Source organism: Rhizobium leucaenae USDA 9039 (assembly GCF_000426285.1).
In the GTDB taxonomy this organism is placed as follows: Bacteria; Pseudomonadota; Alphaproteobacteria; order Rhizobiales; family Rhizobiaceae; genus Rhizobium; species Rhizobium leucaenae.
Window position 1 is genome coordinate 57,672 of record NZ_AUFB01000019.1, and the last position, 56,324, is coordinate 113,995.

Annotated in this window: 54 protein-coding genes and 3 pseudogenes (2 of these 57 cut by a window edge); 31 read left to right on the top strand and 26 right to left on the bottom strand. The window is 58.3% G+C overall.

Annotated features, from left to right (window positions below):
• The 5 genes from K290_RS0124070 to K290_RS0124090 form a co-directional block, all read left to right on the top strand.
• Window positions 1-9 carry the final stretch of an SDR family NAD(P)-dependent oxidoreductase gene (locus tag K290_RS0124070; RefSeq protein WP_028754223.1) on the top strand. Its footprint begins 756 nt before the window's first position, so the window shows 9 of its 765 coding nt (coding positions 757-765); its start codon lies off the left edge, out of view; the stop codon is at window positions 7-9.
• A 15-nt stretch (window positions 10-24) separates the two neighbouring features.
• On the top strand, window positions 25-780 hold the full coding sequence (locus K290_RS0124075) for an SDR family NAD(P)-dependent oxidoreductase (RefSeq protein WP_028754224.1): 756 nt from the start codon (window positions 25-27) through the stop codon (window positions 778-780).
• 184 nt (window positions 781-964) lie between these two features.
• Entirely contained in the window at window positions 965-1,960 is a 996-nt protein-coding gene (locus K290_RS0124080; RefSeq protein ID WP_028754225.1) for an aldo/keto reductase, read from the top strand.
• 98 nt (window positions 1,961-2,058) lie between these two features.
• On the top strand, window positions 2,059-2,892 hold the full coding sequence (locus K290_RS0124085; RefSeq protein WP_028754226.1) for an endonuclease/exonuclease/phosphatase family protein: 834 nt from the start codon (window positions 2,059-2,061) through the stop codon (window positions 2,890-2,892).
• A gap of 169 nt (window positions 2,893-3,061) precedes the next feature.
• A complete protein-coding gene (locus K290_RS0124090; RefSeq protein WP_028754227.1) occupies window positions 3,062-3,778 on the top strand; it encodes a hypothetical protein in 717 nt (238 codons plus the stop codon).
• Here the strand turns inward: K290_RS0124090 and K290_RS0124095 are convergent.
• On the bottom strand, window positions 3,716-4,576 hold the full coding sequence (locus K290_RS0124095) for a tetratricopeptide repeat protein (protein ID WP_037136133.1): 861 nt from the start codon (window positions 4,574-4,576) through the stop codon (window positions 3,716-3,718). The two genes, K290_RS0124090 and K290_RS0124095, sit on opposite strands and share 63 nt — an antisense overlap.
• Before the next feature lie 264 nt (window positions 4,577-4,840).
• Here K290_RS0124095 and K290_RS34865 point away from each other — a divergent pair, with 264 nt between their 5' ends.
• The 3 genes from K290_RS34865 to K290_RS34870 are packed head-to-tail and all read left to right on the top strand — an operon-like array spanning window position 4,841 to window position 6,775.
• Window positions 4,841-5,404 (top strand): nutrient deprivation-induced protein, encoded by a 564-nt coding sequence (locus tag K290_RS34865; protein ID WP_245276648.1) that lies wholly within the window; start codon window positions 4,841-4,843, stop codon window positions 5,402-5,404.
• Between the two features lie 19 nt (window positions 5,405-5,423).
• Window positions 5,424-5,843: a phage holin family protein gene (locus K290_RS0124105; RefSeq protein WP_028754229.1), complete on the top strand. Its 420-nt coding sequence runs from the start codon at window positions 5,424-5,426 to the stop codon at window positions 5,841-5,843.
• Entirely contained in the window at window positions 5,840-6,775 is a 936-nt protein-coding gene (locus tag K290_RS34870; protein ID WP_051264195.1) for a DUF3618 domain-containing protein, read from the top strand. Before K290_RS0124105 ends, K290_RS34870 begins: the two co-directional genes overlap by 4 nt.
• 113 nt (window positions 6,776-6,888) lie before the next feature.
• On the opposite strand, the gene K290_RS34875 is transcribed toward K290_RS34870, so the two are convergent.
• Window positions 6,889-7,479, bottom strand: coding sequence for a BA14K family protein (locus K290_RS34875; protein ID WP_051264196.1), 591 nt, complete (start codon window positions 7,477-7,479; stop codon window positions 6,889-6,891).
• A 325-nt stretch (window positions 7,480-7,804) separates the two neighbouring features.
• On the opposite strand from K290_RS34875, the gene ftsZ reads away from it, so the two are divergent.
• Window positions 7,805-8,827 carry a cell division protein FtsZ gene (gene ftsZ / locus K290_RS0124120; protein WP_028754230.1) on the top strand — a complete coding sequence of 341 codons (1,023 nt, stop codon included), beginning with the start codon at window positions 7,805-7,807 and terminating at the stop codon, window positions 8,825-8,827.
• A 15-nt stretch (window positions 8,828-8,842) separates the two neighbouring features.
• Here ftsZ and K290_RS36475 read toward each other — a convergent pair.
• From K290_RS36475 to K290_RS0124140, 5 genes and pseudogenes are all read right to left on the bottom strand, one after another.
• Window positions 8,843-9,031, bottom strand: a pseudogene (locus K290_RS36475) (shikimate dehydrogenase); the annotation flags it as partial.
• Window positions 8,973-9,188, bottom strand: a complete 216-nt coding sequence (locus tag K290_RS0124125; RefSeq protein WP_028754231.1) for a hypothetical protein — start codon at window positions 9,186-9,188, stop codon at window positions 8,973-8,975. The gene K290_RS0124125 and the pseudogene K290_RS36475, both read right to left, overlap by 59 nt.
• 113 nt (window positions 9,189-9,301) lie before the next feature.
• Window positions 9,302-9,538: a tautomerase family protein gene (locus K290_RS0124130; protein ID WP_028754232.1), complete on the bottom strand. Its 237-nt coding sequence runs from the start codon at window positions 9,536-9,538 to the stop codon at window positions 9,302-9,304.
• Window positions 9,539-9,550: 12 nt separating this feature from the next.
• Window positions 9,551-10,294 (bottom strand): SDR family oxidoreductase, encoded by a 744-nt coding sequence (locus tag K290_RS0124135; protein WP_028754233.1) that lies wholly within the window; start codon window positions 10,292-10,294, stop codon window positions 9,551-9,553.
• Window positions 10,295-10,328: 34 nt separating this feature from the next.
• Entirely contained in the window at window positions 10,329-10,724 is a 396-nt protein-coding gene (locus K290_RS0124140) for a (R)-mandelonitrile lyase (protein ID WP_028754234.1), read from the bottom strand.
• Window positions 10,725-10,846: 122 nt separating this feature from the next.
• On the opposite strand from K290_RS0124140, the gene K290_RS0124145 reads away from it, so the two are divergent.
• On the top strand, window positions 10,847-11,761 hold the full coding sequence (locus K290_RS0124145; protein WP_028754235.1) for a LysR family transcriptional regulator: 915 nt from the start codon (window positions 10,847-10,849) through the stop codon (window positions 11,759-11,761).
• Between the two features lie 85 nt (window positions 11,762-11,846).
• Here K290_RS0124145 and K290_RS0124150 read toward each other — a convergent pair.
• Window positions 11,847-12,148, bottom strand: a pseudogene (locus K290_RS0124150) (GMC oxidoreductase); the annotation flags it as partial.
• 1,086 nt (window positions 12,149-13,234) lie between these two features.
• On the opposite strand from K290_RS0124150, the gene K290_RS0124160 reads away from it, so the two are divergent.
• Entirely contained in the window at window positions 13,235-14,572 is a 1,338-nt protein-coding gene (locus K290_RS0124160; protein ID WP_028754238.1) for an acetyl-CoA hydrolase/transferase family protein, read from the top strand.
• Between the two features lie 74 nt (window positions 14,573-14,646).
• On the opposite strand, the pseudogene K290_RS0124165 reads toward K290_RS0124160, so the two are convergent.
• Together K290_RS0124165 and K290_RS0124170 are read right to left on the bottom strand one after the other, a co-directional pair.
• Window positions 14,647-14,882, bottom strand: a pseudogene (locus K290_RS0124165) (molybdopterin cofactor-binding domain-containing protein); the annotation flags it as partial.
• A 116-nt stretch (window positions 14,883-14,998) separates the two neighbouring features.
• A complete protein-coding gene (locus K290_RS0124170; protein WP_028754240.1) occupies window positions 14,999-15,304 on the bottom strand; it encodes a hypothetical protein in 306 nt (101 codons plus the stop codon).
• A gap of 272 nt (window positions 15,305-15,576) precedes the next feature.
• On the opposite strand from K290_RS0124170, the gene K290_RS0124180 reads away from it, so the two are divergent.
• The 5 genes from K290_RS0124180 (at window position 15,577) to K290_RS0124205 (ending at window position 21,576) form a co-directional block, all read left to right on the top strand.
• Complete coding sequence (locus K290_RS0124180; protein WP_028754241.1) at window positions 15,577-15,792, top strand: hypothetical protein; 216 nt, start codon at window positions 15,577-15,579, stop codon at window positions 15,790-15,792.
• Between the two features lie 474 nt (window positions 15,793-16,266).
• Window positions 16,267-16,926 (top strand): Tll0287-like domain-containing protein, encoded by a 660-nt coding sequence (locus tag K290_RS0124190; protein ID WP_245276651.1) that lies wholly within the window; start codon window positions 16,267-16,269, stop codon window positions 16,924-16,926.
• Complete coding sequence (locus tag K290_RS0124195; protein WP_028754243.1) at window positions 16,923-19,637, top strand: ATP-binding response regulator; 2,715 nt, start codon at window positions 16,923-16,925, stop codon at window positions 19,635-19,637. The genes K290_RS0124190 and K290_RS0124195 overlap by 4 nt, the downstream gene beginning before the upstream one ends.
• Window positions 19,638-19,651: 14 nt before the next feature.
• Window positions 19,652-20,017: a response regulator gene (locus K290_RS0124200; RefSeq protein ID WP_028754244.1), complete on the top strand. Its 366-nt coding sequence runs from the start codon at window positions 19,652-19,654 to the stop codon at window positions 20,015-20,017.
• Window positions 20,014-21,576, top strand: coding sequence for an adenylate/guanylate cyclase domain-containing protein (locus K290_RS0124205; protein ID WP_051264198.1), 1,563 nt, complete (start codon window positions 20,014-20,016; stop codon window positions 21,574-21,576). The genes K290_RS0124200 and K290_RS0124205 overlap by 4 nt, the downstream gene beginning before the upstream one ends.
• A 122-nt stretch (window positions 21,577-21,698) precedes the next feature.
• Here K290_RS0124205 and K290_RS0124210 read toward each other — a convergent pair whose 3' ends face one another.
• The 5 genes from K290_RS0124210 to K290_RS0124235 all read right to left on the bottom strand — a co-directional run bounded on the left by K290_RS0124210 (window position 21,699) and on the right by K290_RS0124235 (window position 28,575).
• A complete protein-coding gene (locus K290_RS0124210; RefSeq protein WP_028754246.1) occupies window positions 21,699-23,183 on the bottom strand; it encodes an MDR family MFS transporter in 1,485 nt (494 codons plus the stop codon).
• 226 nt (window positions 23,184-23,409) lie between these two features.
• Window positions 23,410-24,942, bottom strand: coding sequence for an FAD-dependent oxidoreductase (locus K290_RS0124215; protein ID WP_028754247.1), 1,533 nt, complete (start codon window positions 24,940-24,942; stop codon window positions 23,410-23,412).
• Between the two features lie 807 nt (window positions 24,943-25,749).
• Window positions 25,750-25,923 (bottom strand): hypothetical protein, encoded by a 174-nt coding sequence (locus K290_RS37440; protein WP_154668657.1) that lies wholly within the window; start codon window positions 25,921-25,923, stop codon window positions 25,750-25,752.
• Between the two features lie 325 nt (window positions 25,924-26,248).
• Entirely contained in the window at window positions 26,249-26,998 is a 750-nt protein-coding gene (locus K290_RS35925; protein WP_081670425.1) for a CHAP domain-containing protein, read from the bottom strand.
• Between the two features lie 425 nt (window positions 26,999-27,423).
• Window positions 27,424-28,575 carry an ROK family transcriptional regulator gene (locus K290_RS0124235; RefSeq protein WP_028754250.1) on the bottom strand — a complete coding sequence of 384 codons (1,152 nt, stop codon included), beginning with the start codon at window positions 28,573-28,575 and terminating at the stop codon, window positions 27,424-27,426.
• A gap of 208 nt (window positions 28,576-28,783) precedes the next feature.
• On the opposite strand from K290_RS0124235, the gene K290_RS34885 reads away from it, so the two are divergent.
• Complete coding sequence (locus K290_RS34885) at window positions 28,784-29,845, top strand: AraC family transcriptional regulator (protein ID WP_037136136.1); 1,062 nt, start codon at window positions 28,784-28,786, stop codon at window positions 29,843-29,845.
• A gap of 409 nt (window positions 29,846-30,254) precedes the next feature.
• The gene (locus K290_RS34890) at window positions 30,255-32,426 is read left to right on the top strand and encodes a putative bifunctional diguanylate cyclase/phosphodiesterase (protein ID WP_051264200.1); all 2,172 of its coding nucleotides are present in this window, start codon (window positions 30,255-30,257) and stop codon (window positions 32,424-32,426) included.
• 267 nt (window positions 32,427-32,693) lie between these two features.
• Here K290_RS34890 and K290_RS34895 read toward each other — a convergent pair whose 3' ends face one another.
• Complete coding sequence (locus K290_RS34895; RefSeq protein ID WP_245276658.1) at window positions 32,694-34,112, bottom strand: efflux transporter outer membrane subunit; 1,419 nt, start codon at window positions 34,110-34,112, stop codon at window positions 32,694-32,696.
• Window positions 34,113-34,417: 305 nt separating this feature from the next.
• Entirely contained in the window at window positions 34,418-34,852 is a 435-nt protein-coding gene (locus K290_RS34900) for a hypothetical protein (protein WP_245276655.1), read from the bottom strand.
• A gap of 605 nt (window positions 34,853-35,457) precedes the next feature.
• Between K290_RS34900 and K290_RS0124260 the strand changes: the two genes are divergently transcribed.
• From K290_RS0124260 to K290_RS34905, 4 genes are all read left to right on the top strand, one after another.
• The gene (locus tag K290_RS0124260) at window positions 35,458-37,266 is read left to right on the top strand and encodes a diguanylate cyclase (RefSeq protein WP_210311567.1); all 1,809 of its coding nucleotides are present in this window, start codon (window positions 35,458-35,460) and stop codon (window positions 37,264-37,266) included.
• Between the two features lie 621 nt (window positions 37,267-37,887).
• Window positions 37,888-38,817 (top strand): substrate-binding domain-containing protein, encoded by a 930-nt coding sequence (locus K290_RS0124265; protein WP_028754252.1) that lies wholly within the window; start codon window positions 37,888-37,890, stop codon window positions 38,815-38,817.
• Window positions 38,818-38,833: 16 nt separating this feature from the next.
• Window positions 38,834-40,978 (top strand): methyl-accepting chemotaxis protein, encoded by a 2,145-nt coding sequence (locus K290_RS0124270; protein WP_028754253.1) that lies wholly within the window; start codon window positions 38,834-38,836, stop codon window positions 40,976-40,978.
• A 449-nt stretch (window positions 40,979-41,427) separates the two neighbouring features.
• Entirely contained in the window at window positions 41,428-41,853 is a 426-nt protein-coding gene (locus K290_RS34905; RefSeq protein ID WP_037136171.1) for a hypothetical protein, read from the top strand.
• A gap of 160 nt (window positions 41,854-42,013) precedes the next feature.
• Here K290_RS34905 and K290_RS0124280 read toward each other — a convergent pair whose 3' ends face one another.
• Complete coding sequence (locus K290_RS0124280; RefSeq protein ID WP_154668658.1) at window positions 42,014-42,433, bottom strand: hypothetical protein; 420 nt, start codon at window positions 42,431-42,433, stop codon at window positions 42,014-42,016.
• A 169-nt stretch (window positions 42,434-42,602) separates the two neighbouring features.
• The gene (locus tag K290_RS0124285; RefSeq protein WP_028754255.1) at window positions 42,603-42,884 is read right to left on the bottom strand and encodes a hypothetical protein; all 282 of its coding nucleotides are present in this window, start codon (window positions 42,882-42,884) and stop codon (window positions 42,603-42,605) included.
• A gap of 459 nt (window positions 42,885-43,343) precedes the next feature.
• On the opposite strand from K290_RS0124285, the gene K290_RS0124290 reads away from it, so the two are divergent.
• The 4 genes from K290_RS0124290 to K290_RS0124305 all read left to right on the top strand — a co-directional run bounded on the left by K290_RS0124290 (window position 43,344) and on the right by K290_RS0124305 (window position 45,105).
• Window positions 43,344-43,658 carry a hypothetical protein gene (locus K290_RS0124290; RefSeq protein ID WP_028754256.1) on the top strand — a complete coding sequence of 105 codons (315 nt, stop codon included), beginning with the start codon at window positions 43,344-43,346 and terminating at the stop codon, window positions 43,656-43,658.
• Window positions 43,659-43,698: 40 nt separating this feature from the next.
• On the top strand, window positions 43,699-44,304 hold the full coding sequence (locus K290_RS0124295; RefSeq protein ID WP_028754257.1) for a hypothetical protein: 606 nt from the start codon (window positions 43,699-43,701) through the stop codon (window positions 44,302-44,304).
• 283 nt (window positions 44,305-44,587) lie between these two features.
• Complete coding sequence (locus K290_RS34910; RefSeq protein ID WP_065091444.1) at window positions 44,588-44,803, top strand: hypothetical protein; 216 nt, start codon at window positions 44,588-44,590, stop codon at window positions 44,801-44,803.
• A 14-nt stretch (window positions 44,804-44,817) separates the two neighbouring features.
• The gene (locus K290_RS0124305; protein ID WP_051264201.1) at window positions 44,818-45,105 is read left to right on the top strand and encodes a hypothetical protein; all 288 of its coding nucleotides are present in this window, start codon (window positions 44,818-44,820) and stop codon (window positions 45,103-45,105) included.
• 32 nt (window positions 45,106-45,137) lie between these two features.
• On the opposite strand, the gene K290_RS37445 is transcribed toward K290_RS0124305, so the two are convergent.
• Together K290_RS37445 and K290_RS0124315 are read right to left on the bottom strand one after the other, a co-directional pair.
• A complete protein-coding gene (locus tag K290_RS37445) occupies window positions 45,138-45,278 on the bottom strand; it encodes a hypothetical protein (protein WP_245276656.1) in 141 nt (46 codons plus the stop codon).
• A gap of 35 nt (window positions 45,279-45,313) precedes the next feature.
• The gene (locus K290_RS0124315) at window positions 45,314-46,537 is read right to left on the bottom strand and encodes a GGDEF domain-containing protein (protein WP_425337605.1); all 1,224 of its coding nucleotides are present in this window, start codon (window positions 46,535-46,537) and stop codon (window positions 45,314-45,316) included.
• Window positions 46,538-46,749: 212 nt separating this feature from the next.
• On the opposite strand from K290_RS0124315, the gene K290_RS38045 reads away from it, so the two are divergent.
• Window positions 46,750-46,887 carry a hypothetical protein gene (locus tag K290_RS38045; protein ID WP_172831012.1) on the top strand — a complete coding sequence of 46 codons (138 nt, stop codon included), beginning with the start codon at window positions 46,750-46,752 and terminating at the stop codon, window positions 46,885-46,887.
• A 5-nt stretch (window positions 46,888-46,892) separates the two neighbouring features.
• Complete coding sequence (gene xth / locus K290_RS0124325) at window positions 46,893-47,666, top strand: exodeoxyribonuclease III (protein ID WP_028754260.1); 774 nt, start codon at window positions 46,893-46,895, stop codon at window positions 47,664-47,666.
• A 93-nt stretch (window positions 47,667-47,759) separates the two neighbouring features.
• Here xth and K290_RS38465 read toward each other — a convergent pair whose 3' ends face one another.
• Entirely contained in the window at window positions 47,760-47,948 is a 189-nt protein-coding gene (locus K290_RS38465) for a hypothetical protein (protein ID WP_081670427.1), read from the bottom strand.
• 207 nt (window positions 47,949-48,155) lie between these two features.
• On the opposite strand from K290_RS38465, the gene K290_RS0124330 reads away from it, so the two are divergent.
• Window positions 48,156-49,817 (top strand): alpha-amylase family protein, encoded by a 1,662-nt coding sequence (locus K290_RS0124330; RefSeq protein ID WP_028754261.1) that lies wholly within the window; start codon window positions 48,156-48,158, stop codon window positions 49,815-49,817.
• 88 nt (window positions 49,818-49,905) lie between these two features.
• Here K290_RS0124330 and K290_RS0124335 read toward each other — a convergent pair whose 3' ends face one another.
• From K290_RS0124335 to K290_RS0124350, 4 genes are all read right to left on the bottom strand, one after another.
• Complete coding sequence (locus K290_RS0124335) at window positions 49,906-50,682, bottom strand: VWA domain-containing protein (RefSeq protein ID WP_028754262.1); 777 nt, start codon at window positions 50,680-50,682, stop codon at window positions 49,906-49,908.
• Window positions 50,679-51,461, bottom strand: coding sequence for a hypothetical protein (locus tag K290_RS0124340; RefSeq protein WP_161631249.1), 783 nt, complete (start codon window positions 51,459-51,461; stop codon window positions 50,679-50,681). The genes K290_RS0124335 and K290_RS0124340 overlap by 4 nt, the downstream gene beginning before the upstream one ends.
• A gap of 266 nt (window positions 51,462-51,727) precedes the next feature.
• The gene (locus tag K290_RS0124345; protein ID WP_028754264.1) at window positions 51,728-52,417 is read right to left on the bottom strand and encodes a TerD family protein; all 690 of its coding nucleotides are present in this window, start codon (window positions 52,415-52,417) and stop codon (window positions 51,728-51,730) included.
• A 19-nt stretch (window positions 52,418-52,436) separates the two neighbouring features.
• On the bottom strand, window positions 52,437-53,744 hold the full coding sequence (locus tag K290_RS0124350; protein WP_245276657.1) for a toxic anion resistance protein: 1,308 nt from the start codon (window positions 53,742-53,744) through the stop codon (window positions 52,437-52,439).
• A gap of 194 nt (window positions 53,745-53,938) precedes the next feature.
• Here K290_RS0124350 and K290_RS0124355 point away from each other — a divergent pair, with 194 nt between their 5' ends.
• Window positions 53,939-54,640, top strand: coding sequence for an invasion associated locus B family protein (locus K290_RS0124355; protein WP_028754266.1), 702 nt, complete (start codon window positions 53,939-53,941; stop codon window positions 54,638-54,640).
• A gap of 21 nt (window positions 54,641-54,661) precedes the next feature.
• Window positions 54,662-56,324, top strand: the 5' portion of a protein-coding gene (locus K290_RS0124360) for a ShlB/FhaC/HecB family hemolysin secretion/activation protein (RefSeq protein WP_028754267.1). It continues 128 nt past the right edge of the window; only the first 1,663 of its 1,791 coding nucleotides appear in the window; the start codon lies at window positions 54,662-54,664; the stop codon falls past the right edge of the window.

The following is a 56,324-nucleotide window of genomic DNA, read 5'->3' on the forward strand; positions in this document are numbered from 1 at the left end:
ATTCGATAATTGGAGATGATTGTTATGAAACGTTTCGAGGGAAAAGTTGCGATCGTCACGGGAGCGGGCGGGGGTATCGGTTCGGCCATTGCGAAACGCCTGTCAAGCGAGGGAGCTCTTGTCGTCGTGACCGATGTGAACGCCGAGGCTGCGGCGCAGGTCGTCAGCGACATCGAGCGCGTAGGCGGCAATGCGATGGCGATTATGGCGGATATATCGAGGAAGGAGTCGTGCTTCGATCTGGTGGATCGGGCATTCGGCTTGCAAAACCGTATGGACATCCTCGTGAACAATGCTGGCATCAATCGTCGTGGCAATCTGCTTTCGTTGTCGGATGAGGATTGGGATATCAGCTTCACAGTCAATCTCGACTCGATGTTCCATCTGTGCCGGGCGGTTCTTCCGCACATGATCGCGGCCGGCGGTGGCGCGATCGTGAACACGGCCTCGCAATGGGGGCTCTATCCCGCGCCCAATCACATTGCCTACAACACCACCAAGGCGGCCGTTGCAGCATTCACCCAGAATCTGGCTCGCGACTATGCGCCCGACAAGATACGGGTCAACGCGGTATGCCCGGGCGAGATCCACACGCCAATGCTGGAAGCGGGGGTAAGGCGCTCCGGCCGCACGATCGCGGATCTGGACAGGCTGGTCCCCTTCGGGCGGATCGGCAAGCCGGAGGAGGTCGCCGCGCTTGTCGCATTTCTGGCATCCGACGAAGCTGCATTCATGTGCGGATCTCTTGTCGAGATCACCGGCGCTCAGGCTGTGGCTTAAGGCACTGAAACTCGGGTCCGCTGAGAACCGGCAGTGCGTTGGAGCGACAAATTAGGGCTTCTTGCCAGGCAGTCGCAAGCCGCTGCTTTTCATCCGTGAAAGATACCCTGCGGAATTGGTTGTTTGCCACCCGGGCCGCTCTCCCTATCTCTACCGCTAACAGCAGATGATCGCGGAGGATGACATGCTGACTAAACTCGATAATGCCATCACAATGACCCTCTGGAACGGGCGAGAGATCCCGCGCCTGGGCATGGGATGCTGGGCGATCGGCGGCCCGTTCTATGCCGGCGACGTGCCACTTGGCTGGGGCGAAGTCGATGACGATGAATCGATCCGCGCTATCGAGCGCGCCGTCGATCTCGGCATTCGCTTCTTCGACACCGCCTCGAATTATGGAGCCGGGCATTCCGAAGAGGTTCTCGGCAGGGCGATCGGCAACCGAGACGACATCGTCATCGCCACCAAATTCGGCTCCTCGACGGACGAGAAGACCAAACAAGCGACAGGTCCCCGCGCCGATCCCGTCTATATCCGTCAGTCCGCCGAGACATCTTTGCGGCGTCTTCGTCGCGACCGTTTGGACCTGCTGCAGTTCCATCTCAACGATTTTCCGATCGAAGCCTCGGATGAGGTTTTCGAAACGCTCGAAGCGCTCAAGGCCGAAGGCAAGATCGACGCTTTCGGCTGGAGTACGGACCATCCGGATCGCGCTGCACGCCATATTCATCGCGCGGGCTTCGTGTCGATCCAGCATACGATGAATGTTTTCGAGCCGGTTCCGGCGATGATCGATATTATCGAGCGCAATGATCTGATTTCCATCAATCGCGGTCCGCTGGCGATGGGGCTGCTCAGCGGCAAGTTCACTCCCGACAAAACAGTCGGTGAGAAGGATGTGCGTGGTGCAAGCCTCGGCTGGATGATCTATTTCAAGGACGGTAAGATCGCTCCTGAATTCGCTGCCCGCCTGGAAGCGGTCAGAGACCTGCTGGTTGAAGGTGGCCGCACGCTGACTCAGGGCGCTCTTGCCTGGTTGTGGGCGCGCTCGCCCCGTACGCTGCCAATTCCCGGCTTCCGCACGGTTGCCCAGGTCGAGGAAAATGCCGGCGCCCTCGCGAAGGGGCCGCTGCAAGCAGATGTAATGGCGAAAATCGATCAAGCGCTGGCCGGTCTTTAGCTTCCGCGGGCCCTTTACGGTCGTCACAAGTCCCGCATGGAGGAACTTATTCAATCGGCGGGAATTCGAGAAACAACCGGCCGTAGGTAGGTCTAGCCATGCGCGTTCGAGTCGTTACTCTCAATGTTTGGAATGTCGAGGGCGATAGCCGCCGACATAACATTATCAATCAGGAGCTTCGCCGCCTTAAGCCTGATCTTGTCGCGCTGCAGGAGGTCATTCAGTCGGCGGAGGCCAGAACCCTTGACACGATGATGGATGGCCTTGGTCTGCACGTCACTCATCAGCAAGATGTTCAGGTTGTAGCGCCGCCTTATGCTGATCGATATGGCGGCGCAGCGATTGCGACCCGGTGGCCGCATAAGGTGGTCGAAGTGCTCGATCCCAGAATGCCGCAGGCGCCGGACGTGCCGTGGGCCACGCTCGCGGCAACCGTGGACCTCGGTGACATCGGCAGCATTCTTTTCATCGGCACCACTGCGGCCTGGCGCCCAGCCGCCGAAGCCGCGCGCGAGCGTCATGCCGTGGCCATCACCGATCTCGACAGCAGGCACAGGCAGGATTTGCCGACGATCATTGCCGGTGACCTCAATGCCAATCCGGATGCGGCTTCGATACGTTACCTGACGGGCCGACAGTCGCTCGATGGCAGGAGCGTTTGCTATTATGATGCTTGGGAGATCGGCGGACATGGAAAGGGCGACACCTGGACGGTAGCGAACCCAAATGCTGCAGCCGGGGCGGAACGCATCATCGGCCAGGCGAACTATCATCGCCGGTTCGACTATGTGCTGGTCGGATCATGGGATGCCCATCCAAACGGTCGCGCAGAAATTCAGTCAGCCGAACGCGTATTCGATCAACCGGCCGGCGGAGTATGGCCGAGCGACCACTATGGCGTCATGGTCGACATAGAACTCCAAAGAACCTAATCGGCATTTCAATGCCGGCTGATGGCGCGCGACGATCCGGACCTCCGTAACCCGGAGAAATCACCGGTCCCCTTCTTTTTGATCGCAGTGCGTATCATTGCGCAAATTCCAATGATAGCGTCGCCCTACCGGCCGGTCTTGATCGGCAGAAGCACCGGAGGCGGGCACGATGCGTATCATTTTCCGATGTGACCCGGCTTTGGCCGAATATTTGCCGCGCCCCATCCCTGCTCGTGGCGCGCTGCCGGATTGGTTGCGCGCCATGCCCAATACCGCATATTCGGCAATTCACGGTCGCGAAGTGCGCACTTTGAAGCAGTGCCCTCCCGTGGTGGATGCGATGACCTATGGGTTCATGATACTTTTACCCTGCGATGTGGTCGTCGATAAAGGGGTCTTCTCCTGGAATTGGGACGTTCCGGCGCCCGCGACCGAGCGACATCCTCGATCGCCGCTGAGTTTTCATACGCCTGGGCAATTGACAGGCAGTCCGTTCGAAATCGCCGGGCAGGCGGCGATCAAATTCAACAGCTTCTGGACAATCGAGGTCGACGACGGCTGGTCGCTCTTTGCAACTCATCCTGTCAATCGCGCCGATCTCCCCTTCCGGCTGGTCACCGGCCTGGTGGATTCCGACCGATTTACGGATGGTGGAATCAATTTCCCGGCAATCTGGACGCAACCCGAATTCTCCGGGGTCCTGGCCCGCGGAACGCCTGTCGCACAGTGCTTTGCGGTGCCGCGCAGCATGCCGGAGCTGATTTTTGAGGAATTGGATGAGCAACGGCAGAGTGCGTACACGCAGACGGTTGCCACCGTACTCTCAACGCCGGGCGTCTACCGAAAGCGATTTCGCGCCAAGCGCGGCCGCGCCGCTAACCAATGATTGACGCAGTACCGTCTCGTCAAGCCAAAGCCTGCCGCAGGGGGCCGAGGTCAGGGCCATGGCAATGACGCCAAACGTGGACTCATCAAGCGCATAAGCAGTCGAGAATGCCGCCATAGCCTCGTCCATTCTGCCCGCTTCCTGCAATACGACTCCCAAATTGACCGCAGCCTCCGGCGCGTCGGCGTTGATTTCGAGGACACGCCGGTAAGCCTGGGCCGCGCCATCAAGTTTCTGCAGATCGTGCCGTACAAGTGCCAACTCAAACCAAATTCCCGGATGGTCGTCGAGGGCGACGGCGCGTTCGAGCAGTTGTTCGGCTTCAACGAGCGCGCCACGTTCTCTCGCTAGGGAGCTGAGGCGGTTTATGGCTTCCAGAGAAGTCGGCTTGGCATCGAGAACCACGCTCCAAGCATCCCGTGCCGCCGACTTGTTGCCCATCTGGTCCAAAATCCGGGCTTTCTCGACGAAGATCTCCAGCCGGCCATCTATGCCTGTCGCTTTTTCAAGCTGCCTCAATGCCGCTTCCAGCTTGTGTTCGGCTCGATAGATCTTGCCGGCGAGAATGAGGGCGGGGACGTTCCTTGGCTGAGCAGCAAGACTGCTCTCTATTTTTTCCCGAGCACCGGAAAAATCCTCTTCTGCAAATAGAATAGCCGCCAAGAGATGAGAGAGGGATGGATCGGATGGAAACTGGTCCAAACCGGCTTCGCAAAGCTGCTTTGCCACGTCACGATTGCTCTGATTGAAGGCCGCCACCGCGTCCGCAATGATCGCCAAACGCTGACTTTCTTTCATGCGCACGCCATCCAGATGCGCCCGAGCGCAATACCACAAATCATCGTCACGGAGTTATCCGCCGCCGGTATCGAGCCGTCAATTGTGGAATTTTGATCGTAAACTGATTGTTCGCAGGAACAGATATCCATCTCGCCTCCACAGAGCGGCAGAAGGCGGAGCGAGCGCGCAGGCATGCGCACGCGATCAGCCCGGCTAAGACGGAACCATGCTTCGATTGTCCAGTTAGGATGCCGTCTAATGATATTCGACAGGAGAGCCGAAATGAACAATCAACCCGATGATCCAGGTCCTCGCGGTCAGACGTGGCAGGATGTGGCTGACCAGCCAAGCATAGGAGCGGGCATAAATGAACGACCGAAAACGGGGAGTTCGGAAGAAGCAGTCCGTGAGAACCTAAACGAGCTGCGGCAGTTTGCCGGCGAGCAGACGGAGCGGGCGAAGACCGCCGTCGGCGACGCGGCCGAAGACAAGAAGAATATGGCCGCACGGCAACTCGGCGGCGTCGCATCGGCACTCGAAAAAGTCGGCTCAGAACTCGAACGGTCGGACCAACAGGTTGTCGGCCGTTATGCCAAGCAGATCGGCGGTTCGCTCCAGGGTTTCGTGCGTGACATAGAGGGTCGCGATCTCGGCGAAATTGCCGGCATGGTTGAAGACTTCGGGCGTAGGCAGCCACTTGCCTTTCTCGGCATAGCGGCGATTGCCGGCCTGACAGCAAGCCGGCTCCTGACAGCCTCCGCCCACCGTCGCAGCGAGCCGGCGGTTTCCCCGCCCTCCGCTTCTTCGATGCCGGCAGGCGTCCAGTCAATGCGAAGCGAACCGTAGTGCAAGGAGGATCGCCACAATGGCAAATCATCGAGATGACCGCACTCTGACCGAACTGATGACCGGTCTGGTAGGCGATATATCTGGACTCTTTCGCAAGGAAATCGACCTGGCGAAGGCGGAAGCATCCGAGAATTTGAACCGTGCGCTGGGAGGCGCCGAAATCCTGCTCGTCGGCCTGGTGTTTGCGATCGGTGCCATAGGCGTGCTGTTGAGCGCCGCGGTCAACGGACTAGCCGCTTTTCTCGTGGCGCGGAACGTAGCTGAGCCGAATGCCGACACGCTGGCAGCGCTCATTGTCGGGGTGATCGTCGCACTCCTTGCCTGGGCAATGGTCGCGCGCGGTATTTCCACGCTGCGAGGCAGCAGCCTCAAGCTGGATAAGACGGCGACGTCGCTGCGGCGGGATGTGGATGTGGTGAAGGAGAGAGTGCAATGAACGACAATTCTCACTCCCACTCGGCTGCCGAGCTGCAGCGAGAGATCGAGGCGGATCGCCATCGGATCGAGGAAAAGCTCCACGCGATCGAGGAGCGCATGTCTCCCGGCCAGCTTATGGACGAACTGCTCGAATATGCGAGGCAAAGCGGTGGCGCTGAATATGTCAGCAATCTCGGCAAGGCACTCAGGACCAATCCCATTCCCGTTACGCTATTGGGAGTGAGCCTCGCCTGGCTTTTTGCCAATCCTGGCGCCCGCCCAACAGGAGCCAGCGAGCGGGACGAAGCCCGAGAGGAATACCCATTGGCGACCGTGAAAGGTGCCGTAAGGCGCACCGGCCCGGTAGAGGCGAGCTTCGGCGAACGGTATAGCCACTTCACGGATGACGGCGGCAATCGTTTCAGAGCCCTGACGGACGCTGGCGGCCGCCGAGCTGGCCACTTCATCGACCAGAGCGGCAAGGCCTATCGCGGCTTTGCCGACGCGGCCGGCAAGCGGATCGAGGACATCCGCGACGAGGCTGGCACCCTGTTCGATGGGGCCTCTGGTTGGGCGTCCGATACTTGGCAGCAGGTCAGTAGCTCCGCGGGCCGGCTGTCCGATTCGGTTGCGCAAGCAGGGAGTTCCGTCGCGGGCGGCGTTCAAGGTGCAGCGCGAATGGTTGGGGATCGAGGCGGGCAGCTTAACGACGCCATACTCCGTCATTTCCGTGATCAGCCCCTCGTTGGTGGTGCGCTCGCTTTTGCGGTCGGCGCAGCCATTGGCGCGGCGCTGCCGCATACGGAGCTGGAGGACGAGGCGATCGGGGACGTTTCCGACCAGCTTCGCAGGGATATCACGTCTAAGGCAAGTGAGGCGACCAGCGGGGCGGTCGGAACCGCTCGAGAGGTGTTGAACAGGACGGAAGAGGTTAGCGCCAGACGTGACTGAGTGACGGATGATTGCCGGATGCTGGTGCCGGGTCGGCGCCAGCAGCATACGATCTCGTTTATCGGGTATTCTTCCGGCAACGCTCTTTATTTCGAAAAGCCGTCGCTGCGGCGTTACCGGATAGCAATGACTGCGCCCGTTTGGTCAGGCGGCTGGCAAGCCCGACGAGGCCCGTCGAAAGACTGATAGGTATTATCCTCCCGACGATAGGACCTATAACGGCTTGCGCACCAATCGGCTGCTTGCGCAGATATCGGTGGTCCAGCCTGTGGCCCTTCATCCGGCTGGGCCACGTCCGACGGCGAGGTGCAGTGTCGGACCTGCCCACTGTAGGAACGATAGCTGTTCGTCGCAGGATCGAACGAGCGGTAGCGTCGGGCACACCACTGGATGTGTTCCGCAGAGAGCCATGGCTTTTGCTGTACGACGTTGGCCGGAATCGGTTGCAGTTCCTTCGATGCATCGGCGATTTTGAGGGCGGGGGCATTGGTGACATAGGTCGAATACAGAGGCGGCAGCCGCTCGTAGTGTTGCGCGCTGGGATCGATCCGCCGCGGCTCTGTCGTCCACAGATCCGGCGCTGCCAGATTAGCGAATGAATGTCGTTCCGGTTCCGCGATGACGTAGGAAGCAAGGGACGCGACAGCGACACAGGCGCCTACCGCACTTGCGATTCCGAACGCGACCGATGCTATGGCTTTCATTTTGACACCTTCGGGCCATCGATATTCTGGGACATTGAGACGGGTACGAGGCGGTCTTGATGACCGCTGTCAAACGAACGAGCCGAACCCATGGGGGTTCCACCACTCGGTCTTCAGTCTGATGGAATTCGGACTTTGGTCCAATGTCGTTCCAAAGAACGGCAAACGGTCCATCGGTGCCTTTCTTTATCAACAGGACCAATTTGCTTCTCACCCCCCCCCAAACACTTTTGCCGTGTCAACGCCTTGTTGCGCTTCTACGATGAGCTGCGATTCGCCGTTTAAAGCGACAGACGTGCGACCAAGATGGATGAGGGGATGGAATATGACGGATGCCAAGAGCAGCATCGCAGGCCTAAGGCCACACATCACTGTCATTGGGGTAGGCGGTGGCGGCGGAAACGCCATCAACAACATGATTGCCGAAAATCTGGCGGGGGTAGACTTCGTCGCGGCAAATACCGATGCTCAGGTTCTCGCGACATCGAAGGCGTCGCGCCGCATCCAGCTCGGAGTAAATGTGACCGAAGGTCTGGGTGCCGGTTCGCTGCCGGAGGTAGGCCGCGCGGCTGCCGAGGAATCGATCGACGAAATCATGGATCATCTGAGCGGTTCCCACATGTGCTTCGTCACCGCCGGAATGGGCGGCGGAACCGGAACGGGTGCCGCGCCGGTTATCGCTCATGCTGCCCGTTCGGCCGGCATCCTAACCGTCGGTGTCGTCACCAAACCGTTTTCGTTCGAGGGCAATCGCCGCATGACGACGGCGGATCTCGGCATCGAGGCGTTGCAGCAGGCAGCCGATACGGTAATCGTGATCCCCAATCAGAATTTGTTCCGGATTGCGGATGCAAGGACCACTTTCGCGGATGCGTTCATGACGGCCGATCGCGTTCTTTATTCCGGCGTCGGATGCATCACCGATCTCATCGTCAAAGAAGGCCTGATCAACCTTGATTTCGCTGATGTGAAATCGGTCATGCGCGGCATGGGCCGGGCCATGATGGGCACGGGCGAAGCCACTGGGGAAAGCCGAGCGATGAGAGCGGCCGAAGCGGCGATCGCAAACCCGTTGCTGAACGACGTTTCGATGAGAGGTGCCAGGGGTGTCTTGGTCTCGATCTCCGGCGGTTCGGATATGACACTCTTCGAGGTGGACGAGGCAGCGAGCCGTATTCGCGACGAAGTGCAGGGCGACGCGGAAATCGTCGTCGGTGCGATCTTCGACCGCAATCTCGATGGGCGGTTCCGTCTCTCTGTTGTGGCGACCGGATTGGATGGCAGCAGAACGATCGAAACGATGGACGCGTATTCTCAGGATGTGCATCAGACGCATACGCTTCAGTAGCGTGCGCAATCTGGGCAATTTCGCCATAGACCGCAACACATCTGCCGTGGTCGTAGGAAAGCGAAAGAACTCCAAATAGGCCGGGATTTGCTCGAACAGCATGTCGGTGCCGACCCGGAAGGCGCAGCCGCGAGCTCGTGCCGCCTCAAGAAGCGGCGTGATCTCCTGCTTCATGACCACTTCCCCGACGAATGTAGCGGACGAGAGCCGAGAAACGTCGTGACCTTTCCAGAACTTCCGCAAGGTTCGCAAACCAGGGGAGGCCATTGGCGCGCGTCGCATCGCCCTCGATGTGGCGCGTGCCGATCAGCCCGGCGCCCATGACGGCGATTTTCTTGGTCCCCTGCGACAGCTCTTGCATAGAGGCTTCCTTCAGATCCTAATTGCGCAGGATTTCGCCGAGGAATTTGCGGGTTCGCTCATGGGATGCCCGAGGCGCGTGCCAGCGCTACGGCAAGGCCGGCGTCATGGCGCTTAAAGATCGGATAGCTTGTATCCAGGCGGCTTGAAGAGGGTCGCCGCCTTGCCGGCAATGTCCGGCTTGAATACCTGCTCCGCCCAGTCCTTCGGCGCGACATCCTCGATGCCGACCGACACGGACTCCGGGCCGTAGCCAAGCGTTTTGGTGACAGCGCGGGTGATTTCCTCGGCCAAGGCGGATTTCTCCGCGTCCGACCGACCCGCATACATTTTGACAATAACGTGGGGCACGATTTCTGCTCCTCACCAAGGTTGGTTCGCGGGGCCGACGGTGAATTCATTGACCGTGGTGTCTGCCGGCAAATCGAGCGCAAAGGCGACGACATCGGCGATCCGGTCCGGCGAAATGCCGAATTTGGCATACAGCCCACGCATCGCCTCGGAGGCCTGCTTGTCGGTGATAGTGTCCAGCAGCTCCGTATTGATCGCGGCGGGATAGATCGTCGCGGTGCGGATGTTCGTTCCTTCCATGGCCGACTCCATGCGCAGGACTTCCATGAAATTGCGCACAAACCATTTGGTGCCACCGTAGACGGCGCCGTTTGGATAGGCTTTGAGGCCCGCAACCGATGAGGTCGCGATAACGTGCCCGGATTTCCGGGCGATAAAGGTCGGCATGACCGCCGCGATCCCGTTGAGGACGCCCTTGATGTTCACGTCGACCATCTTGTCCCAATCATCGGTCTTCAACGCCGACACCGGAGAGCTGGGCATAAGCCCGGCATTCAGGAAGATGGCGTCGACGCTGCCGAAGGACTCTTTCGCGAGCTTCACGATGTCATCGTTGTCAGACCGCTTGGTGACGTCGAGCACTTGGTAGACTGCTTGGCCGCCTTCCCTGGCAATCTCTGCGGCCAGGGCCTTGAGTTTGTCGTCGCGCCGCGCGCCGAGGACGACCTTTGCGCCTTTATTGGCGAGCAATCTCGCGGTCGCCTCGCCGATGCCCGATGAGGCGCCAGTGATAATCACCACTTTGTCTTTAATCATGATGCCAGATCTCCGAATGTTGACTTCGACGCGTTCATGCGCCGTATTGTTCGTTACTGACCTTTTCCATCCAGTCGACAACCTTGCCCTCAAGGTGTTCCTGCAGGGCGATGTGACTCATGGCATTGTTGGGGGCCGCGCCGTGCCAGTGCTTTTCGCCGGGCTCAAACCACACCACATCGCCGGGACTGATCTCCTCAATGGGGCCGCCTTCGCGTTGCACCAGGCCGAGGCCGGTGGTCACGATGAGCGTTTGACCAAGCGGATGGGTGTGCCAGGCGGTGCGGGCGCCGGGCTCGAAAGTCACAAGCGCGGCCGCGCCGCGGCGGGCGTCGTTCGCCTGGAACAAGGGATCGATGCGGACGGTGCCGCTGAACCAATCGGAAGGCCCTTTGCCTGATGGCTGGGAGCCATTGCGGATGATGTTCATGGTCGTTCTTTCCGTTAACGCCTGGCGCAAGGCCAGCTTGGTTTCCGAAAGGGAATCTAGGTCCTGTTGCGCCATCTGATTAGACGCTATAATCCAAATGCACTTATAGGCAGGACCAATGAATGAACGACGTTCTCGACGGATTGACGGAGTTTCTAACAGTCGCACGCGAACGGAGTTTCACGCGGGCGGCGGCTAAGCTGGGCATTGCGCAGCCGACGCTGAGTCAAACCGTTCGCGCTTTGGAAGACCGGCTCGGGGTTCGCCTGCTGATCCGCACGACGCGCAGCGTCTCGCCGACCGAGGCTGGGGAGCGCCTGCTGCAGACCGCCGGCCCGCGTCTGGATGATATCCGGGCTGACCTGGAGGCGATGCGGGAGTTGAGGGACAAACCGGCGGGCACGTTCCGCATCTCGGCGATCGACTTCACCGTCGATTACATCCTCTGGCCAAAACTTGCGCCTTTTCTGGAAAAATATCCTGACATCAAGATCGAAATCACCATCGACTACGCCATGACCGACATCGCGGCTACCGGCTACGACGCCGGTGTTCGATTGGGTGGGGTCGTGGCGAAAGACATGATCGCGGTTCCGCTGACGCCCCATGCGCGGTTCGCGGTGGTGGGGTCGCCGTCCTATTTCGAGCGCCACCCGGCGCCGACCGTGCCGCAGGACCTGACCGGCCACCGCTGCATCAACCTGCGCCTCCCCACCTACGGCAATCTCTATGCCTGGGAATTCGAAAAGGACGGGCAGGAACTGCGCGTCCGCGTCGACGGTCAGGTGGTGTTCAACGGCATATTCCAGGTGCTCAATGCCGCGCTCGACGGCTTTGGACTGGCTTTCATTCCCGAGACGATGGCCGCGCCACACCTCGAGGCGGGTCGCCTGCGGCGCGTGCTTGAGGAGTGGTGCCCTTACTGGGAGGGATATCACCTTTACTATCCGACACGCCGGCAGTCCTCGCCCGCTTTTGCACTGCTCGTTGAGGTTCTGCGCTATCGTGAGCAGGACAAGGCAATGCAATCGCGTTGATCATCTGAAACGCCTCTTTTTTGCGACGCCATGGTCCAGAATTGGCGCCGCACTTGTCGGTGCTAGTCGGCCCCCTTCAAGAGCATTAGAGGTGTACTTTGGTTTTTGGCACGAGGCCTGTTCGATATTGATCGACGAGATGTCGGCAGGCGCGGATCGTCAACGCCATGACGGTCAGTGTCGCGCCGGCAATGCCGCTGCCGGGAAAGGCGCTGGCGTCCGTCACGATGACATTGGGTGCGTCCCAGAGCTGATTGTATGGATTAAGCACCGAATTTGGCGATCATTCCCCATGCGCGCCCCACCTGTTTCGTGGATCGCAGCTGCGCTCGGCATCCGGCGGGATATAGCGCCAGGAAACGACATGCCGCTGCGGCCAACGTCCTTCCAGCGTGAGAGCATGACTGCTCCCGCACGAAGGGCAGGGCGGCCGATTTCGTCTGTGCAGCGAGGAGAATTCTGAGCATCTGATGCCGCTTGCGCTTCTGCATAAGCCTTGTTAAGCCCGGCGAGGTCTTTCAGCCCTTGGGCGGAACGTTCCAGCAGATCGGCCGCGAAACGCCAGTCTCGATGACGGGAGTCCCACATTCCCGACCAAGGGTTGCTCCGGGACTCCCGGCCGTTGCGTGGGGTCCATGCTTCGGCACGTTGAATAGATCGCCCGCCGCCGGATTAAACCAGGGCAAAACCTTTCGTGTCAGAAATACAAGATTAATATCCACGGAGGCGTGTGCCGTTTCAGATCGCGGTGCACAAAACCTCAGTCATCGAGGCATCAATATCGCGAACCAAGCAAATCTTCGGCATGCGGCTCCCGGGCTCAGTGGTGCGAGCGAAGCAGCACCATTGCCGGGCCGGCCAGAGCCGCGGCCGCGATCATCAGTGAAATCCCCACCTTCAGTGCTTTTATCCGGCGCGTCCTGACGCCGCTCCAATCATATGCCAATTTATTCCCCCCAGGTGCTGCTCAGCGTGACCTCACCTAGCGGCCTCCTGCCGCACGGCAAGGGGAGGAAACAGCCATTCCCCAAAAAGAGCGGCAACCGAACGAAGAGGCCCCACCTCGTGGCAGGGAGGCAGGGCCAGGGAACCGGTTATGGCTCATGCTGCACGAACAATTTGCCGAGTGGGCATTAGGTTCGCGCGAGGTTTGGTACCACCGCAAGATGAAACCAAACTGAAGATATGCCGCGGCAATGGCTGGCTCTTCACCTGCCGTAACCCTCTCAAGAAAGAAAGCCTCATGGATCGAGCGAAACCGTTCGCCTCGGTGTGCTCAACCTTATGCTCGTTGGATGTTGTGCAGGAATTGCTATCCGGGCATGATTGCTGCCTTCGTGCACTGAGGAAAATTTATCCCGATCGAGCGACGCCCGTCGAAAACGCTCGCAACGATCGTAAATGCCAGTGAGGATATGAAAGTGGAAATGGACGCTGATTTATTCTGAAAATAGCACCGGGAGGAGGGCCCCAATGACTATGATCCATCAGTCGCTGTATCGCGAACGGCTGCGATCCGCAAAGGAGGCTGTCGCTCTGATCCCCTCGGGCTCCAAGGTCGCGATGCCGATAGCGGCGGGTCAGCCACCCGCCATTCTTGCGGCGTTGGCTGAGCGGGCTCGGGCCGGAGGCGTCGACAATGTGCGGCTCCACTATCTCCTTTGTACTGGCGTTGCCGGAACCAGCGTTTTCGATTTCGACCTCTGCCACCGGATCATTCCGATAAGCTACTTTCACGGAGGGGTGGAACGTGCGCTCGACAAGAGGCGGTCGGCGGAGGCATTGCCCGCCGTTGACCTCGTGCCCTGTCATTTCAGCCAGGTGCCGCGCTCTCTGGTCGAGCATGTCGGGGTGGATACGCTGATTGCTACGGTCGCGCCGATGGATGCGGACGGCAATTTCAGCCTTGGCGCCAGCACCGACTACGCACTGACAGTATCGCGGAAGCCGGGAATTCGGCTGATCCTCGAAGTCAATGCCAGGATGCCTTATGTGCGGGGCGATTGCATGATCCCCGTATCGAGCGTGACGGCACTGGTCGAAAACGATGTCAGCCTGCCGATCTTGCCTGGCGCTCCAAGCAATGAAGTGGACGATACCATCGGCGCGATCGTTGCAGGCCTGGTGGAAGACGGCGATTGCCTGCAAATGGGTATCGGCGCCTTGCCGGATGCGGTGTGCTCGCGGCTTTCGCACCATCGCAACCTTGGCATCCATACGGAAATGATGACCGGGGGCCTCGCCAATCTGGTCAAGGCGGGCGTGGTCGACAACAGCCGCAAGCAGACGCATGTCGGGCGGTCGATCTTCACCTTCGCGCTCGGAGATCAATCGCTTTACGACTTCCTGCACAGCAATCCGGATATCGAAGCCCATCCGGTCGACTATGTGAACAATCCTTTCGTCATTTCTCAGAACGACCGGGCTGTGTCAGTCAACGCGACGCTGCAGATCGATTTGAACGGGGCATGCAATTCGGAATTCATGAACGGCAGGCAGTTCAGTGCAACCGGCGGCCAGGTCGATTTCGTGCGGGGGGCCTATGCTTCGCGCGGAGGGCGGTCGATCATCGCCTGTCATTCGACCGCGGCAAAAGGCACGCTCTCGCGCATCGTTCCGGCGCTGACCGGGCCGGTGACGACATCGCGCAACGACACTCATATCGTCGTCACGGAATATGGATGGACGAATCTCAAGGGCAAGTCCGTGGCCGAGCGGGCAAAGGCGCTCATTGCGCTGGCCCATCCGGATTTTCGCGAGGAGCTGGACCGGGCAGCCCACGGGGCGGGGCTCTATGCTGGGGGCGACTGATCTCAGCGAAGGATTCATCGTTGAACGCACTCAACTAACTGCGATCTGATTACGCGCAGGCGCTAATCCATTATTGGAATGTCGGCATGAACCGCCACCTCGTAACTCGCCAGGTCATGATTGACGAAGAAGCCACGGCGGGTATCCACCGCAGGCTCCTCTGAAAACGCCTTCCGGCACCCATCATCATCGCACTGATGACCTGGCTGCGGGCGGTGATCGGATTGAGAATGCGTTCGGCCGCCCAGACCGCCAGCATTTTATGAATCCGGCTCTCGCCGGTGGCAATGTCGACTCCAACCTCGACGAACGGCGAGATTGCGCGGTCCTCAGGCTGCAAGCGCACGTCCTCAAAAGTCCTTTTGACCCCATCATTGAGAGTCATCATCGTTCATAAGCAAATCTTCGCACCGTGACGGCGAGTTCTTAAATTCCTGACCCGTCAAGCTGCTGGGCGTCGTCGCCTTCCCAAGGTGCGGGCATCGAGGTGCGATTGAGATTGGCCGAAGGCATCGGCATCCAGCACTTCAATTCCGGCTCGGCATATTCGATGATGTGCCCGGGTGAGGAATCGGAGGCGCGCCAGCCTTCCGCACCGAATTGATCGCCATTCGACCAATATGCGAGATCAACTTCAGCCGGCCCCTGTTCGGACGCGCGGATCGTAACGAGGATCCGACTGCCGTCTTTCGGCGCGTTCGCCATGTGGCGCCAGCGGTCTGGCTCATCCATTGTTTTTCCTCCTGCCTTGCTGCTGCTCGTAAATGTCGCCTCACGATCGAAAACGGTCAACCCAAACTTTGCACGACACATCCCGGCGGCGGGATTTGCCCGCCGGCAAGCTGCTTGCAGCGCGAGGCGGCGCCAGATGCCGGAGGCGAAGAAAGCGGAAACTGCCCGCTCGGCAAGCGCGAGGGATGACAAGGATGGCTCGTGCATCATATTTCTAGCTGACCAGCGGCGTCGCGCCGCGAAGCAGCTTTGACACGGATAGGGGAACTGAGATGCGCAAGTTCAACGTTGTCGTCACCTACGAAACCGAAGCTGATACTGCCGAGGAGGCCGCGTTGCTCATGTACCAGGAGCTGACGAACAAGCAGCCGCCTCTTCATTTTTCCGTGGTGGATGAGTCAAACGCCGCCACCAGCATAATTCTTGATCGGGAAAAGGCAGATGAATTTGCCAGCACCGATCATACTGCCGACCCCGGCAACTGGTGACATGACCGGCACATAGGTCGGGCTGCAGCGATCGACTGTTCGCACGCCGTCAAAGTTTGCTAAGCTGACCCGCATCCCCGACGACATTGTTGAAGACCGGATCATGAGATGCGGGGTCGTGAAAGATCTTGCCGTCCCGGCCGGCCTGATCAGCGCCCATAATGCCGGTTTCGGCTATGCGTTCTGTCGGGCGTTCCCCCAGTCGTTGCGAAAAAGCTTCCCTTGCTCCGTCTCCAGTGACGAATCCGATTTTTTGGACACGCTTAACTATTTGAAATCATTGCGGTGCGACTCTGGCAATTACGTGAAAAATGACAACTAATGACTTTTGAATTTTAGGACAAACTGATACTATCGCTGCGGGGATACTATACTACGAGGCTTAACATGCGGCGTGGCCTGATATCTGGTGTCTTTTTGGCATGGGCCGCGATCGGTGTCTTGGCGGGCCTTGTTCTTGCCGACGAAGATGACATGACGACAGGTGAACGGCTCGCGGCGTTGTTGCGCGCCAGCCGGACGGTCGTCTCGGGCTATCAAAAGCTGATCAACGATGAATCCCTCGGAAAAAAGGATCTCACAGGTCAACGCGTCGTCAACGAGGCGCTGCAGATTTTTGCCCAGCGCAAAGGCGATTCCGTATCGGATCAGAATTACAGCCCTTCAGATAAGCAACTGTTCGATGCGCAGGTCGCCGCGATAAAGGAAGTTGTCGACGAACATCAAAACATGATCGATATGAAGGGTGTGGGCTTCAAGGGGTTCATTCCCTCGACCTTCGCCCGCTTGGTCAATGAACGTTTTTCGGAAAAGGTCGGCGACAAGGCGAAGATGAAGGTGACTGCGCCGGAGGAGCTGATCCGCAATCGAAAGGCGCGGCCGGATGATTGGGAACAGCATGTCATCGAGAGCAAATTTCTGTCTCCCGATTGGCCAAAAGGCAAAGCCTTTACCGAGGAGGTGGAGGTGAGCGGCCGCCCGTCTTTTCGCATGCTGATCCCTGAATATTACTCGGCATCCTGCCTGACGTGTCACGGCGGACCCAAAGGCGAGGTCGATGTAACAGGCTACCCGAAGGAGGGTAAAGCTGAAGGCGATTTAGCCGGTGCGATCAGCATTACGCTTTTCAAATGAGCGCCTACGTCACCATTCCCACACGGATCGGCCGCTTGACGGATCGAAAGATACCGCTTCGCCTTATCTGTCTTTCGGCCGTGCTTTTGGGGGCTCTGCTCCTCAGCGTCGCCTTCATGCTCTATGATCTGCGTGAAAATCAGCGTCGTGTGGAGGAGGCGAATGCGCGCTTTCATATGCTGGACGATGCTGCCAAGGCGCATCGCCATTTTGGCGAGGTCCGCTACTGGCTCACGGATCTGTCGGTCAGCCTTTTGACGCTCTCGGAACGGCGGGCGCAGGACGCCCGCAAAGCGCTGGAACAAGATCTGGTCAGCATCAAGGTCTTCGCGCCCGGGGAAGCGAACACGATCCTGCAGGGCTCTAACGCCTATTATGAAAAAGCAATGCAGGCCGTCGATGCCTATACGAACGACAACAGGGTCATAGGAAACACGCGGCTGGCGGCTGCCAGAAGCTATAGCGATGAAATCGATTCCGTGCTCATGTCGCTCGAACAGCGTCTCAAGAACGAGGCCGATCTGGCGCGTGATGCGGCCGATGCATCGGCGCGCAGCACCTATATGCGTGCTCTGATCGCGGCCGCGGTGACGACGCTCGCCTGCATTCTGATGACCTGGCTGGTGCTGCGCTCCATCCTGGTGCCGCTCGGCCGCATCGACAAAGCGATGACCCAACTGACCAGGGGGCAGGAGAATGTCGAACTGCCTCCAGAAGGCAGCGATGAATTCGGAAAGCTGTCAAAGACGCTGCGGTTGCTGCGTGACAGCCAAGCGGAGCGCCGCGAGCTTGAAGCGGCTGCCGAGCGCCAGCGCAACACCGTGATGACGGCCATCGAAACCATCCCCGATGGGTTCGCATTCTTTGACGCGAACGATCGCCTGGTTCTAGTCAACCAACGCTATCTTCAACTGTTTCCGGACACTGCGGACCTGATGACGCCTGGGAGGGCATTCGAAGACATCGTTCGCGCGCAGGCAGAACGCGGCACAACCGATGTCGGAAGCGGCGGCATTGAGAGTTGGATCGCCGAGGCCATGCAGCGTCACCATGAGCCGCGCGGCATGATCGAGCGGCAATTCGCCAATGGAACATGGCTGCGCATCGCCAAGCGAAAGACGCCCGAGGGCGGCACCGTGGCGGTCTACACGGATATATCGGATTTGAAAAACCGCCAGGCGGAGCTGGAGGAGGCAAAGCGTGGCGCTGAGGTTGCCAGCGAAGAAAAGAGCCGTTTCCTCGCCTCCATGAGCCATGAGCTGCGCACTCCTTTGAATGCGATCATCGGTTATAGCGAAATGCTCATCGAGGATGCCAGCGATCTCGGACAGACCGAATTCATTGCGGATCTCAATAAAATCATGGGTTCGGGACGCCATCTCCTGGCGCTTATCAACGACGTTCTCGATCTTTCCAAAATCGAGGCGGGCAAGATGGAGCTTTACGTCGAACGTCTCAGTCTAAAACAGCTCCTTGCCGATGTTCAAAATACCGTCGCGCCGCTGATTGCCAAAAAGGGCAACCGTCTGCTGGTGAGTGCCTCCGTGGAGCCGGACCAAATCGAGACCGATAAGACTAAGTTGCGGCAGAATTTATTCAACCTTCTCTCGAACGCCGCCAAATTTACTGAGAATGGAGAGATCAGGCTTTCGGTGCGGCGTTATGAGGACGAAGCGGCCGAATGGCTTGAATTTGCCGTCGGTGACAGCGGAATCGGCATGACGAAGGAGCAGCAGAAGAAGCTGTTCCATGCATTCGTACAGGTGGATTCCTCGACGACGCGCAATTACGGCGGGACCGGCCTCGGTCTGACCATCACGCAGCATTTCGTCAAGATGATGGGTGGTGCCATAGCCGTCGAGAGTGAATTCGGAAAGGGCTCGACCTTCCGTTTCACGATCCCCGCGGTCAGCAGAACAGATACCGTCCAGGAAAATACGCCGCAAAGCGATATCTTGGAAGATGGGGGCGCGCGTCCAACAGTCCTGGTAATTGATGATGAGGCGCGGGCTCGCAAATTCGTCTCCGACGCCGTTCGCGGCGCAGGCTTTGCCGTGATCGAAGCCACGGGTGGAGAGGAAGGTCTGGCAAAAATCCGTAAATTGCACCCGGACGCAATCGTGCTTGACGTGATCATGCCGGGTCAGGACGGTTGGTCCGTGCTGCGCGAAATCAAATCGGACAAGGCAGTCTGCGACATTCCCGTCATTCTCGCGACGGTCGTGGCAGATCGCGAAATGGGCCTTGCCTTTGGCGCTGTCGACCATCTGATCAAGCCGATCGATCCCCGGCAACTCGTCGAGACCCTGAACGCAGTCGCCGGCGAAGCACGCCATGATGTGCTTATCGTCGATGATGATCCCGCGACGCGCGATCTTTTCCGCCGGGTGCTGGTCCGCGAGGGTTGGAGGGTTCGGGAGGCGGCTGACGGTCATCATGGCCTTGAGCAACTCGAGGCCGGGCGGCCGACGATCATGGTTCTAGATCTGATGATGCCGAATATGGATGGTTTCACGCTCCTTCAGACCGTCAAGGACAGGCACGACCTGGCAGATATCCCGGTCGTCATCGTCACGTCGAAAGATTTGACGCGAGAGGAGCTGGATTGGTTGGGTGTTCGCGCCAAGGAAGTGGTCAGAAAGGGAACGAAAGGTCGCACCGATCTGATCGCAGCTTTAAAGCGGCATCTTCCGCAAAAGGAAGAGGCTTGAGCAGAGAGGTTGGCATGGTCAAAATTCTTCTCGTCGAGGACAATGAGATGAACCGCGATATGCTCTCCCGCCGCTTGGAGAAGCGCGGTTACGAAGTTGTCAGCGCGACCGACGGGCTTGCCGGGGTCGAGGCCGCCGTGACTGTGCGACCGGACCTGGTTTTGATGGATATGAGCCTTCCCGTCATCGACGGCTGGGAAGCAACGAAGCGGATCAAAAGAAATCCTGTCACGGCTGGCATACCTGTGATCGCACTCACCGCCCACGCCATGGCCGGCGACCGGGAAAAGGCAATCGAGGCGGGTTGTGACGACTACGACACCAAACCGATCGAACTGCCGGGTCTGCTGGACAAGATCGTGCGTTTGACCGGAGGATGACGATCGTGGCCCCATCTCGCGACATCGGGCATCGCATGTACATCGCCAGAATCGCCCAAAACATCGTCGATCCGGCTCAGGCCATTCTGGGCTATCAGGAGCTGATTACGGAGGAGGTGCGTGAGGCGGGACCCAGCGGTGCCTTGCCGGACCTTGAAAGAATATTGAGCGCCGCGCGAGAGCTGAATACATTGATCAAGCGGCTTCTCGACATCGAAACGCCGGATTGTGGGAATGCGCCCTCACTCGATAAGCTGTTGCGGCATGATCTCAGAACACCGATGAATGCCATTCTCGGCTATTCCGAGATGTTGATCGAGGACTTTGCCGATACATTGCCGGCGCGTCTGCTGGAGGATGTGTCGAAGGTCATTCGTGAAAGCCGCAATTTGCTGGCGCAGATTGACGAAACACTCGATGGGTCAGCCGCCGATGCGGATCAGGAATTGCAGCTTAAAGTCGACGGAACGATCGCCGCCGATCTCGCGAGGACAATGGCGACCCGTTCTTCGGCCGTCACGGAACGCGCAGGACGTATCCTCATCGTCGACGACACGGCTTCAAATCGCGATCTCCTGTCCAGGCGCCTGCGCCGCGATGGACACACCGTTGTCGCGGCAAGCTCCGGCGACGAGGCGCTTTGTATCTTCGATCAGCAGGAATTCGATCTCGTATTGGCCGATGTCCTGATGCCGGACATGAACGGCATAGAGCTTCTCAGCCAGCTTAAGGCGAACCGACATTTTCGCGAGATCCCCGTCGTGATGATTTCCGGTTTGAAGGATGACGACGCCGTTGCCCGTTGCATCGAGGCAGGGGCGGAGGACTATCTCCGCAAACCGATAAATCCCGTCCTGCTTAAGGCGCGCATTGCCGCCTGCCTTGAGCGTCGTCGTTGGCGAACGCGCGAGAAGCAATATCTGGCGCAGATAGAATTCGAGAAGGAGCGGGCAAATACTTTACTTCACGCCGTTCTTCCGAAACAGGTCGTGAAGCGGCTGGCGGACGGAGAGGAAGTGATCGCCGATCGTATCGATATGGTGACTATCGTCTTCGCCGACATCGTCAACTTCACGGAATTTGCCGCACGAACGCCTGCCGCAGCGCTGGTGCGAAGACTGGGAGACCTGTTTAGTCGCTTCGACGCACTTGCGGATCAATATGGCATCGAAAAGATCAAGACGATCGGAGATGCCTATATGGCGGCATCGGGACTGCCGGACTCTCGCGAGGATCACGCCGTCGCGGGCGTCGCATTCGCCAAGGCACTGCTGGCGGAAATGTCCGGGGGCATCGCTGATGGACCAGTGCTCACCTTGCGGATCGGCATTCACAGCGGGCCGGTCATCGCCGGCCTGATCGGTCGGAAACGCTTTGTGTATGATGTCTGGGGACACACGGTCAATGTCGCCAGCCGCATGGAGTCCTGCGGCGTACCGGGTCAAATTCAAATATCTCAAACGACCTTCGATGCAATTGGCGAAGGCCGTATGCCGGCCCGCAGGCAAAGCATGAATATTCGCGGCATCGGAAGATGCACCACCTATCTTTTGGAATAGCGGGGGTCGCTTGGCGGATAATAAGCGGTCTCGCGGCGGCGATCCTGGTCTCATGAATGTTGCAGATTTCGCTCGGCGGCTTTGTCGGTCAGCCGTTGCGCCAGGCTTTTACCGGCTCTTGCTCAATCGGCAGCGACGGGCATGTCACGCTCGATGCGCCCACGCAGAGGTCGTTCCGGCATGAGGTGGAAGGCAAGGAGCGACAGTGCCATTGCGACGGCACAGCCAAGGAAAATGTAGGCGAAGGGCATTCCGAGCGTGTTTGCGGTGTTCAGCGCCGGCACGCTCTCACCAGCAAGCGGCAGACCATTGCCGAGCGCGATGGCGCCGAGGGCCGCAACGCCGAGCGCTCCGCCAAGCGAACGCAGGAAGGTCAACAGGCCCGTCGCGACGCCGAGATGGGCCTGATCGACCGCATTCTGAACGGAAACGGTGGCGACCGGAAATGTCGTGCCGGTGCCGAGGCCCGCGCCTACGGTCAGAAGCTCGAGCATAAACAATGAGATGCGACCGGCGAGAAACGCCAGCGCCGCGAGGCAAATCAGGCTGAATAGCGCGCCGGCAACAGCGATCATCTTATATCGGACAATGCGTGGAATCGCCCGCCCGCTCGCCATGGCGCCGAGCACTGTGCCCAGCAGCAGGCCGAGCATGGCAATGCCCGAGTTGCTGGCGGAAAGACCGTGAACTGATTGCAGATAGACGGGAAGATAGACCGACAGGCCGACATTGGCGGACTGTACGGTAAACATCGCCAGCGTTCCGTACCGCACGACGGGGTTGCTCAGAACTTCAAGCGAGATCAGGGGCTCCGCAGTGTGTCGCAGGCGTAGGCCAAACATGATCCACAGGACGACCGAAGAGCCCAGCAGTCCGATTATGCTCGATGACAACCACGAATAGCGGCTGCCGCCCCAGTTGAGAGCAAGCAGCAACAGCGCGGTCGCGGCGACGAGTAAGGCCGCGCCGACTGCGTCGATGCGATGCGCGCGACCAACCACGGGCAATTTCTTCAAGGGATTATTGATGATCGCCAGCGCCACCAGCCCGAGCGGGATGTTGATCCAGAAGATCAGGGACCAATGGAGATGCTGGGCGAAAGTGCCGCCAAGCAGCGGCCCGGCGATGCTCGCAACGGCCCATGTGCCGGAAATCCAGGCGGCATAGCGCGCGCGTTCGCGCGGTGGCACGAGGTCGCCGATGACCGTTTGCGAGAGTGCGAACAGGCCGCCGCCACCCAGACCCTGCACGGCGCGGCCGATGATCAGCACCAACATATTTGGCGCCAGCGCACTGATGACCGAACCGAGCAGGAAAATGATGATGGCGGCGAAGATAGTCGAGCGCCGTCCATGGACATCCGATATCTTGCCGTAAAGCGGCGCCATGGCGGTCGCCGTCAGGAGATAGCCGGTCACCAGCCAGGGCAGGTATTCGGCATGTCCGATCGCCTTGCCGATCGTCGGCATCGCAGGAGCAACGATCGTCTGATCGAGCGCGGCCAGAAGCATAGAAAGAAGCACGCCCGCGATTATGATGTTCTTCTCCGATTCCGACGGAACCGATGCGGCGGCGGCGCTTTCATTCGGAGGGCTTGCTTTGTTCATTCTGTCAGGCCCACTTTCCGGCAGCTCAGCAAATTTTCAGTCTCAGCGAAGTCCTACAGCGACGCCATGCGATCGCCAATCCCCCGGCGGCCATCATGAACTCTCCAGGTGACGGAAGCCGGAAGGATTATTGCGCAATGACGCAGTCGCCGCTCAACCAGAGGAACGGTCAATTGATCAATCGACAGGCGTCGCACAAACCTACGGAGGTGTGATCCCACTGCGCTCACGCCGTGCTCTGCTCCATCGCTAGTTCTGCTTGCAGGCTTTCGGTATCGCGGAAGATCGTGGCGACAGCCAAAACACGCCCGCCGCGCTTGAAGCGCAGGAGGCAGTCTTTTGCGGCAATGTCACCTTCGACCTCGATAGCATCCCATCCCTCGGCATGGCCGACATAGTTGATCGGAATGTCGTAATGCTGGCTCCAGAAGAATGGCACATCCGTAAATGTCTTCCGGCGTCCGAGCATGTTGAGCGCCGCGGCAGCACCCTGCCTCTCAGCCACCACCCAGTGCTCCACCCTGATGTTCTCGCCGCTGTGGGGATCGGGCCAGCGTGCGATATCGCCGGCAGCATATATGCCCGGCACGCTGGTCTCGAGATAGGCATCGACGAGAACGCCCCGATCGGTGGCAATACCGGCCGCTTCGGCGAGATCGACCCGCGGCCGCACGCCGATGCCGGCAACGACCATGTCGGCGGCAAGGGCGCTGCCGCTGTTCAGCAGGACCTCGCCCGCGCCGATGCTCGCAGCGCCATCCCGAAGGTGGAAGACGACGCCATTTTTCTCGTGCAGGGCGCGAATGAAGTCGCCCATTTGCGGGCCAAGCACCCGTTCCATCGGGCGTTCCTCGGGCGCCACCACATGCACTTCGACACCACGGGTCCGAAGCGAGGCGGCAACCTCGAGGCCGATGAAGCTCGCACCGAGCACGACAGCGCGCCGTGCCGCACCGCTCTGCGCGATGATCCTGCGGCTGTCGGCAAGCGAGCGCAGGGTGTGGACATGAGGCTGATCGGCGCCGGGTATGGTCAGACGGACGGGTTCGGCACCGGTCGCGAGCAGCAGTCTATCAAAGGCGACCTTCGCCCCATCGGCGAGCACGACCTCGCTGGCCCGAACATCGATGCCGGTGACCTTGGTTCCGAGACGCAAGTCGATGTTGTTCTTGGCATAAAAGCCTTCTTTGCGGAGCGGGATCCAGTCTTCGGGAGCTTTGCCTGCGAGATAATCCTTCGAGAGGTTGGGGCGGTCGACCGGCAATGCCTCGTCGTCGCTGATCATGAGGATAGCGCCCTGATATTGTTCGCGTCGCAATCTCTCGGCAGCGGCGAAGCCCGCTGCGCCACCGCCGACAATGACGATCCTTTCCGGAGGAGCACCCGCATTGCTTTCGCGCGGGGCAGGAGAGGGTTTCTTGCGCTTCTCGCCGACAAAAATCCTTCCGCCGCGCTGCTCGACCGACCAGCAGGCGAGCGATGATAGCGCAGGCGCGCGCAGGGCCTCTCCGGTGCGCAGGTCGAAGCAGGCGTGATGCCACGGGCAGCGGACGCTCTCATCGACGACGAGGCCGTCGACCAGCGGCCCGCCATAGTGCGAACAGGTTGCGGTGACGGCGAATATCTCCTCTCCTCGGCGCACCAGCAGCACGGGCTCACCGTCGCGATGGCCGACCAGCTTGCCGCCATCAGGAAGATCGGTGAGTGCAATGCCGAGGGCCAGTTCGGGTCCGCTCGGCTCTGAATGGGTACTGGCCATTTTTTCCTCCCTCAAAGGCCTGCCGATATCGTCCGTTGCAGCGCTCGGTTGTCCGGCAGGAGGCGTCCCTTCAATTTTCCGCTATTCCAACTCTGAGGCAAATGAATTTGGTGTGCAGTCGAGCGGAATTTTTTGGTGGAGTCAGGTGCAGCGCTCTCGCAGACCGTCTCAACATAGCATCGCCTGCGCCAAAAGAGCTCATCATGCATGATCGGAGAAGTTTTAAAAACCAGCTCTGGCGTCGAAAGCACCTGTTCGTGTTGTCGAGGTCGCGTTCACCGAGATCCGGCTGACAAGCCGGAAGTTAGGACATGGAGGCCTTGATCAGACCAAGGTCCAATTCTCAATGTATTTTTTTTGGGATATTAACCTCTTGCCCCGTCGTCGACACCATTGCCACCCGTGTCGGCGGCCCACCCTGTCACCAAAGTAACTTCTGGTGACAGGGCCATAATTAGCGATCGATGCATCTTTGTCCTCACTTCCGCCGGTGGGGTGGCCCACGTCCGGCGAAAGCCAGGAGCGGCAGTTCTGGCCGCTGATAACAAAGACCCGTCACCTTGTGAGGTGACGAGCAACGTGTTCAGCAGTGCCGCTCTGAGAACTAAGCCGAAAAGAGCGACATTCAGTCCAACGACAGTGGCTTAGCGTACTTGATCTGAAGAACGCCACACCGGGTTACCGGTTCCCGGCAAATTCTTGAAATTGTCATGACGAAAATACGGGTTTCTGTTCGCGAATGCGCGAGAAAAGAGGAAGGAAAGGATGACCAGCAGGTATCTCAGCAAGCGCGATTTTGCTCTCAGTTCAGTTGACCTGGACGTCTGTCAGCGCGCCTTCGACGTCATTCTGCTCAAGAGGAATATTACGCGTAAAAGCCAAGAGGGAGAGGAGGTGGCAGCAATGATCATCGAGCTCTTCAGGGAAGGGGTGCACGACGAACACCAGCTCGTCGCCCTGGTTGGAATTAACGACAGCCATGGCGCCTTTCAGCAAATAAATTCTCGCATTGATGGAACAAATTGGATGGGACGTCATTTCCGATATTGGTCGGGATGTTCCCCCACTTTCCGACTGGCCAACCGGCCATCTAAGGCAACCCGTCGTTGGCGGCGCCCCTGCCAGCGGCGGGTTCCTGGAGCACTCCGGGCGACCTTCCGAGGCCTGGCGAATCCTCATCGCAGCGATAGACCCTCAGCGTTCCTCGCGTGCGCAGCATATGTGCACACGCCGAGTCCAGCAGGGCGGAGCAGATGGGCTTTACGAGAACACTCCCAATCCGGCAATCGATGCTGATCAAGCTGAATTATGCCGGCCGGACAAACTTGTTGAGGTGCATCATCGTCGATATCACGTCGCCGGTATTTATGCGCCTGCGTACCGGCCTATCGCCGATTGGCAAAATTCTCTCCGAAATGATGCTGGAATGGCCTTGTGTCGCCTGGTTGCCGCCAACGACGACAATGTGTCGTTCGTCGTCGAAGCGTCTGAAGAAGGCTACGTGACCCAATCCAATGTCCCGTCCCGTCGACGGGCTTACGCACGTGAACACCGCCAGGTCACCCTCCTGCGGTGACTCGACAGCCTCGAAGGCTGGCGGCAGGAACGATTGCGACCATGCGCTCGAGCTGCCTACCCCGCCATTGCGGCGAATGCAGAAATTGATGAAGGCAGCGCACCATGGAATTGGGTCGTTTAGTGGATGGAGCGCTGCAGCCTCCAAAAATTCGGCAATAAGAGGGTTGAGTGGTGCGGGCGGCGGTTGTTGCGAAATGACAGCAGGTTTGCGTTCGAAGTAGCGGTCGATGAAACTCTGCGCAATGTCGATCGGGCGTGGTCCCGTCGGCGTTGAGGCAAGCACCTCATGAGTTTGTTTGATTTCCGTCGGTGTCGGAGCCGAGCGTCGCCCATGGCGCTCTGGTGTGGCGGTCCGGGGAGGCGGATATTGAAGTTGGACGATAGTCTCGCGACCAGTTTTAGCTCCAAAGGCAATCCTGGACCGTAGAACCGGAACACCGCCCGCAATCATTGCCAAAAGCACGCGCCGCGTAATCATACGACACCTCCACGCGAAGGTTACTTCTTAGCTGCCAGTAGCTGTAACACGCAGAGAGGAGAACGGTTTCAATGAAGGAGGCGGCAGGAGCGAGTCGGACAATTCCTCGCTACATGTCTTATTTTATATCTTTCTAATGGATAGCTCGCTATCGTGCGGCGGTTCAATGGGAGGATTTGAATGCAATACGTCGAGCCGAAGAAGGTAATCCACAAAACGGCGACCCGCGTATGGTCAGTCAAGGATTTTTGCAGAGAGCACAGAGTGTCCGGCGAAGAGGAAGCTCGGCTTCTTCAGCTTTTTGGGCAGTTCGCGACGGCTTGCGAGTTGCGATACAATACGATGCGCAAGCCGAAATGGCGTTAAGTGCACGGCGAGGGGAAGGCCAAGGCGTAGCCGTTGCACCGGCTGAGCGCCCCTCGTCATCACAAAACGGTTTCAAATAGCGGTATCAAGGCTGCACCGATTGCGCCGGGGGCGTCGACCACTTGTGCCACGGCAAGGCTCGGAACATCACGCAATACGCCATGACGGGGTAGATTGTTGAATTCGGTCCGTTCGATGAGCATTCCTGCCAGCGAATGCGGGAGCTCGCCGCCAAGGACGATCAATGCCGGGTCGAAGACGGCACAGATCGCATTGATGGCTTGATTATGCGCGGGCGCGACGCGGTCGAGCCACTCCGCAACGCCGTCCAGATCCACTAGGGATTCCTTCTTCAGGTCCTTCAGCGTTAAGTCCGAATGCCCTTTAGCGTGAAGATGTTGAAGCAGACGACTAAGGGCTGGGCGATCGTCGTAGTCCTGACGACCGAAGAGAACGGAATATTCGCCGGCATTGCCGAAACTGCCGCGAAACGGCATCCCTCCGGAAACGAGTCCGCCGCCATATCCGTGGAGATGAGCAATATAGGCGAAATCCGCGACGTTCCGGCCGACACCGAAGATCGCTTCCGCCAAGGCGGCGGTTCTGGCCACGTTGTCGGCCCAAACCGGCAGGCCGAGTTGTTCTCCAAGGATAGGCGCAAGGTCGATTAAGGACCAATGAGCGAGCGGCAGAGGGCAGTTGAAGGCCGTTTCCAGCATGCGGTGGCCGGCGACTGCCAGACCGACGCCGAGGACGTCGCGGCGCGCGGCGTTCCGGCGGGCGAGAAGTTCTTCGACCGCCGCTTCGATCCGCCCCATCTCTACGGCGAGCGACGATCCTTCCTGCGGAATTTCCATGTTTTCCAATGGTTCTCCGAACCCCATGAGACAGAGGCCAATCGAGCCGACGTTCACGGAGATGCCGAGCGTCAAGCACCAGTCCTTGCAAAGCGTGAGCTCGGGACTGGGCGGTCCGGGGCGCCGGGTTTCCGACGGGGAAAAGACAATCATGCCTCGATCGTGAAGTCGCCCGACGATCCTGTGCAGCGATTGCTGGGTGAGTTCGAGCGGCTCGGTCAAATCAGAGCGTTCGATTCCCGGCGTTTTCCAGACGAGTCGCAAAAGGTCTCGCTCATTGCGGGATGCCACACGCGGAGGCTGAGAATCCCGCAGAAAATGGTTCGCAACGTGGTTTAGAGGGGCGTACTTCATTTTCGGATCATTTTAATTTACACTATAAGTGTGAAAACTGCTATAAGGCCAAGGAACGATCTTGGATTGGGACGTCCTTAGCTCATCGAGACTGACCAATCCAGCGGAGCTGGCAGTGTTTGGCGGAGACGGGGAAACCGCCCAGATGCCGGGTTGGAGAGGGCGATTGGACCCGGCGAGTTGCGGAAATGGGAGAGAGCCGAACGGCATGGTATCGTTGACATCTCAGACTCCGGCGCGCGCTCACGAGCCCAATTACGGCTTCGTACCGACGCATGAAGGCAATGACTTCGAGTCGATGGTGCGAGCCTTTACCGCAGGCTATGGCGTTTTCGGCGCGAAGCCGCTGAGCAATGATCGAAGCTTTGCCTGGGCAGCGGATTTGCGAACGAGCGGAACGCTTACAGCGATTCATTCGGCCTATCGGAATTCCTGGGAAATTCGAACGCTCGACGAGACCCCGCAGCATCTTGCGTTCTACATTCCGCACGCGGGGTCTTTTCGGCTGAACGTCGGGAAGAGGACGGTCGAGGGCGGAGCGGGTCGCATTCTCATAGCCAACAATCATGAGGCCGGTAGTCGTCTGATCCAAGGCGAGCCTCACTGCTCGGACGCTCTCTTCCTGGATTGGAAAGTGATGAAGCGAACGCTTTTTTCGCTGCTGGAAACGCCGACCCTCGAATCGCTTGACCTCGAGCCCGTTATAGACCTCGCAACACCGTCGGGCCGGCTTATCGGCAACCTGGCGCAAACGATCGTGCAGGGCATGCGCAATGGCGGTCCGCTTCTATCCTCGCCGCTTGCCGTATCGACGATGAGCGAAACGCTCGCAGACCTGGTGATCCGATTTACCCGCCATCGTCTTTCCGGCCATTTCGAAAAAAAGAAGGTATCGACGGTCGCTCCTTGGCATGTCCGGCGCGCCATCGACTATATGCATGCCAATATTGCCGAGCCCTTCACCATGTCGATGGTGGCTGATGAAGTCGGCATTTCAATCCGCGCGCTGCAAACGGGCTTCAAGACCTTCCGTGGAACGTCACCGGGCGCTTACCTACGCACAATCAGGCTGAAAGCCGTTCACGACCAGTTGCGAGATCCCTTTAACCAGCAAAGCCTTCGCGACATCTGCACCAGATGGGGCTTTTTTCATGCGGGCAGATTTTCTGCGACCTACCGCAGCGCTTTTGGGGAAAGCCCGAGGGATACGCGCTTGCGAGCCGTCTTTAACCCGGCTGCGACCGCACAGGTTTTCAGCGTGTCACCGTAATGTCCGTCTGACCCACCGAGGCTTCCGGGTCTCGGCTGAATGCCGCCATTGAACGGGAGGCGGCACGTACCGCGGCGCCCATAGGCTGCGAAACGGTGCGTGCTCGACCGGCGTCGAGCGTTTGCGTCATGGCGCGCCATGGTCTCCGCAAGCAACCTTGCAGGCCGTTCTGTGTGGCGCGACCCATCGCTATAGAAGGCTATCCATTTTGCGATATCGCGATCCAAAACGTGCAGCAAACTGCATCTGCCGGAGCAAGTAATGCGCTTTATTAAGGTTCATCCGATCAACTGCAATGTGCTTACTTTTCGTCTTCCTTGCCGCTCAAATGAATTGCGCGAACCCTCCAGATGAAAGTCCGACCGGATGTATGACACCTCCTGTCCATGCTGCCGCCAGGAGAATCCATATGGTCAGCCCATTTCTCTCGCATAAGGTCGACTGGCAAACGAACACTGCGCTTGAGGTCAGCGATCCGATCGCCTCTCCCGGCGCAATTTCCGGCACGACCGAGCCCGGCCGACACCGGAAGCTCGCGGAAGCGCATGAATTTGCGGAAACGATCATCGCTGCGATTCCCGACATCCTGTTCGAGATGGATCGAAACGGGCGGTATCTACAGATATGGACAAAGCACCCGGAACTGCTGGCTGCGACCAAACAACAACTGCTGGGCAAAACGGTAAACGACGTCCTCCCGCCCGAAGACGCGGCTGCCGCGCTGCGCGCTGTCCGCGAGGCTGACGAAAAGGGCGTTAGCGACTGCCACGTCATTCGCATCGTTCAACAGGACGGAGAGCCTCGATGGTTCGAACATCACGTCGCAAAGAAGGCGGGCAGTGAAACATCCTCCCAAACGTTTCTTGTTTTGTCACGGGATGTTACCGAACGGAAATTGGCAGAGCATATTCTCGACGAAGCGAGAACACGCCTCCTCACCGTGCTCCAGACCATACCCGATATGGTGTGGATGAAGGATATGGACGGCGCTTATCTCCTTTGCAATCACGCCTTTGAGCATCTGGTCGGCAAATCGGAGTCCGAAATTATCGGCAAAACGGATCTTGATCTATTTGACACCGACGTCGCCCGCGTACTTCGCGAAAGAGAGCTGGCGATCGATGCCGGAGGCGCCGTTATCAATGAGAGATGGGTTATACACCAAGGCAGCGGACAACGCATTCTTCTGGAAATACGAAAGGTTCCGATCATCGGCGCGGAAGGAAAGACGACAGGCGTTCTTGGCGTGGCCCGCGACATTACCGAGTTGAATGCCTCCCGCGAAAAAATTCACCGAATGGCCTTCTACGATTCGCTTACGGATTTGCCGAACCGGGAACTGTTTTATGAGCGCTTGCGGCAAGCGATGGCCGATGCTCACTCCCATCGTCAACTGGTAGGCGTCATGATGATGGACATCGACCATTTCAAAGCCGTCAACGACACGATGGGACACCCGGTCGGCGATGAACTGCTCTGCCAAGCGGCCAGACGGTTCCAGGCAAGCGTGCGCACCGCTGATACAGTGGCACGTCTCAGCGGCGACGAATTCGCCATCCTTCTGCCATCCATCCGGCACGCGAATGACTTGGCCGATATCGCCGCCGAGATGCTCAAAACATTCGACGAACCCTTCCTGCTGGACGGCAAGGAGGTCTTCGTCTCGTGCAGCATCGGGATCGCTTTCCATCCCGACCACAGCGCCGATGCAAACGATCTCGTCAAATATGCCGATTCCGCAATGTATTTGGCAAAGCGTCTGGGGCGGGGAGGCTTCCAATTCTATTCGAGGCAACTGACAGAAGACGCCCAACACCGCCTGATGCTGGAATCCGAATTGCGCCGGGCCATAGAGCGCGGCGAACTCGAAGTGTATTACCAACCCAAAGTGCTCGTTGAAAACGGCATGATGGTCGGCTCGGAGGCTCTGCTGCGATGGCATCATGGAAAGATGGGTATGGTTCCTCCGGCCCAGTTCATTCCGATTGCCGAGGACACTGGATTGATCGCGGATTTGGGTCGGTGGGTATTTCGCGAAGCCTGTCGAACTGCGGCACAACTAAACGCCGACGGCTCGGTGCCTCACAAAGTGGCGATCAATTTCTCATCCAGGCAGTTCCAGCGATCCGATCTCGTGCAAATGGTAACCGAGATTCTCGATGAAACCGCCTGCCACGCTGAATGGATCGAGATTGAAATCACCGAAAGCCTTCTTCTTGATCAACAATACGAAACGCTGGCCACTCTTTGCGCCCTTCGGACGAAGGGAATCTCAATTGCCATCGATGATTTCGGTACCGGCTATTCGGCGTTGAATTACTTGGCCCGCTTTCCCATCGACACCTTGAAAATCGATCGTTCATTCATCAGCAGTGACGACAAGCGCAGCGCGGAACTTGTCAAAGCCATTCTCTCGATTGCCCGTTGCCTTGGGCAAAGCGTGGTGGCGGAAGGCGTCGAAACGGTCGAACAGGCGGCGTTTCTGAGGGCTAGCGGATGCGACGCGGCACAAGGCTTCTTGTACAGCAAGCCCCTCCCCAAAGCCGAATTCGTGAAGCTGCCGCAGTTCTTGAGCATTTGATCGGTATCGATCCGATGCGAGACCGAATGTAGTTTTGCCAGTAGCGAATGATTATATTGCTAGATCCGCAATGTTGATCGATAACCTTCATGTAGAATATAAATATATCAAAAGATGTACTGGATAAATATAGGTGTGTTCGGCTATATTAGAAATGTCCGGACAAGAAATTTCGTAAAAATGCCTTGTTCCGGCAATGTTTGGAAATATTTCCGAGCATGATTGCTGTTAATTCGTACCCGGTCCTGAGCTTTCATACGCTCTTGGTCACCCGCATGCCGGCTTCGTCAGACGCCCCCAACATGAATGGCGGAGCCGGTTTTTCTTCTCCTCCTCGCCCTCCCAACCTCCGCCAAGCGCCTTGTTGAGGGCGACGTAATCGCTGGCGATCGACGCCTGGCTCTCGATCAGTGCTTCTTCCGCGCTGTAAAGCGACCGCTCGGCATCGAGCACATCGAGGAAATCGGTCACGCCGGCTTGATTGAGTGTGCGGGAGAGGTCCGTTGCCCGGCGATAGGAGGCGGCCGAAGAGCTGAGCTTGCTGTGTTTCAGCCGTTCCTGGGTGAGCGATACCACTGCATTTTCGACGTCCTCCATGGCGGAGAGAACGGCAGCCTGGTAGGCGACATAATATTGGTCACGCTTAGCCTTGGCGACGTCGACTGCCGCCTTGAGCTGACCACCCTGGAAGATCGGCACGGTAATCGACGGACCGACCGACCAGCCGATGGTCGATTTCTTGCCGAGATCTGAAATGCTGGCCGCAGACGATGCGATATCGCCCGTGAGCGAGATTGACGGATAGCGATTGGCTTCGGCCTGCCCGATCTTCGCCGTGTATTGGGCAAGCTGCCGCTCTGCGAGGCGGACATCGGGCCGGGAGTTCAAAATGTCGGCGGGAATGCCGATCGAAACCGTGATCGTCGGCTTTGGGATGGGACCGCCGGCTTTCAATCGCTCCTCCAGCGCTGCCGGCGGCTTGCCGAGAAGTACGCTGAGGCGATGGACCGCTGTGGCATAGGAAATCTCATAGGTCGGGATGTCAGCTTCCGTGCTGCTTGCCAGCGCATCCGCCTTGGCGGCATCGACGCCGGTAGCGCTGCCGGCCTTGAATTCGGCCTGCGTCAAGGCTGCCGTCTTGCGCTGCGAGACGGCGGTGCGCCGTGCAAGATCTCGCAGGGCCTGATATTCCCGGGCCTGAACATAATAGGAAGCGACGTCGCCGACGAGGGTCAGCATCGTATCGCGCAGTTCTTCGTCGGCGGCTTCGACGCCATATTTCGCGGCTTCCGCCGCGCGCTTATTGCCGCCGAAAAGGTCGAGCTCCCAGCTTGCATCGAATCCCGCCTGGTATTGCGAATAGATCGTCGCTTCAGAACTTGTATCGGATGCCGCCGTCCTTGTCCGCGCCGCCGATGCCGTTCCATCGAGAGAGGGCAGCAGCGCGCCCTTCTGCTCGCGGTAGCTCGCCCGCGCTTCGCGGATCTTCGCCTTGGCCGAAGCGACATCGAGGTTGCCCGCGACCGCTTCCTCGATCAACGCATCCAGCGTCGGATCTTTGAGCTGTCTCCACCACCGCGAGAGCTGCGGGGATTTGGCGAGTTGGGTCTTGGTGCCCCAATGAGAAGGCATCGTCAGCGCCGGCTTACGATAGTCAGGCCCGACGACGCATCCGGTGAGTGCCATGGAAAGTACGACGGGAGCAATGATGACCGAAACGCGCTTATGGAAATGAGAACATATCTGCAAAGGCATATCTCTGGTTTGCATGTCAGCCGTGGCGGCAGAACGCACCTGATATCTCGACAAAGGATATCATCGGAGGGATTGGTCCGGAGATGCCGGGCGGGGCACCTCCGGACCTGTCAGCCCTTCGCGGGCCACTTCGTCCAACCGACGAGGATCGCACGAACTGCGTCCGGGGGGCCGATCTTCGTCGGATGGAGAAGAAGACAAAATGGATTATGCATGAAGGCGGAAGCCTGTGGCTTCTACCGGAACCGGCCTGGACGCGGATCGAGCGTCCGTTCGGCATCCTCAAGCTTTTGAAGCTGATAAGCCGTCAGAACGGTGCGAAGCGCAGCCGCTTTGTCTTTCAGCACGCGAGCCTTGTCTGCACGCTCCAGCATGTGATCGGCGATCTCCTCCCCGAACAGTTCGGACGCATTTGCCGCAGGGATATCAGACGGCTTCATCTCGGCCTCGGCAGCGGGTCCTGGCGGCGTATGGTCCGGAAAATCGAGAAAGTCCGTCAATGCGGCGGTATAGTCCCTCCAGGCATCAAGCTGCGCGACACGGATACCGATCACGGTTTCCAGGGCCGATAGTCTGCTTGCGAGCTCCAATGCATGATCCGGCCGAGGAGGGAAACCGGCACCCATCTCAGGTGGCGGTGGGGGAAAGGGCAAACCGTTCTCGAGTGCCATCCTATGGCCCTCCAACCCAGGGTCGCGGAAAAAATCGAGGCATCGCCCGGTTTCCATCCCCATCCCGTGCGGCGGAGGTTCCATCTTCTCGGCGCCGCCGGCGGGCTGTTCGGTGGCCGGCATGGGCGGCTGTTGGGCAAGAGCCGGAACATTCATGCCGCTAATGGCTGTTGACATCAAAGTCGCGATAATACGCATATGTCTCATGATCAGTGCCTTAGAATCCGCTTCAATTCACGGATGCCAGGCTAGCTGGAGCATATAAACGGCGTGCGTCTTTACGTTTCCGAGTATTTCTCTGTAGGAGATTGTTGCGAACGAAGTTTGCTATGAGGCCTCCGGCAAAAGTTAGTTACAAAATTTTCTTCTCTACCTCGTGCTTTTTTCCTTCGGCAGAAGTTCAGAAATTCCCGACAAGGCGTGTGGCGCTGGTGCCTTCACGACAGAACCACAAGAGTTACTGCAGTCCATTCATGTGCTTCAAGAGATTCAGACTTCATCAAAGAATCCCAGCTAAGTTCTTTTAAAATTTTGGAAAAGTGATCGTGGCTTGGCAAGTTCTGATCGGCAATGTCGCCGCCGTCTCGCTCCTCATTTCGGTGTGGATGCATCTCCACTACCGACTCTATCGCCTCTCCGAGGTCCAGGCCAAAATCGCTTTTGGTTTGATGATGGGCCTGGGAGCGATCGTTTCCATGGTGCTGTCGATTGAGATCGATAGCGGTTACTATGCCGATCTGCGCTCGACCTTGCTCGCCGTATCGGCTGTTTATGGCGGGCCGTTGGCTATCCTGGTCACGGGTACACTTACGGCCATCTACAGGATCTCAATGGGTGGCGCCGGTCTTCAGCCGGGCCTGATCTCGATCGTAGTCGTGTCGCTCCTCGGAACGTCGGTGCATTTCTTATTACGCCGGCAGCCCCTGAATCTGAAAAGAATTGTGGCCACAGCCGCAACCGTAGCTTCGGTCTCCTTGGCAATAAGCTTGGTATATGGCGCTGGCGGCTCTCCGATCACTACCGCGGGGTTCATCGTTACCGGGTTCGCAGCAACCTTGGTCGCGGCCTCCGTGATTACCTACTTCCACGCCTTCACCGTCGAGCGAGACATCCTGCGCGCTGCGCTTACTCAAGCGCCCGACTTTTATTATGTCAAAGATCACAAGAGCCGTTTCCTGGTCGCTAACCTGAATGTCGCACGCGATCACGGCCGCACGAAATCGTCGGAGATGGTGGGGCTGACCGATTTCGATCTTTACCCCCGCGATATGGCTCAAGCTTTTTTTGATCGCGAGCACGAGATTATGTCGACCGGGATTCCGATGGTGGATTTCGAGGAGCCCTTCGTGATCCAGGACGGCCGAGAACGCTGGTTTCTGACGTCAAAGGTGCCCTTGCGAGATCGCCGCGGCGAGTTGATCGGGCTTGCGGGCGTGACGCGCGACATCACGGAGAAAAAGCGGCTGATACAAGAAGCCGTAGACAGCAAGAATGTGCTTTTGCAAGCAATGGCGGAAATGTCTGACGGCCTTGCCATGTTCAGTCCGGACGGCAAGCTGGTGTTCTGCAACGATCAGTACCGTGCAGCATTTCCTCGCTCGGGATATGCCAGGCAGCCGGGTGCCCACATTTCGGATATCGTCCGAGCCGTTGTGCGGAATGCGGAAAGGATCGATGTCAATCCGGACGTCAGCGAGGAGTGGATACAAGCTTCCGCCGCGCAGCTCTTCCTGACGCGAGACACCGAAATTCCTCTGTTTGACGGGCGCTGGCTTAGCCTGCGCACCCGGCTGGCCTCCGATGGTTCCGCTTTGGTGGTCGTTTCGGATATCACGTCGATGAAGCATTCCGAGGAGCAATTGAAGCAACTTGCTCAAAAAATGACGGGGCTTGCCTACACCGATGCGCTGACTGGCATTGCCAACCGACGGGTGTTCGACGAAGTGATCCTGACGGAGTTCGCCCGGGCACGCCGCGGTGGCTCCCCTCTCAGCATGCTGCTGATCGATATCGATCATTTCAAGAGCTACAACGACAGCTATGGCCATCTTGAGGGAGACAAATGCCTCAAGGCTATCGGCGATGTGCTCCGTTCGGTGGTCGTACGAACGTCCGACCTTGCGGCTCGTTTTGGAGGCGAAGAATTTGCGATCGTTCTTCCTGGAACAGATGGAGACGGGGCTTTGGCTCTCGCCGAGCTTCTGCGCTCGGCACTGCATCGACTTGCAATACCGCACAGGGCAAGCAGCAAATCGATTGTGACGACCAGCATCGGCGTGGCGACGATGTCCGATGGATCGGTATTCGCAAGCGCGGCCGAGTTGGTGGAGGCTGCGGACCAAGCACTTTATGATGCCAAGACGAAGGGCCGTGATTGCATAGCGACGGCTGGCGACCGGGCAACGGCCGCGTAGTTCGGTCGCCGTAGTAACGATAGTCTTCAAATGGGCCGTCAGCGAGCCGGCCAAATGCGGGTAGCCAATGGTAAAATCGGACATCTTGGCATCGGTTGCGAAATTTTAGATTCGCCGCGTCGTGTTCCTGGGAACAAAGGACGTGACCAAATGTTCGATGCGTGGCGAGCTCCTCCCTTAGCTCTCCAACGCGCCGCTTCCCAGGGCGGCCATCAGAAGACTGTTTACGGAGCGTTTCCGCTGTCAACGCAGCCTTCTACAAAGCACGGCAGGGAACACGCCATGCGCCCTTCCCACTGTTCCCTGCCGTGTCAGACATCATCATCTCTGGAAAATATCGTTCTTCATCGGGGACGGAAATCGTGGTCGCTTGTAGTGAGCCAGCACTTACCGGTGGCTTCCACCGGTGACGGAGGAAGTGGAACCGATAAACGGTGCTGCTCCAGTGGATGCAATATTATGCAGCAATAATGTAGAAAAATAATATATGCTCAAAAGCAGACTTATTCTTAACGCCTGTTCTTGCGTAAAGATGTTCTTAAAGGCGTTGGTTATCATAAAGTAAAATTTAACTAAAAACTCATTACAAATCCTCAGTTCGATGAACGCTCGGGGGAGATAATGAGAAAAGCCTTACTTGCTGCTTTTGTGATGGCGATGTGCGCCTCCACTGCGAGCGCACAAACGATCGGCGTATCGATGTCCGATCTGGATAAATTCCGCACCGCATTGCTCAACGGCGTCCTTTCGCATGGAAAAACCATTTCCGGGCTGAAGCTCGTCACGCAGAATGCCAAGGGCGACAATGAGCTTCAAAAGAAGCAGGTGCAGCAGCTCATCGCGGATAAGGTCGATGCCATCATCGTTGCCGTCTCCGATGGCGACCTCGGACCGCAGATGACCAAGCTTGCTGGCGATGCTCATATTCCGCTCATTTATATCAACAACGTTCCATCGAACCTCTCCGACCTACCGGAAAACCAAGTCGTGGTCGCCTCGGACGAAAAAGAATCCGGAACCCTGGAGACGAAGGAAGTCTGCTCTCTGATGAAGGGCAAAGGCCGAGTCGTGGTGCTGATGGGCGAGCCCTTCCACGCAGCCGCTCGCGCCCGCACTCAGGATATCGACGACGTCATTGCCACGCCCGAATGCAAAGGCATGCAGGTCGTCGAGCGGCAAGCTGCCTATTGGTCGCGTGATTACGCCGATCAGCAGATGCAGGAATGGCTGTCGGCCGGAGTCAAATTCGACGCGGTCATCGCCAATAATGACGAAATGGCGCTCGGCGCCATCCGGGCGATGAAGCGGAATGGCATGGCGATGAAAGACGTCATCGTTGCAGGTGTCGATGCAACGGACGACGCGCTTGCGGCGATGGAAGCTGGCGATCTCGATGTCACCATTCTGCAAAGCGCGGTCGGACAGGGCGCGACGGCAGTCGATGCCGCAATCAAGCTCATGAACGACCAGCAGGTGCCAAGGGTCAATAACGTCCCGTTCGAACTCGTCACGCCCCAGAATATCGCCCAGTACCTGCCGAAGAGCCAGTGAGCAAAAGAGGATTATGATGTTGCGCTTTTGGAATAAACTCGGCATCCGCGCACAGATCACGGCCGGTTTCCTGCCGCTGATCCTGCTCATGAGCTTGCTGTCGGTCAATGCGATTTCCGGTATGGACGGGCTTTCGTCCATCTTCTCCTCTTACCGCAATACCGCGGGCCAGAGCCTTGCCATTTCCGACCACAGCAATCAGCTCCACGAGATCCAGATGTCCGTGGAAGCTTTCCGATCCAATCCGACACAGGATGTCGTGGACCGTTTTCGTGCGGGGGTTAAGGCTTTTGCCGCCGAAGACCAACGCTTTTCCGGAAACAGCTCTCTGGAGACGGGCATGGCGACCATCCGCCAAGATGTAGATGCCTATGCGAAGGCTTTCGAGCAAATCGTAACCCTTCACGCTCGGCGCGAGGCGCTGATCGCGAAGGTCACCGAATTTGGGCCCTGGACTAGCATTGCGCTCAATGACGTCATGCGCAGCGCCTGGAGGCAGAACGACGTGACGCTGCTGCATATGACCGGGGCGACACTCGAAGCTCTGAACCGCAGCCTCTATTTCTCCGAGCGTTTTATCCATTCCGGTGATCTGGCATCCTACGACACTGCCCAGGCGGCTTTGAACGATGCCATGGCGTTGAACGAGGCGGCCGCCAAGGCTGCAAAAGGTGAGCTGCAGCATAAACGTATTCTCGGTGCCGGTCAGCTCATGCAGAACTACACCGGCCGTCTGGGCGACGTGAGGGACGTTTTGCTCGCGACCAACAAGATTCGCGACAGCGAACTCAACGTTCTGGCGCCGAAAATCGCCACCGGCTTCAAAGATCTGCAGGCGACGGTCATGGATGCGCAGAAGTCCCTCGACAGTTCGGTCGATACGACGGTCGCGGCTGCGACGCGCTCGACGCTGATAATCAGCGCGCTTTTGATCGTGATCGGTCTCGTGCTCGCCTATTTCATCGGTCAGTTGATTTCCTCGGCTGTGCGCAAGATGGCACGGACAATGGAGCGCCTTGCCCGTGGTGACGACACGATGAGGATCGACGGCACCGAAGATCGTCACGAGCTTGGAGCCATGGCGCGTTCGTTGAAGGTCTTCCAGGAGACGGGGCATGCCAAGCTCGTCGCGGAAGCCAATGCCGAACGCGCTCGCCTTGCGGCCGAAGAAGAGCGCTTGCGCCAGGAAGCCGAGCGGCTTTCCGATGCCCAGGTGATGGAACATGCCTTCCAGCAGATTTCTCTCGGACTCGATGCGCTCTCGAAGGGTGACCTTACGGTGCGCGTCGGTGAGGTTGATGGCCGCTACGTCCGCATTCGGGATCATTTCAATAGCGCCGTTTCCAGCTTGGAAGAGGCGGTGGACTCTGTCATCCGGGCTGTCGGCACGATCAGGTCGGGCCTGACGGAAATCTCCTCCGCATCCCACGATCTTGCACGGCGTACGGAACAGCAGGCCGCTTCACTCGAGGAGACGGTCGCGGCGCTGGGCGATGTCACACGGGGCGTCAATGGCACGGCGGAAGGCGCAAGTCATGCTCAGAGCACCGTCGCCACCGCACGAGCCAACGCGGAGAACGGCGGCGCGATCGTCGCCCGCGCGATTGCTGCGATGACGGAGATTCAGAATTCTTCGGCGAAGATCGGCAACATTATTGGGGTCATCGACGAAATCGCCTTCCAGACCAATCTGCTCGCCCTCAATGCCGGCGTGGAAGCGGCGCGAGCGGGCGAAGCGGGCAAGGGCTTTGCAGTCGTCGCCCAGGAGGTGCGCGAGCTCGCACAGCGCTCTGCAAGTGCAGCAAGGGAGATCAAGGAATTGATCTCGACCTCTTCCGCCCAGGTCAGGACGGGCGTGCAGCTTGTCGGCGAATCCGGCACCTCGCTCGAACAAATCGTCGAGCAAGTCATTGCCATGAGTTCGACGGTCGCCCAGATCGCCGTCGCGGCTCGCGAACAGGCAGCAAGCCTTCGGGAAGTCTCGGCTGCCGGCGATCAAATGGACAAGGTAACCCAACAAAACGCCGCCATGGTGGAAGAGACCACGGCCGCCGCACAAAGCCTCACTCAGGAGACCGAGAACCTCGCCGACCTGGTGCAACGGTTCAGGACGCGTAGTGCCCCTCAATCCGGGCGCCGCCTCTATGCAATGGCGTCTTGATGCCTCCGCGAAATAGGTGACCGCGACATATCTGAGCCCACCGCGTGTGATGAACGCGGCGGGCTCAAGCTCCGGTGACCCGCGTGAACACCTTGAGCTGCGGCCATGGAGACCGCAGCGGATAAATGAATATCGAGGAGCTATGTTCCTTACGATCAGCGACGCGGGGCGGTATTCACGTCGTCTCAACCTAATCGTTGCGCTTAACTTCGAAACTTTTGCATATAAGTGGTTCAGGTTCGATCGATGACAGAGAAGCCTGCCGAGACTTAACGTCCCGAGATTATGGCGCGACGCCGCCATTGACTGGACGCTCCTCATGCATCCTTTTGACTCGTGGCGCGTTCTCCTGTGATCCACTTATCGCAGGAGAGACAGGATGTCCTTGTGCCGACGCACCATTCCGGAAAATGACAAAGGTGACTTGGTTTCTCACCCCGGAGGCCGCCATGAGCGCTTCTAAGCAGCCGGAGGGCTTTCGGACCGATGCCGAGTTGCAGGCTCATCTCGCCGCGCTGGAAGCGGATGCGCCGGCGGAGGAAGGGTTTCAAAGCCCCGACGACTACATGGGCGCCGAACGGCGGCGTCTTGATGAGCTCAAGAGTGAGATCGCCTCTCTCAGAGACGAGATGGAAAATCTGCGGATGCGCCTCAGTGCCGTTGCGCAGCAGGCGACAACCGTCGTCAGATCGAACATCGATTGGGCAGATGCAAGCGCGCACGCCCAACTCGGCCGGTATCCATGGGCGAAACTGGCAGGCGCGATGGCGGCTACCTTTGTCAGTGTACGACTGTTGAAGCGATTGCCTTTGGGAAAGATCGCGAGAGTGGCGATACCCCTGATGATCACTTGGCCCGACGAAAGGTCGCGGTAACGGCTCGATTGAAATGTCGCGATCTTCCGCCGGCTGTTGGATTATAACATTTGCTTACCCGGCGTCTTCGATATCCGGATAGCGACCGAAGACTTCGGAAGCGCAGCCTCGAAGTCTCCCGCCGCCATTTCCGGGATTATATCCGCCGCAGTTGCCTTCACTATCGATGGGATCTGATCGCATAAGCATATGCGGCCAGCGCCGCGACACCGACGGCCAAAAGAGGCCTTTCTCTTACGCGTTCCCGGAAATTGGCGAGCATGGTTCCGGCCGTTGACGCGGATTGCGAAAATCCTTCGCGTTCACGCTGATATCCCTCGCGAGACGTAAAGCCCTGCTGCGCATTGCCGCTTCGGTTTTCCCCGAACCCAACCCTGTCGCCAACCAGTCGTGCGTCGGGGTTGCTCGAGAGATCGGCCTGATGTTTTACCCGCTGGGCCTCGACAGTATCGGTCCGTCCCGACGGAATGTCGCTGCGTGTAACCGATACCGGATCTGATGCCGGGAAGGTATTTTCGAGACCGATTTCCAGCTCCCCCTTGTTGGCCTTGCGCCGCTGCTCCGCCTGTTCCAGCTTCATGGATTCCACCGCAGGGGACGTCTTTGAATTGTCTGGCATGATTTGCTCTCCTTAAAGCTTACTCTCCCTAAAGAACGGCTGAGGTCGGCGGCTGTGCCGCAAAGCCCACGAAGTTGCCGCATGCTCACGGCCGCGGCTCTTCGCCTTGCATCCTTGGCAGCGGCGGATCTCAGTGCTTCGTATTGGCCTTGTCGACCGGCGGATACGGCTGACCTCGATCGAAATTGCCGTTGCTGAAAGCATCGTAAGCGTTGAGGCTTCCGCCGCCGTCGCGCGTGCCGAACGCGGTAAGTTGAACCATCATGACTTTGGCTTGATCGATCGCCGCAATATCATCCATCTGTACGCCGCCGCTGTTTATCTGAACGGAAACGACCTCGCCTCCCTCCCCGAAGAATTGAACTTTCACCATGTTTCCTTCGTGGATGACCTTGGTGTCGGTGAGATGCATTGCCGTGCTCCTTGCGATGGGAACAAAACTCCGCTGAAGGCTCGCGGTTCCCTAGCCTTGTGGTCGCGGGCTGTTGCGGCGGCCCATTAAGCCGCACGCCTGCGACCAAATTCCGGGCAGTAGAATCCGTTTCCGGGAAACTTTCTGCTGTTTATAAGAATAAAGCCTTGGCAGCGGCGCAGGTTTCATTCGCTCTGTCATGAACTCCAGTTAGGCGACTGGCGAAGGCACGGACTTCACCGAATAGTCCTTCAGATCGTTGCATTGCTGGCGATCGGCGGTAGCGCTGCGAATTCGCTGCTCCTGCCAGAGAGCAAAAAGACATAATTCCTACCGCGTTTCCACTTTTCGAACAGAATCGAGCGTCGAATAGATTCTTCATGCAATGCTGGAACATAAATTCTCTCAACCGATTAGGTGTGCGGACTTCAATTCAGAAGAACGACAGCGAGGAATCCTATGAGGAAAATTTTACTAATTTCGGCCGCTTTTCTGATGGCCACTTCGGCCGGCTTTGCTCAGAGCCAGAAGCCGACGACCACGCAGAAGACGCCCGCGGTCGCCACCCCTGACACAACGAATCCCGGCGCGCCGGTACAGGGCAAGAACAGCTTCACCGAAAGCCAGGCTAAATCGCGAATGGAAAAGGCCGGCTATACCGAGATCACCAACCTGCAGCTCGACGATCAAGGTGTGTGGAGAGCATCCGCGAAGAAGGGCTCGAAGACAGTCCAGGTTGCGCTGGATTACCAGGGCAACATCGTCACCAAGTGAACGATCGTCACCATCAAGAACACGAAGGAAGGAAAATCCCATGGCAACAGTGACTGGACTTTTTGATCAGCGTGGCGATGCCGAACGTGCCGTTGAGCAGTTGGAAGACGCCGGAATCTCGTCAGACAATATCAGCATTGTCAGCAGGACCGGCGAGGGCCGCAAGGTCGAGGAGCAGGGCAATAAGGCCGCCGAAGGCGCGGGTGCCGGAGCAGGTGTCGGCGCAGTAGCCGGTGGCGCGGGCGGCCTGCTTGCAGGGCTTGGCATGCTTGCCATTCCCGGCGTCGGCCCGGTGGTCGCCGCAGGTTGGCTCGTCGCCGCGCTGGCCGGCGCGGCTGGCGGTGCCGTCGTCGGCGGCGCGGCGGGTGGCATCGTCGGCGCCCTGATAAAGTCGGGTGTGCCCGAGGAGGATGCCAATGTCTACGCGGAGAGCGTTCGACGCGGCAGCTCGCTCGTCGTAGCGCGTGTCGACGACGACGAGATCGCCACCGCAAATCAGATCCTCGATCGCCTGCCGCGCGTCAATATCCGCGAGCGTCGGGCTCTCTATGCAGGGCAGGGATGGCAGCGCTTCGACGATACGCTCGATCCTTACGACGACGCCGACGTGGACTCCCGGCCCTACACGCCCCCACCTCGTTTCTAATTCATGTCGCCACCGAGCCGGCCTTCGTTGCCGGCTCGGTGCATCTATGCCGTTTGTCAGCCTACACTGAAATTTTCTTTAACTAAGTATTTTGCGTTGGTTTTTCCTTTTGACAGAACGCAACCTCCAGCAAACAGTTCACTCAATCGAGGCGCGCATCAGGCGATTCAGTTCGCGTATCCCTACTTGCCGAAGAATAATGCGCCCTATGTCAAAGTTAATTGGCGAGCGGAATTTTTTGCCTACTGTCCTGAAGGTCAGTTTGACCCAGGGAGGAGACGGGATGGCTCAGGCATTTGGCAGTCGGACGCCGCCACTTTATCCGGAAGACGTTGTAATGATGCAGACGCTCTTAGCCGCCTATTGCGAGGATCGGTGTTGCGAGAAGGCAGGTGTCGAAGCCCAGGAGGCGGCGCGAGAGCTTGTCTATTGGTTTCAGATCGGCGTGACGAAGCAAAGTCAGCTTCGTGAGTTGTTGTATTCGCGGGCATGGAGTTAGCCGGGAGAGACTGTATGACGGATTGTTTGGCCGATGCGGAAAATGAGTATAATCCGCACTTTGAATATTCTCCCCTGTCTCGGCCGTTTATTGCCGACGGGATAAGCGTGATCGTAGAAATTTTCCGACCATTCGGCGAGGATTGCGGATGGAATCTTCAGGTGGTCGACGAAGGACTCGATATTACGGTATGGATGGATGTGTTCGATACCGATGTGGAGGCGTTTGAACAATTCCTCCAGACGGTCGAACTGGAAGGCATCGACTCCTTCGCTGCCACCCCGATCAAGCCGTTGCACTGACGACCAAGTTTATCGCGCATTCGGTACGTTTGTCAGCTTTCGAGCTTGCTTCCTTTGCGTCCGCGTCTTGCGAGCAGGTTGGCGACCACGAGCAGGATAATCGACAGAAGCATCATCAGCGTCGCAGCCGCCGTAATCGCCGGGCTCAGCCTCTCGCGCAGTCCGGTGAACATTAGAACAACGGATTCTTTGATTTAGGCAACTGCAGCTAAGCGTTCGGCGCGCTTGCCTTGTAGAGCACCACTCGGTTTCGACCGGATTGCTTGGCAAGATAAAGCGCCTCGTCGGCCCGCTTCTGAAGCTGCTCGGGCGAGACGGAGTCGAGGTCCGCTACATGGACTAGCCCGATACTGAGGGTGACGCACGGCGATATCTCGGACGCGGGGTTTGGCAGAGAAGCGGTTTCTACACCCTCTCGAATTCGCTCGGCGACGGCAATGGCTTCTTCCTCACTCACGCTTGGAAGCACAATTAGAAACTCTTCGCCACCGTAACGTGACACCCGGTCACGATTTCCTCTCATGCTGCTTTGAATAATGCCGGCGACCTTTACAAGGCAGCGGTCTCCCTCGCCATGGCCGAGACTATCATTCAGCATCTTGAAATAATCGATATCGCACATCAGCATCGCAATCCCCGCTGTGCGTTGGCTATCCCCACCCCAGAGACGATTGAGCATTTCCATCATCCATCTTCGGTTAGCGATGCCGGTGAGGGGATCCGTTCTCGCAAGAAGTTCGAGCCGGGCATTCGCATCAGCCAGTTCCGCCACCCGGCTCTTGTCTCGCAGTTCAAGAAGGAAGGTCTTCTGGGCCAAAATCGTCATGGTACGCCGGGCTACCACCGTTGCGACGATGCCGCTGGCGAAGAACAGCGTGGCAGCCTCGGAGCTCCCCAATGTGACATTGGGGTTGTGCACTTGGAAAAACAAATAGAGACCCAGCGCCATGACTGCGATTATCGTCGTCCACACCAGCGGTATGGCGAAGATGATGATCGCGGTAATGGCGACGAACAGCATGATGTTCAAGTGCCGTTCGTAGAATTCGCCTCCCGCATTCACGCCCACGAGTGCGACCGACAGGAGGATAAAGAACATGCCCACAATCAGGACAATCCTTTGAAGCTGGAAAGTGCGCGGTATTTTCCAGATAAAGGCAGTGGCCAGAGCAGCCGGCGGAAGGATACAGGCCGGAGGAAGCATCGACAGCGCTACCGTCCTTGGAAGCAAGATGGCGTTGAGACCCAATGTCAGCGCATCTATCAGCGCCACCCAAATCATCCAGGAACGAATGATTTTGGCCGTTCGAAACCAGGAACGCTCCTGAAACAGGTGATAAAGTTCGCCTTTTAAGCGTATATCGCGGGTACGCCCCCTCAGAAGACGTTCCACCTCAGCCATGACAATGGGGTTTTGCGCCTGGAGCGGCATCTGTGCGGGCGCGTCCACAGAGCTCGCCGAGATCTTGTTCTCCTGTACGTCCATTTTAAGCCACATAGCGGAGCATCTCTCGCCGGCAAGAATGATGAAGTCAGATCGGCGGAGGGTTTTTTCATCATCTCCTTTGTATCTCCCTGATCGGGTCGCATCTTTTTGCCCGCGCATGCGTTCTGCCGATGAAGCGGCCCGAAAGGACTTATCTCATGAGCAAGCGTGAACTCATCGACACCGGCACCGACAAGCGTTACGTCCGCCGCAACGAAAAGGGTCAATTCAAGGAGAGTGGCGATGTTGGTCGATCGCTCTCGGCAGATCGCCGCGACCGCAATTCGAGGCGCTGACCTCGTTGAAGCTCGCAAGTTTCAATGTCAACGGCATCAATGGCCGCCTCGACATTCTCCTCCGCTGGCTAGCGGAGGCCTCTCCGGATGTGGTCTGCCTTCAGGAGCTTAAGGCGCCTGACGAAAAGTTTCCTCAGCGGGCCCTCGAAAAAGCCGGGTATGGTGCCGTCTGGCATGGCCAGAAGAGTTGGAATGGCGTTGCTATTTTAGCGAAGGGACACGACCCGATAGAGACGCGCCGCGGACTTCCCGGCGATTTGGACGATACCCACAGCCGCTATATCGAGGCAGCGGTCGGCGGAATGCTCATTGGATGCCTCTATCTTCCGAACGGCAATCCAGCGCCCGGGCCGAAGTTTGACTACAAGCTGCGCTGGTTCCGGCGCCTCACTGCTTATGCGGAGGAGCTGCTGACGCTGGAAATCCCGGTCGCACTCGTTGGAGATTTCAACGTCATGCCGACCGATCTCGATGTCTATGCGCCCGAGCGCTGGCGCGACGACGCGTTGTTTCGGCCGGAAGTGAGGGCGGCTTACCGCGATCTCGTGTCCCAAGGATGGACCGATACATTGCGCCACCTCTACCCGGATCAGCGCATCTACACATTTTGGAAATATTTCCGCAACGCGTTCGCCCGCGATGCCGGCTTGCGCATAGACCATCTCCTGCTTAGCCCCGCATTGGCAGGCGATTTGGTAGCGGCAGGTGTCGATAAGTCGATCCGCGCTTTGCCTCATGCCAGCGATCACGCCCCGGTCTGGATCGAACTTAGTGAATGACTATCGCCGCGCAATCTAAGCGCGTCGTTGCAGAACGACGCGGCTTCTGGATGGAGGGCTACTGAGCCGAATGCAGCATCAGCAATCTTGAGGTCACGCTGCCCCAGACGGATCACCGGTTGGCAACAAAGCCGGATCAAGCGGCGGATCATTCGGATTTTTACTGTCTTCGGGGCTCTGCACCGGTGTCAGCGGCGGCTTCTCCTGAGTGCGATCCGGCACACCTGGCGACGGAATAGGACCGCGAGGCGTTTCATCAGATTTCGGTACTTCTGTCGGCATGCTTGTTCTCCTTTCGAGACGGCAGAACGGCACAAGCTGCCGATCAGCCGTTCAACTTCCATGGGACAGAACGTTCAACCCGGCTATTCGCTCCACCGGTCCGGATCAAGGAGCGGATTTTCTTTGGCGGAAGGTGATCAATTTCGTCTGCGGGAACAATCCGGGCGGTTATGCCATTGCCCACTCGGCAATTCCCGGGAGACGCACATGATCAACGACCTCTGGTACAAGAACGCTGTCATCTACAGCCTGTCCGTCGAAACCTTCATGGATTCCAATGGGGATGGTGTCGGCGATTTCCAGGGTCTCATGCGCCGCCTCGACTATATCGCTGGCATGGGTATCACAGCCATCTGGCTCATGCCGTTTCAGACGTCACCGCGGAAAGACGATGGCTACGACATTTCCGATTATTATAACGTTGACCCCCGCTACGGCACGCTTGGAGATTTCGTCGAGTTCACCCACGGCGCCGAGCAGCGCGGCATCCGCGTACTGATCGACCTGGTCGTCAACCATACCTCCGACCAGCACCCCTGGTTTCAGGATGCGCGCCAAGATCCGAACTCGCGCTACCGCGACTGGTATGTGTGGTCGAAGAAAAAGCCTGCGAACGCCGATCAGGGCATGGTCTTTCCCGGCGTGCAGAAGACCACTTGGACCTATGACGATAAAGCCAAAGAATATTACTTCCATCGCTTTTACGATTTTCAGCCCGACCTCAACACCGCCAATCCGCATGTGCAAGCTGAGATCTTGAAGATAATGGGCTTCTGGATCCAGCTCGGGGTTTCCGGCTTTCGCATGGATGCCGTGCCGTTCGTCATCGCCGAAAAGGGGCCGGACGCGCAAAAGCCAGCCGAGCAATTTAACATGCTGCGGACTTTCCGCGAATTCCTGCAATGGCGCCAGGGAGACTCCATAATTCTTGCGGAGGCAAATGTTCTTCCGAAGACCGATCTCGACTATTTCGGCGAGGACGGCGACCGCATGCAGATGATGTTCAATTTTCAAGTAAACCAGACGCTCTTCTACGCACTTGCAAGCGCCGACGTCCGGCCGTTGATAGAAGCTATGAATGCCACCAGGACAAGGCCGGTGACGGCGCAATGGGGATTGTTCCTGCGGAACCATGACGAACTCGATCTCGGCCGTCTTTCAGCCAAGCAACGTCAAATCGTTTTCGATGCCTTCGGTGCCGAAAAGACGATGCAGCTTTACGACCGCGGAATTCGTCGCCGCTTCGCCCCGATGATGAACGGCAACGCGGATAAGATACGCATGGCGTATAGCCTGATGTTTTCGCTGCCGGGCACGCCCGTGCTGCGCTACGGCGACGAGATCGGAATGGGGGACGACCTTTCTCTTCCAGAACGCAACTCGGCCCGCACGCCGATGCAATGGTCTAGGGAACCACACGCCGGATTTACCAGCGGCGACAAACCGATCCTTCCCGTGATTTCCCAAGGTCCCTATGGATATGAACACATCAACGTCGCAGATCAGCGCTGCGATCCAGAATCCATGCTCAATTGGATGGAGCGGCTGGTCCGAATGAGGAAAGAAGCTCCCGAGATTGGCTGGGGTGCTTTCACGTGTCTGGAGACGGCCAATATCGGTGTCCTCGTGCTGCGCTATGACTGGCGCAACAATTCGCTCTTGATTGTCCACAATTTCAATTCACGCCCCGTTGAGGTGGATATCGATCCTGATATCGGCGATCTCGGGCGGATACTGGTGGACATCGTGGACGGCACAAAAAGTGAGGCCGACGACGCAGGACACCACTGCGTCTACCTGGAAGCGTTCGCCTTTAAGTGGTTCAGGGTCGGAGGTCTCGACTATCTTCTGCGGAGGACGGAGCTGTAGAGGGAAGCAAGGCCGCGTACGGAAAGCAAACGGTCGCATCCGCGGGAAAGAGGACGCCGCGCATGTCGGCGCCCGCCCGCTGACGCTGCTAATGATGATCGTCGTCTCCCTCGTGCTCGTGCTTCAACCAGGAGCAGAGTTCGGCGGGCAGCAGCTTCTCGTAGGCGTCGTCACTGCCGACAAACGCGCCCAAGTTCCTGGCGCTCACGAAGCCCACGTTCGGAAATTCCTTTGCAGCCGCACGGAGGAAGCTGAACTCGTCGTCTCCGATGCCGACCATGACATAGTAGATCTGCGACTCCGCGTGCTCGGCTTCCCTTAGAAGACGCCATGCGGCGTCATGGTCGGAGTTCTGCCCGTCAGTCAGGAAGTAGTTGATGGCTGGAACGCCCGAGCGCGTTTCCTCGCCAAGCGTGTCGCGCTTCATGCCGAAGATCATCCCGAGAAGGCCGCCGGAATTTTGTTCTTCGAGCAGTCCGTAAGTCATCAGGTTGGAGCGAATGACCGGGGCATAGTCCGTGCCTCCCCAGAGGATGCGTTTCAGCAGCGGGTTGCCGGTGATTTCGCGCTCGACATAGCCGCCATAATTGTTGGCCGTTGCCGGGGTGATGGACGCGATCCTATCGGTGTCGGAAAAGACCCAGGTGTCGATGCGGCCGTCGTCGTCGAAGTACAAGGCAACCGGGAGCACCCGCTCGAGCGCCGATTGCACGATGCCGGATGAAAATAACTCCGCCATAGAGCCCGATATGTCGATGTTCAGCCCCACCTGTGCCGGGATGCGCTCATGAATGCCTTGCTTCTGAAGCACAAAGCCGACTCGGCGGACCTCTTCCTCGGGCTTTTGGAGTTTGAATGTCGTCATGGATCATCCTTCATTGCTAGGGTGTTTCGTAACCGGATGTGGATCTGCTTGAGGCGAGGGAGGTTGGTGGCTGCGGCATGGGCGTCTGAGGCGCGCGCCATCAATGCCGCCGAATAGGTGGTTTTCCAGGCCGGAAGTTCTTCGTTGATAAGATCGGAGGCAAAGCGTTCGGTCCCCGCAACGACGATGTGAATAGAGTTGATCATTTGATGCCCGATCGCAACAGAGGCCGCCGTCGCAGAAAGCGCCGCAATTCGTGCTTCAAGGGCATCGGCCTGGGCTGTGTAATGTTTTTCGACAACACTGTTCTCGTAGGTATGCGTAGCTATGTGCCGGACAAGGAAGCGTGCGGCGAGAACATGTGCTGCCAGGCCGTTTTCCAAGGATTTGTACTTGTTTCGTAACGAATTGATCGTATCGAGCAGTCTTGAAATCTCCGGCAGACGGTCCTTAAGCTCCCTGGTGATCTCCACTATTTCTCCATAGCGGCGCGCAAAGAGCGTTTGAGGGTCTTCTCGCAGCGTAATGGCACGCAGAATGCCGCCAATGCCGCGTTGGGGCGCAAATACGAGTGCCGGGTCGAGCTGGTCGAGATGCTGCAGAAGATCACCGCTGAGACGTTTGACCGTTGCGAGGGTATCGTCGCCCGCGAGGGCGAGTTGCTCGTCGGCGAGTCTCCCGTAATTTTCCTGAAGCGATGCGCCGAAGCGCACGACATCGTCGAAATGATGGTCGTCGAGATTGGTCCCCTCGACGAGCCGTATCGCGTTGCGAAGCACGGCCTCCGCGGCGTCCGGCTCGATCTCTCGCAGTCTGGATATGTTGCATTCGATGCGCCGACGCGCCTCACCACCCGCGACGATGCGAGGGAGCGTACCCTTGGCCGCTGGTTGACGAGCAGAGCCGAAGAGCACTCGCGGCTTTCCACCCGGGTTTTCAGGGTCCGCTTCCTCAGTCGGCGCGCGCTCTCCAAAGAGAATCTTGGGAGACGCTTTGCGAAGCGGGTCGCCGTCATCGTCCCCCGGTGCCACAGCATCCGGCTCCTTCATCCCAAATAGGCGTTGATGACTTCACCCAGGCCGGCATTCGACCCCGCGCCGACGGCGTGGAACTTCCACGAACCATCAGATTGTTTAAGGAAGGACGCGACCTGTATTGTCGTCTTTCCGGCGAATTCGGCCGTGAGCTGATATCGGCAGAGTTCATCGTCCATGGCATCGCAGACCTCGATGTAGGCGTTCTTCACCTTCCCAAAGTCCTGGCGCTTGCGTTCGGCGTCATGAATGGTTGCCCAGACCGCCAGTTCGGCGACATCGGCCGGCAGCTTCGCCAGGACGATCTTGAATTCCTCTCTGAAGCCTTCGCCGTGATGCCCGCCTTCCTCGTCATCGTCGTCGTCGGCCCGCACAGGCCCGCCGCGGCCAGTGCGGTCGTCGCGCTCGTGCCACATTGAGCCGTCGCCGGTCTGGAACGAGCCGTCAGGGTTCTTCGAGAGGGAGCCTTCGGGATTGCCGGGCCCACGTACGAATGCGTAGCAGAGCGCATGCGAACCGTCGTTGTAGAGCCGCGCGCGATTGGCGTCGCCGCCCGGATGGATGAGCGCGAAGCAGTGAACGTCGAGATCGAAGGCCGGACCGGAGCCTTCCGGCGGATCCCACACCAGCCCGGAATGGACGAGCTCCATCTCCTTGTGAATCTGAAACGACTGACCCTTCGCAAGCTTGAATGTCGCCATGCGTTCTTCACTCCATGTCTTAAATCGGGCGGTCGGTGACAAGCTGCCGGGCCTGCTCCAGCTTCGCGCGGGCGGCGGAGTAGCGCTGCTTGTTCTGCTCGCCTTCGGCGAGCACCTTATCGGCGATCGAGCGCAGGCGCTGCGCTGTTTCAAGCACCAGGTCCGCATCCGCCAGGCGCGTCTCGCCGGAAGCCTTCGCCGCGTTCATGGAGACGTCCTCCAACACCTGCAGTCCATAGCGCTGGAGGGAGGAGCGAAGCTCCCGGCGCATTTCGTTCATTTGTTGAATCGACTGCATCTGGAACAGCACATGCAGTCGAATAAGGATCGATTTGATGTCGTTGAACTCGGCGTTGGCGGACGAAACCGTTTCTGCAAGCGTCGCAAGCGCTGCACCGCGGGCGATGCCGATGGAGTCGAGATCGGCCGGCGCCTTGGCATAGGTGGTTTCAAGCACCAAAACCCGATTCTGGAAAATATCCAGCTTCTGTGCGAAGTCACGCGCCGTCTGGACCCTCAGCGGATCCCCGCCGGCGGCCTCTTCCTTGAGTCGCATCAGATCGCTTTCGGCCTCTGCGATTATCAGCCGTCCGGCCTCGACGAACTTACCGAGGGATACGATCGAATCCCGATAACCGTTGGCGAGCTGGCTCATGCGTGACACGTCGGTGACCAGCTTTGCGCTCTCCTGATCGACCTGGGCTTCCATAGGCTTGATGAGGTCGCTCAGAGATTTGGTCTTGCTCTGCAGAATGCCGCGCACCTCGTCGGTCACGCGCTTCAATCTGTTGGCCGGATCCCGCAATCCAATGGCGATCAATATTCTATCGAGAAAGCTGCCCTTGAGCTTTTCGCGAATGCTGTTCTCGAGAGTTTTCAAGTCGGCGTCGTTGATCCCGTCGCGTACCGTCCGAAACAATTCGAAAAGGACAGGAGACTGGGCGTTCGTTATCTGGGACAGAATTTCGTCCAGCCGAGAGCCGAAGCCGCTGATGGCCTCCTGGCCGAACGTTACCAGACCGCTTGGCTCCGCCGTTTCGAGACGGAATTTCTTTGCAATCACTTCGGCATCCGCGCGGTTCTCGGGAGAAAGGACAATGGTGACTTTGGCGGGCAACCCGCCCGACGCCACCGCCCTTTGAAACTGATCGTCGATTATTTCCGTACTCCCCAGGTACTGGTGGCCACTACTCGAATGACGCGAACTTAGCCGAGAGCTATATGGAAGACAATGATAACGTGTATTTTTTGCGACTAAGGAAAAAGTAGCCACGTTCGAATGCCTCTGGTTAACCAATATAAGCGTCTGTGTTGCAAAAATACACACAGTTCACCAAAAGAGAGCACGAATCGGCGCCGCGACAATTCTAACTATCCGTGTGTCGAATGAAGTCTGCTATTGGGCAGGTCAAGCCGATGATCGGCCGCACTTTCCAGGTGCTCTTTCATGATTTTGATGATTTATCGGTGAGCAAGTGCCTCTTGCTCAATCGAGCAGTTATGGCCTTTGGGAAGCTTTGCATGACGTTTGCTGTTTTGAATGACATGTTTTCCGCTAGGAATCTCGCATCCGTAATTCTGATTTCATCCGTCCTTTATGCGCCGTCGGGCATGGCCCAAGAGCAGCCGGCGACAGGTGCGACCGCGCCGGCCAATGCGGGCGCTCAACAGAATTCCGCTACGGCACCTGCCGGTCAAACACCTGCTGGTCAGCAACAGCCGGCGCAGCAAGCCCGCGTGCAGAAGTTTGACGACTGGTATTATCGCTGCGTCGATGGCAAGGCCGCCGACGGTTCGGCGACGACAAGTTGCGAAGTGGCGCAGATCGCGACGGTGAAGCAGGGTGAGCAGGACGTCAACATCCTGACCTTGGCGATCGCTAAGGCGCCGGTGCCCGCTCCGGCTTTGCCGAAGAAGGAGAGCAAGAAGGTGCAGAGCGATCTCGTGTTGACGACGCTTGTGCCGCTCAACATGTATTTGCCGGCAGGGCTCAGCATCGACGCGAGTGATAAGCCCGTCGTTCAGCTTGCCTATCGCAATTGCAACCAGGCCGGTTGCTGGTCGCAACAGAAGCTGGACGCAAAAATGGTCGCGGCACTTTCAAAGGCGGCGGATGGGGTCGGTCACGTGCAGATGATGAATGGCCAGAAGGTCAACATCAAATTCTCCTTGAAGGGACTGGCCGCGGCATTGGATGCGCTGCAGAAACCCGCTTCCAACTAACGGCACGACGCGAACGATCCCATGACATCGGCCCGGCAACCGACGGCTGTCCACCGCAGCCTTGCCTTCACGGCGTCCCTTCCCATCGCGCGCATCATCGTGTTGCTGACGACGGCTTTGGCGGCATCGATGGCTGCTGCGCAGCAATCGCCGAATGACGATTTCGCCCGCCGGCAAGCGCAGCAGAATGAACAGCAGCGCCTGGAGGCGCTTCGCAAGAGCACGCCGAAACCATCGGAGGCGCCGTCCGATCAGCAGCAGGAAGGGGGAGCGAAAAAAGGCGGGCCCTGTTTTGCGGTTACTGATGTCCAGGTGGACGGCGTCACGCGATTAAGAGCCGCTGATATCGACAAGGTCACGGTCCGCTACCGCAACCGCTGCGTCGGTGTCGGAGACATCAACACCCTGTTGCGGGACCTGACCCAGCTCTATCTCGACAGGGGCTTCGTGAGCTCGCGCCTCTATGTGCCGGCGCAAGACATCGCCAAGACGAAGACATTGCGTCTGGTCGCTGTCGAGGGCACGCTTGCTGACATCTATATCAACGGCAAGCCGGCGCCTGTTTCCGAAGTGATGGGCTCCGGCATGCTTGCCACCGCTTTTCCCGGCCTGAAGGACCATATCGTCAATCTGCGCGACATCGAGCAGGGCCTCGACCAGATCAACCGGCTGAATTCCAACAACGCCAAGACGGCAATGTTGCCAGGCAAGGCCAGCGGCACTTCCATCCTCAACATCGAGAACAAGCCCAGCCATCCTTGGCACGTCTCCTTCGGCAATAGCAACCTCGGCCAAGAGCAGACGGGATACTCAAAGACATCGACCTCTGTCGGTTACGACAACCTCTTCGGCGTGAATGACCAATGGAACTTCGCCTACGAGCACACAGGCCCGAACTATCCCTGGCGCGACGACGGTCAAGGCCGGAGTGATAGCTATACCGGCAATGTCAGCGTCCCCTACGGCTATTGGACGCTTGAGGTAAACGGCGCCTGGTACGGCTATGACAGCTCGGTTCCCGGCAATTTCGGGACTTTGCAGACATCGGGCAATTCCAAGCAACTCGGCATCGGTGCCGACCGCGTCATCTTCCGCGACAAGGATTCGATCACGACCTTAAACAGCGGCTTGACCTACAAGGAAACCAACAATTTCCTGCTCGGCAGCAAGATCGAGGTCGGCAGCCGCAAATATACGGTGAGCGATCTCGGCATCTCGCACTCGCGGCGCATGCTTGGAGGCCTCTGGGTCTTCGATCTTTCCTACAACCAGGGTCTGAACCTCTTCGACGCCGTCGATCCGGGTGATGCCGGCGCGGGCAATGCCGATCCGCGGTTCTCGAAGTTCACCGGCACCATCACCATGACCCGGCCGTTTCAGCTTGGCGAACAGCGCTTCGAGGTCAATTCTATCCTGACCGGCCAATATTCCCCCGACAATCTGTTCGGAGCCGAGCAGATTTCGCTCGGCAGCTATTCCACCGTCCGCGGCACGCGCGAGAGCATGCTGTTCGGCAACAACGGTTTTTTCACGCGCAACGACCTGGTCTGGCGTACCCAGCCCTTTGCCGACAATGCAGCGCTTTCAAAAATGTTCGGCGAATTCCGCCCCTATGTCGGGCTCGACTATGGCCGGATCGCCTCCGAGACGCGCCATCAGATCGCGGGCGGCGACATGCTCGGCT

What these genes read in the sequence shown, in the direction of transcription:
- K290_RS0124075 (WP_028754224.1), top strand. Translation starts at nt 25, where the DNA reads ATGAAACGTTTCGAGGGAAAAGTTGCGATCGTCACGGGAGCGGGCGGG.
- K290_RS0124080 (WP_028754225.1), top strand. Translation starts at nt 965, where the DNA reads ATGCTGACTAAACTCGATAATGCCATCACAATGACCCTCTGGAACGGG.
- K290_RS0124085 (WP_028754226.1), top strand. Translation starts at nt 2,059, where the DNA reads ATGCGCGTTCGAGTCGTTACTCTCAATGTTTGGAATGTCGAGGGCGAT.
- K290_RS0124090 (WP_028754227.1), top strand. Translation starts at nt 3,062, where the DNA reads ATGCGTATCATTTTCCGATGTGACCCGGCTTTGGCCGAATATTTGCCG.
- K290_RS0124095 (WP_037136133.1), bottom strand. Translation starts at nt 4,576, where the DNA reads ATGAAAGAAAGTCAGCGTTTGGCGATCATTGCGGACGCGGTGGCGGCC.
- K290_RS34865 (WP_245276648.1), top strand. Translation starts at nt 4,841, where the DNA reads ATGAACAATCAACCCGATGATCCAGGTCCTCGCGGTCAGACGTGGCAG.
- K290_RS0124105 (WP_028754229.1), top strand. Translation starts at nt 5,424, where the DNA reads ATGGCAAATCATCGAGATGACCGCACTCTGACCGAACTGATGACCGGT.
- K290_RS34870 (WP_051264195.1), top strand. Translation starts at nt 5,840, where the DNA reads ATGAACGACAATTCTCACTCCCACTCGGCTGCCGAGCTGCAGCGAGAG.
- K290_RS34875 (WP_051264196.1), bottom strand. Translation starts at nt 7,479, where the DNA reads ATGAAAGCCATAGCATCGGTCGCGTTCGGAATCGCAAGTGCGGTAGGC.
- ftsZ (WP_028754230.1), top strand. Translation starts at nt 7,805, where the DNA reads ATGACGGATGCCAAGAGCAGCATCGCAGGCCTAAGGCCACACATCACT.
- K290_RS0124125 (WP_028754231.1), bottom strand. Translation starts at nt 9,188, where the DNA reads ATGCAAGAGCTGTCGCAGGGGACCAAGAAAATCGCCGTCATGGGCGCC.
- K290_RS0124135 (WP_028754233.1), bottom strand. Translation starts at nt 10,294, where the DNA reads ATGATTAAAGACAAAGTGGTGATTATCACTGGCGCCTCATCGGGCATC.
- K290_RS0124140 (WP_028754234.1), bottom strand. Translation starts at nt 10,724, where the DNA reads ATGAACATCATCCGCAATGGCTCCCAGCCATCAGGCAAAGGGCCTTCC.
- K290_RS0124145 (WP_028754235.1), top strand. Translation starts at nt 10,847, where the DNA reads ATGAACGACGTTCTCGACGGATTGACGGAGTTTCTAACAGTCGCACGC.
- K290_RS0124160 (WP_028754238.1), top strand. Translation starts at nt 13,235, where the DNA reads ATGACTATGATCCATCAGTCGCTGTATCGCGAACGGCTGCGATCCGCA.
- K290_RS0124170 (WP_028754240.1), bottom strand. Translation starts at nt 15,304, where the DNA reads ATGGATGAGCCAGACCGCTGGCGCCACATGGCGAACGCGCCGAAAGAC.
- K290_RS0124180 (WP_028754241.1), top strand. Translation starts at nt 15,577, where the DNA reads ATGCGCAAGTTCAACGTTGTCGTCACCTACGAAACCGAAGCTGATACT.
- K290_RS0124190 (WP_245276651.1), top strand. Translation starts at nt 16,267, where the DNA reads ATGACGACAGGTGAACGGCTCGCGGCGTTGTTGCGCGCCAGCCGGACG.
- K290_RS0124195 (WP_028754243.1), top strand. Translation starts at nt 16,923, where the DNA reads ATGAGCGCCTACGTCACCATTCCCACACGGATCGGCCGCTTGACGGAT.
- K290_RS0124200 (WP_028754244.1), top strand. Translation starts at nt 19,652, where the DNA reads ATGGTCAAAATTCTTCTCGTCGAGGACAATGAGATGAACCGCGATATG.
- K290_RS0124205 (WP_051264198.1), top strand. Translation starts at nt 20,014, where the DNA reads ATGACGATCGTGGCCCCATCTCGCGACATCGGGCATCGCATGTACATC.
- K290_RS0124210 (WP_028754246.1), bottom strand. Translation starts at nt 23,183, where the DNA reads ATGAACAAAGCAAGCCCTCCGAATGAAAGCGCCGCCGCCGCATCGGTT.
- K290_RS0124215 (WP_028754247.1), bottom strand. Translation starts at nt 24,942, where the DNA reads ATGGCCAGTACCCATTCAGAGCCGAGCGGACCCGAACTGGCCCTCGGC.
- K290_RS37440 (WP_154668657.1), bottom strand. Translation starts at nt 25,923, where the DNA reads ATGGCTGTCGTTAATTCCAACCAGGGCGACGAGCTGGTGTTCGTCGTG.
- K290_RS35925 (WP_081670425.1), bottom strand. Translation starts at nt 26,998, where the DNA reads ATGATTACGCGGCGCGTGCTTTTGGCAATGATTGCGGGCGGTGTTCCG.
- K290_RS0124235 (WP_028754250.1), bottom strand. Translation starts at nt 28,575, where the DNA reads ATGAAGTACGCCCCTCTAAACCACGTTGCGAACCATTTTCTGCGGGAT.
- K290_RS34885 (WP_037136136.1), top strand. Translation starts at nt 28,784, where the DNA reads ATGGTATCGTTGACATCTCAGACTCCGGCGCGCGCTCACGAGCCCAAT.
- K290_RS34890 (WP_051264200.1), top strand. Translation starts at nt 30,255, where the DNA reads ATGGTCAGCCCATTTCTCTCGCATAAGGTCGACTGGCAAACGAACACT.
- K290_RS34895 (WP_245276658.1), bottom strand. Translation starts at nt 34,112, where the DNA reads ATGGCACTCACCGGATGCGTCGTCGGGCCTGACTATCGTAAGCCGGCG.
- K290_RS34900 (WP_245276655.1), bottom strand. Translation starts at nt 34,852, where the DNA reads ATGGCACTCGAGAACGGTTTGCCCTTTCCCCCACCGCCACCTGAGATG.
- K290_RS0124260 (WP_210311567.1), top strand. Translation starts at nt 35,458, where the DNA reads ATGCATCTCCACTACCGACTCTATCGCCTCTCCGAGGTCCAGGCCAAA.
- K290_RS0124265 (WP_028754252.1), top strand. Translation starts at nt 37,888, where the DNA reads ATGAGAAAAGCCTTACTTGCTGCTTTTGTGATGGCGATGTGCGCCTCC.
- K290_RS0124270 (WP_028754253.1), top strand. Translation starts at nt 38,834, where the DNA reads ATGTTGCGCTTTTGGAATAAACTCGGCATCCGCGCACAGATCACGGCC.
- K290_RS34905 (WP_037136171.1), top strand. Translation starts at nt 41,428, where the DNA reads ATGAGCGCTTCTAAGCAGCCGGAGGGCTTTCGGACCGATGCCGAGTTG.
- K290_RS0124280 (WP_154668658.1), bottom strand. Translation starts at nt 42,433, where the DNA reads ATGAAGCTGGAACAGGCGGAGCAGCGGCGCAAGGCCAACAAGGGGGAG.
- K290_RS0124285 (WP_028754255.1), bottom strand. Translation starts at nt 42,884, where the DNA reads ATGCATCTCACCGACACCAAGGTCATCCACGAAGGAAACATGGTGAAA.
- K290_RS0124290 (WP_028754256.1), top strand. Translation starts at nt 43,344, where the DNA reads ATGAGGAAAATTTTACTAATTTCGGCCGCTTTTCTGATGGCCACTTCG.
- K290_RS0124295 (WP_028754257.1), top strand. Translation starts at nt 43,699, where the DNA reads ATGGCAACAGTGACTGGACTTTTTGATCAGCGTGGCGATGCCGAACGT.
- K290_RS34910 (WP_065091444.1), top strand. Translation starts at nt 44,588, where the DNA reads ATGGCTCAGGCATTTGGCAGTCGGACGCCGCCACTTTATCCGGAAGAC.
- K290_RS0124305 (WP_051264201.1), top strand. Translation starts at nt 44,818, where the DNA reads ATGACGGATTGTTTGGCCGATGCGGAAAATGAGTATAATCCGCACTTT.
- K290_RS37445 (WP_245276656.1), bottom strand. Translation starts at nt 45,278, where the DNA reads ATGTTCACCGGACTGCGCGAGAGGCTGAGCCCGGCGATTACGGCGGCT.
- K290_RS0124315 (WP_425337605.1), bottom strand. Translation starts at nt 46,537, where the DNA reads ATGCCGCTCCAGGCGCAAAACCCCATTGTCATGGCTGAGGTGGAACGT.
- K290_RS38045 (WP_172831012.1), top strand. Translation starts at nt 46,750, where the DNA reads ATGAGCAAGCGTGAACTCATCGACACCGGCACCGACAAGCGTTACGTC.
- K290_RS38465 (WP_081670427.1), bottom strand. Translation starts at nt 47,948, where the DNA reads ATGCCGACAGAAGTACCGAAATCTGATGAAACGCCTCGCGGTCCTATT.
- K290_RS0124330 (WP_028754261.1), top strand. Translation starts at nt 48,156, where the DNA reads ATGATCAACGACCTCTGGTACAAGAACGCTGTCATCTACAGCCTGTCC.
- K290_RS0124335 (WP_028754262.1), bottom strand. Translation starts at nt 50,682, where the DNA reads ATGACGACATTCAAACTCCAAAAGCCCGAGGAAGAGGTCCGCCGAGTC.
- K290_RS0124345 (WP_028754264.1), bottom strand. Translation starts at nt 52,417, where the DNA reads ATGGCGACATTCAAGCTTGCGAAGGGTCAGTCGTTTCAGATTCACAAG.
- K290_RS0124355 (WP_028754266.1), top strand. Translation starts at nt 53,939, where the DNA reads ATGACGTTTGCTGTTTTGAATGACATGTTTTCCGCTAGGAATCTCGCA.